Here is a 55,667-nt window from a genome sequence, read left to right as displayed (position 1 = left end):
CCCAGAAACCGCTGCTGCTGGGGGTGGGGGTGTCGTTCAACGTGTATTTCGTGATGAATTTTCGCGCGGGCATGCGGCGGTTTCTGGGCTCGGCGACGGCGCATGCGGTGCTGTTCTCGGCGCTGACAACGGGCACCGCGTTCGGCACGCTGGCGGCAAGTGCTGACCGGGGCACGGCCAGCATGGGCGAGCTGCTGTTCCTGAGCTTAGGCGCGGTGCTGATCGCCACCTTCGTCTTTTTGCCGGCGCTGCTGTATGTGATTGATGCGCGGCATGCTGGAAAAGCGTAGTTTCAGCCTCTCCGGCCACCGCACCTCGGTGGCGCTGGAGCCCGATTTCTGGGAGGTGTTGTGCTCCATCGCGCAGGAGGAGGGGCTGGTTCTGTCCGCTCTGGTGACCCGCATCGATGCCTCCCGCATCCAGGCGCAGCCGCTGGCCTCGGCGTTGCGGGTGTTTGCGCTGAAGGCGAAATAGCGCCCCCCTTGCGCTGGGCCGTCATTCGCGGTCAAAGCCCCGCTCCCTGAGCGAAGGTGCTGGATGACACAATTGGTCGGCATTGATTTCGGCACCACCAATACGGTGGTTGCCGTGCTGCAGCCCGATGGCAGCGTGCGGACGCAGCGCTTTGGGCTGGGGGATGAGGTGTTCGACGTGTTTCGCACGGTGCTGTGCTTCTGGCGCGAGCATGGCGGGGGGCGCGCGTTGCAGCATGCCGGGGGGCCGGAGGGGATTGCCGCTTATCTGGACGATCCGATCGACAGCCGGTTGATCATGTCGATGAAGACCTATCTGGCGCAGCGCAGTTTCGCCCACACCCGTATTTTCGGCCGCACCTTCTCGCTTGAGGAGATGATCGCCGTCTTCCTCCGCACCTTGCTCGAGGCCGCCGGGCTGCAGGGCGAGGACATCCATATCGTGGCCGGGCGGCCGGTGCGTTTCGCCGGCGACTTCGCCGATGACGAATTCGGCGAGACCAGGCTGCGCGCCGCCTTTGCCGCCGCCGGCTGTCCCTCGGTCGATGTCGCCTTCGAGCCGCAGGCCGCGGGCTACCGCTTCATCCGCACCCTCACCGCGCCCACCACCGTGCTGGTCGGCGATTTCGGCGGCGGCACCAGCGATTTTTCGATCATCCGCTTCACCCCCGGCGCCGCGCAGCCGCTCAGCCCACTTGCCCATGGCGGTGTCGGGATCGCCGGCGACAGTTTCGACTACCGGATCATCGATCACGCCGTCTCGCCGCGTCTCGGCAAAGGCAGCTTCTACAAGATCATGGGCAAGGAACTGCCGGTGCCGGTAGAATATTTCAACGGCTTCGCGCGCTGGCACCGGCTCTCGCTCATGCGCACGCCAAAAATTCTCCGCGATATCGAAGAAGTCGCACGCGCCAGCGACGATCCCTCGCTGCTGCTCAACCTCGTCACCCTGATCCAGGACGAACTCGGCTACCAGCTCTACCAGACGGTCAGCGCGGTGAAGGCCGAATTATCGCACGCGCCGGAAGCCCGGTTGCACTTCGAGCACGACGATTTCACCATCGACCGTACCATCACGCGGGACGAGTTCGAGAGCTGGATCGCGCCGGACCTGGAACGCCTGGGTGAGAGCGTAGACGCCACCCTGGCCCAGGCCGGCCTCAAAGCGCAGGATATCGACCGCGTGTTCCTCACCGGCGGCACCTCCTTCGTCCCCGCCGTCCGCGCGCTGTTCACCCGCCGCTTCGGCGCGGAAAAACTCTCCGCCGGTGGCGAGTTCGTCTCCGTCGCCGAGGGCCTGGCCCTGATCGGCGGCGACCGCGCTGGCTAGAGAGAAGAAAGCAGCCGCTTTTTAAAAAAAGCGGCGCAAAAATTTTTGGCTATGCTGGGTCATGGGCTGTGTCGGCGACAACGCCCATGCCCCAAATTAGCAAAGTTTTTTTGCTACTTTTTGTTCACAAAAAGTAGCCTTTCTTTTCTCTTTATCCTTGCGGGGCGTAGCGGCGCAGGCTGTTGACGACGAAGCGGGCGATCGGCGGGCCGGCGAACACCACGACCAGGAAGCGCGCCGTCTGCATCGCCATCACGAACGGCATGTTCACCGAAGGTGACGAGGCGGCGATGATCGCCACGGAATCCAGGCCGCCCGGGCTCATCGCCAGATAAGCGGTGAGCGGATTGACGTGCATGATTTTCACCATCAGCACCGCCAGCACGCCGCACAGCGCGATCAGGAACAGGATCGAGGCGGCGACGCGGGAAAACGCCTTGGCCGCATGCGCCAGGATCTGCCGGGTGAAGCGCAGCCCGATGCTCCAGCCGACCAGCGCGTAACTGGCCGCCAGCAGCCAGGGGGGAAGCTCGATCGTCATCGCCCCGGCGCCGTTCAGGAACGCGCCGAGAAACAGCGGCACCAGCAGCGCCCCGGCGGGCAGGCGCCATTTACGGTACAGCACCACGCCGAACGCGGCGAGCGCCAGCGTCTCCGCGAGCGGTCCGGGCACAATGTGCGGAAACCAATTTTGCGCCGCCATCCCGCCAGTGCTGCCGGTAAAGATGCGCGCGACGAGAGTCGCGACCACGGCCACGAACACCACGCGCAGATACTGCATGAAGGCGACCAGCCTGATATCCGCGCCGAACGCCTCCGACATCAGCACCATCGCGGTAGCGCCGCCCGGGGAAGAGCCCCAGATCGCGGTACTGCCGGGGAGCACGCGCAGCCGCGCCAGCATCCAGCCGAGCGCGTTGCTGACGACGAAAACCGCCACCACCGCGCCGAGAAAAACCGCCCAGTCGGCCAGCATGTCCCGCAAGATCGAGACGGTGATCGTGCGCGCGATCATGCAGCCGACGATCGCCTGGCCGCAGGTGAAGAGCAGGAAGGGAATGCGGATGCCGGTCTGCAGCGCCGCGAAAATGATCGCAGCGCTCATCGGCCCCAGCAATAAAGCCGCCGGCAAATGCAGTTGCGTCAATAGCAGTTCGAGAACGACCGAGAGGAGGAGGAGGCCGCAGGCTTGGGCGGCAACAGGGAATTTAGTGAGGCTCACGAGTCTACAATGAAAGCCTCTCGCCGCGCCGGCAAGATGCAGTGCAGCAAATTGGATTGCCTGATTAAAGAAAGTAGCCGCTTTTTGAAAAAGCGGCGCAAAAACTTTTGCTATGCTGGGCCATGGGCTGTGTCAGCGCCAACGCCCAAAGCCCAGATTAACAAAGTTTTTTTGCTACTTTTTGTTCACAAAAAGTAGTGCTTTCTTGCGCTTAACCTCGCCTGTTCTGATACACGCCAAGCTGCGCATAAGCCGCGGCGAGCAGCGGCGTGTCGATCCCGGCACGCTCCCCCCGCGACAGCAGATCGCCGAGGATCTGGTCGGCCTCCACGCCCCCCCCCTGCATCAGGTCGCGATACATCGAAGCCGTGGTCGGAGCGCCTTTTTGGGTCACCGCGGCCCGCACGGCCTCCAGCACCGCGGCGCGCGGCGGCTGCCCCACGGCCTTCACCACGCTGGTCACCTCGTCCATGAAACGCACCGCGAAAGCCGCACCGCCATGCGCCGCTTCGATCTCGCCGATGGTGCCGCGCATCAGGCAGGTGATCCCCGCGAGGCTCGCCAACATCGTCCATTTGTCCCACATGTCCCGCTCGACATGCTCGCTCAACTGCGCCGCGAACCCGGCGCCCTGCAGTTCTGCGTCCACCGCGCTGATCCGGGGCGTGACCGTGCCATCCAGCTCGCCGTAGACCAGATCGTGCATCTTGGTCAGCTGCACGATCTGCCCCTGCGCATCGAGCGTCGTCATCACGCGGCACAAACCGCCCAGCACCGCTTTGCCCCCGAACCGCTCGCGCAGATCGTCGATATGCCGCATGCCGTTCAGCACCGGCAGGATCATCGTCTCGGTTCCCACCGCCGCTGCGATGTCCTCCATCGCCGATTCCAGCGCATAGGCTTTCACCGTCAGCAGCACCAGGTCATAGGCGCCCTGCAGCGCGTCGGCGGTCACCAGCTTCGGCGTCACGGCGAAATCGCCATGCGGGCTTACGATCCTCAAGCCCTCATCGCGCAGTCTCACAGCCCGGGCTGGGCGCACCAGAAACGTCACGTCGCGCCCGGCCTGCGCCAGCCGCCCGCCGAAATAGCCACCCGTCGATCCCGCGCCGACCACCAGTATGCGCATCCCACCGCTCCCCTTCCGTTGCCCGTTACCTAACACGCCGTTTGCATGCTTGGCACCATCTCTCATCCTGGCATAGCATACGACATCGCGTCGCCAGGGCATGATTGCTTTAGATCGATCATGCTCTAACCTTGATGGCACGGGCGATTCCATCGCTCAACCGAATCGCCAGCGATTCGGTTTCAAGCGATCTCGCCCCAGGAGCCCCATTTTTGGCCTTCCCCGTCTCCCGCAGCGCCGCCATTGCCTTGCTCGTGGCCGGTGCGTTCTTCATGGAAAATCTCGACGGCACGGTCGTCGTCACCGCCTTGCCGCAGATGGCCGCGAGCTTCCGGGTGCATCCGGTGGACCTCAATATCGGCGTCTCGGCCTATCTGCTGACCCTCGCGGTGCTGATCCCGGCCAGCGGCTGGGTGGCGGACCGCTACGGCGCCCGGCGGGTCTTCGCCGGCGCGATCGTCGGGTTCACCCTGGCCTCGCTGCTCTGCGCGCTCTGCACCACCCTGCCTGAATTCGTACTGGCGCGCGTCCTTCAGGGGCTCGGCGGGGCGATAATGGTGCCGGTCGGCCGACTCACGGTGCTGCGCTCGACCGAGAAGCACAATCTCATCAAGGCCATCGCCACCATCACCTGGCCCGGCCTCGCCGCCCCAGTGCTGGGGCCGCCTCTGGGCGGCTTCATCACGACCTATGCTTCCTGGCACTGGATTTTTCTGCTCAACCTGCCGCTCGGCCTGATCGCGCTGCCGCTGGCGCTCACACTGATCCCCGCCGGCAAAACGGTCACCGGCAAACCCTTCGACCGGTTCGGCTTCCTGCTCACCGGCCTCGCCTGTCTTATGTTCATGTACGGCTTGGAATTGTTCAGCCATCAGGGCGCGCCCTGGGCCGCCGCCGGCCTCTGCGTGCTGCTCGGGCTGGGCACGGCCCTGCTCGCCGTCCGGCACGCACGGCGGCAAGAGCACCCGCTGATCGATTTCGGCGCGCTCGCTTATCGTAGCTACGCCACCACCATCTGGGGCGGCTCGCTATTCCGCAGCGCCATCGCAGCACTTCCGTTTCTGCTCCCGCTCATGTTCCAGCTCGGCTTCGGCCTCAGCTCCTTCGCCTCCGGCACGCTGCTGCTGGCGGTGTTCGCGGGCAACCTGGCGATGAAGCCCTTCACCACGCCGATCCTGCGGCGCTTCCGGTTCCGCTCGCTGCTGCTGGTCAACGGCACGCTCAACGCCGCGGCGATCTTCGCCTGCGCCCTGCTCACACCAGGCACCCCTGCCCCCCTGACCCTGGCGCTGCTCTTCGTCAGCGGCCTCACCCGCTCGATGCAGTTCACCGCCATCAACACCCTGGCCTTCGCCGACGTGCCGGCGGCGAAAATGAGCGGCGCCAACACGTTGTTCAACATGGCCCAGCAAATGGCGATGGGGGTGGGCATCGCGCTCGGCGCGGTGGCGCTGCGCCTGGCGATGCTGGTGCATCCCGACCGCCATGGCGTGCCCCTGATGGCCTTCCACATCGCCTTCGCCATCACCGGGATGATTTCCCTGGCCGGCCTGTTCGATGTGCTGGCCTTAAGCCCGCGCGCCGGCGACGCGATCCGCGCGAAGAAGGCAAGTTAAGAAGGGAAGGCTACTTTTTGTGAACAAAAAGTAGCAAAAAAACTTTATTAGTTTGGGTCATGGGCTTTGTCGCCGACACCGCCCCTGGCCCTGCCGTCAGGCGACGAAGGTCTTGCTCAGCCACGCGATAAAGGCCTCGGCCGGCATCGGGCGGTTGATCAGGAACCCCTGCGCCGCGTCGCAACCCCAGTCCTGCAGCATCTTTTGCGTCACCGGCGATTCCAGCCCCTCGGCCACCACCTGCATGCCCATCTCATGCGCCATGCGGATCAGCGACTTCACCAGCGCCTGCTGCTTGGCATTGTCGACGATCGAGTTGATCAGCCGCCGGTCGATTTTCACCACGCTCGCCGGAATGGTCTCCAGCGAGGTGAAGCCGTTCGCGCCTGTGCCGAAATCGTCCAGCGACAGGCTGACACCGAGATCCCGCAGCTCGCGCAGGCGCTGCTCGGCATCGGCCATGTTCTCGAAGCGATGTTTTTCGGAGAATTCGAGTTCCAGGAATTCCGGGGGCAGCGCGAATTTTTCCAGCAGCAAAGCGAGCCGGCCGACGAAATCCGCCTCCGCCAGGTTTTTCGCGGAAATGTTCACACAAGTCTTCAGCTTAAAGCCATCGGCGTGCCATTTCGCCGTCTGCGAGATAGCGCGCGTCAGCACCCAGACGGTCAGCTCGCGCACCAGCCCGGTCATCTCGATCAACGGAATAAACTCGTCCGGCATCACCAGCCCGAGCGTCGGATGATGCCAGCGCAGCAGCGCCTCGGCGCCGACGCAGCGCCAGGCGCGCAGATCCACCCGCGCCTGATAGCTCAGCTCGAACTCCAAATCCGTCGCCAGCGACGCCTCGGCCTCGGCGATCAACGCGAAGGCGCGGCGGTGATCGTCCGACAAATCATAATTGCATTCCGACCAGCCGGCGACGAGCTCCGACCCGGTCTGCCCGGCCAGGAAGGTGGCCTGCAGCAGGTCCTCCGCCGCCCCCAGCCCGCGCGCCAGATCGCACACGCCGACACCGCCTTTGATGGTAACCGGAATGCCGCGGCAGATCACGGGTTTCGCCAGCATGCTGAGCAACCGCGTCAGCATGACTTCGAAATCGCGCTCTTCATCGGCCTGGAACACCAACCCCACGCTCCAGAACCCGACGCGGAAGGCCGGCTGCCGGCGGGTGATGAACTCCAGATCCGCGAGCCGGATGCTTAGCAGGTCATCGGCGAATTTGTACCCGAAAACGCGGATGATCTCGTCGTATTTTTTGGTGTCGGCGATGTTGATGACAACCAGGAACACCCGCCGTTCAGGCATCTGGTCCTGCCGCATTTGGTTGATCTCGCGCAGCAGATCCGCCCGGTCCCGCAACGTCTCCTGACCCAAGCTCATAGTGGGCTTTTCGGACCGTGGCTGAAACAGCGCGGCATCACCGCCGGAGTAAAAAAAACCTGCCACAACGATCCTTGCGCGGGAGACAACACCAGAAAATGGCCCCGTCGTAACTAGAAAAAATCAAACCGGAAAAACAACCTTAAATTGGATGATTCGCCCCTAGAATGTCAAGGCATTTTCCGAAATTGTTTTGATATCGATTTAATTTGGCGCCGCAGACGCGCCCCGCGGTCGGCCTACCCGGAAATCTGGTCAGCATGGCGTTCCTGTACCCATTCCGGTGCCACGAAGCGAAGGGGAAGGCTTCTTTTGGCTCCTTTGGGCGTGCTGGTTTCAACGCCACCGACCTGAAGGAACAAAAGTTTCCACGCCGCTTTTGATCGAAAAAGCGGCCCCTTTCCTCCTCCTGTCCTTAAGTTAATTTCACTTACGTCACGTCAGCGCGGCAAAGTGAACCGCATGGTGACGCTTTCAGCATGCTCGTCGGGGGTCTGCCACAAAAAACTGGCATCGATGCTGCCACCAAAACGCATCAGCTGTTTGCGCAGGCCGCCATCCTCATGCCCGCCGCGGCACGCATGATCGGTGACAATCAGCGTGACCTCATCCGCAACCTTGGTCACGCTCAGCCCGACCGGTCCCGCCCCTCGCGTCTCATGCCGGCGGCGCAGAATGGCGAGGAACAGGCGCAGCGCCGTGACGCTTACGACATGCGCCTGGACCGGTGGCATGCGGATATGATCCACGCTCACCTGCACCTCGATCCGCGTCTCCGCCGGGCCCAGCAGGTCCGCGAGCGCGTAAGCAAGATCTTCCAAGGGCCAGCCGACCACCGGCGCAGTGCGCGAGGAATATTTCGAGATCTCGTTGATCTGGCCGATCAGCGCGGCGACCTTGTCGGCGTCGAAATGCGGATCGTTGCGGTCACCATGCAGCCCCAGCTCGCGCAGATTGCACAATTCGAGCAGATCGAGCGCCATGCCGAAACTGGTCGTGCGACAGAGCGACGTCCAGGCCGGCAGGCCGGACAAGCGCACTTCCTGATCAATCCCGAGCGCGGTGACGAACAGCTGGGCCATCAGCAAATTGGTCCGGTGCAGAGCGGCCTCGTCAAGCGTTGGCGCCGGCGGCACCGCCAAAGCCTGGAACAAATCCTTCGCCACCGGCGCTGCCGCCGCAGCATCAGCACTGCGGATAAAAATGTCGGGCTCCTGAGGAAGGTTGGCGGGCAGGTCAGTGTTCATATAATTCACGGTCAGTGCCTTTCTGCAAATGGAGCCACAAATCCCAACAGCGCCGTAACATCGGCCGCTTTGGCCGGCTTCCTCGAGCGGGGGTACGCAGCTCCGCCCGCCGGACCAGCCTGATGATGCTGTGAAGATTATGCAGGGCTCACGTGAAAATCTTGCAGATTTGCACGCGGGTTTGCAGAAAAGCCCTGGATTTCTTGCAACGAGGCCGCGAAGCGAAGGCAACGACTTCTTTTTGTGAACAAAAAGAAGCAAAAAAACTTTATGAATCTGGGTCATGGGCATTGTCGCCGACATCGCCCATGACCCAGCATCACAAAAGTTTTTGCGCCGCTTTTTTTAAAAAGCGGCCACTTTCCTCTACGCTGCGTCGGCGCCGGTGATCTTGTGATAGGCCCGGCCGTGATAAATCAGCCCGGTGCTGGCGCTACCCAGGCGGATCGCCACCACGGCGCAAAACAGCACGCTGTGCGTTCCCACTTCCGTGATCTGATCGATTTTGCAGTCGAAGCTCGCCGCCGCCGCTTCCAGAACCGGCGCGCCGGTCGCCAGCCGGCTCCAGCCGGTCTGCGCGAAACGCGAAGCCATCGGCATGTCGCCCCCGGCGAAAAGAGCCGAGAGCGCCTCCTGCTCATGCGACAGCACATTGACGCAGAGTATTCCCGCCGCCTTGAACGAGGCGTTCAGCTTGCTGGTGCGGTTCATGCACACCAGCAGCGTCGGCGGGTCATCCGTCACGCTGCACACGGCCGAAGCCGTGAAGCCGACCGCACCCTCCGCCGCTTCGGTGGTGATGATGTTCACCGCGGCACCAAGGCGGGACATAGCCTCACGAAAAAGTTTCCGGTCGATCGTCACATTCGCGCTCATGACGGAATATTAGAGCATGGTTGCGGCCGGCGAAAGGAAAGCGGCCGCTTTTTGAAAAAAGCGGCGCAAAAACTTTTATTATGCTGGGTCATGGGCGCTGTCTGCGACAAAGCCCATGGCCCAGATTAACAAAGTTTTTTTGCTACTTTTTGTTCACAAAAAGTAGTCCTTTACTTCCTTTCGGAGGCCGGCGGCGTTTTCGGCAAGCCGCGGCCGCGTTGCACCACGGTTGCGCCAAACCGGGCCCGCAGCCGGTCGATCGCCGCCTGCCGCGCTTGGCGCCGCACCGCGCTGGTATCGGCGAGGTCGCCGCGATCCGCCTGCTCGGCCGGGGCCAACGGGGCGGCGCCGATGCCGATCAGCCGGAAGGCGGTGCCGTCCGCCTCGCGGCGCAACATCTCCCGCGCCGCCTCGAACAGGGTTTCCGGCAGTTGCGTCGGGTTGGCCAGGCGCTGGTTGCGGGTGCGGCTGACGAATTTGTCGGTTTTCAGCTTCAGCACGATCCCCGCCGCCGCCTGGTCTGCATCGCGCAGCCGCCGCCCGAGTTTCTCGCAGAGCAGCCAAAGCGGCGGCTCCAGATCGGCCAGGCGGGATAGGTCTTCGGCAAACGTCGTCTCGGCGCTGATGGATTTATGCTCCTGCTCGCGCCGCACGGGCCGGTTGTCCTCGCCGCGCGCCCGCGCTGCCAGGCTTGGCCCCTCCTCACCCAGAAGCCGCCTGGCGTCGCGTTCATCCAGCACCGCGAGCTGTCCGACCCGGGATAGCCCAAGCGCAAAAAGCCGCTTCACCTGGGCCGGGCCCACCCCCGGCAGCAACCCCACCGGCTCCGGCGCGAGCACCGCAGCCGCCTCGCTTCCCAGCACCGAGAAGCCGCGCGGCTTGCCACGCTCCGCCGCCAGTTTCGCCAGCAGCCGGTTGCGCGCCAGACCGATCGACACGGTAATGCCGATCTCCTTCTCCACCCGCCGGGCGAAACGGTTGAGCGTGACCGCCGGCACAGCACCATGCAAAGCCGCAGTGCCGGAAAGGTCCAGCACCGCCTCGTCGATCGAGAGCGGCTGCACCAGCGGGGTCAGCGCCTCCATCAGCGCCCGCACCTGGGCCGACGCCGCGGCGTATTTCGCCATGTCCGGCTTGATGATCACCGCCTGCGGGCACAGGCTGCGCGCTTTGAACATCGGCATGGCGCTGCGCACGCCGTAAAGCCGCGCCACATAGCAGCAGGTCGACACCACGCCACGCACGCCGCCGCCAATGATCACCGGCAGGTCGCGCAACTCCGGCCGATCCCGCTTCTCGACGCTGGCATAGAAGGCGTCGCAATCGACATGCCCGATCGCCAGCTCCAGCAGCTCGGCATGCCGCACTACCCGCGCACTGCCACAGGAGGCGCAGGTTTCCCCCGCCACCGCCGCATCGCAATCGCGGCAGAGGCCGATCATCTGGTCCATGGGCGTCGTCGCCACCAACGCCCATGGCCCAGCATAAACAAAAGTTTTTGCGCCGCTTTTTTCAAAAAGCGGCTTCTTTCCCCGGCCAGAGCCACGCGGCGCCGCGCACCCCCGAGGAATCGCCGTGCTTATTGCGCACCACGTTCGGGGCGAAATGATCGGCGAAGATATACGGCTTCATCAACCCGGGCAGGCTCTCCGCCAGCCCCGGCAGGTTGGAGAGGCCGCCGCCCAGCACGATTGCATCCGGGTCGAGGATGTTGGTGATCGCCGCCAACGCCCGCGCCAAACGGTCAGAATGAATGGCCAGCGCACGGCGCGCCCGCTCGTCGCCTGCGGCGGCGCGTTCCGCCACCCGCGTCGCATCCCGCGCGCCCTCGCCGTCGCATTCGAAGGCCAAAGCCGGACCTGCCAGATAGGTCTCCAAACACCCCGCCTGGCCGCACCAACAGGGCCGCAACGGCATCTCGTCGGGCCGCGGCCAGGGCAGCGGGGTATGGCCGAATTCGCCCGCGACGCGGTGCCGACCCTCCAGGATCCGCCTATGCACGACGATCCCAGACCCGCAGCCGGTACCAATAATCACCCCGAACACGATGGCAGCACCCGCCGCCGCACCGTCCACCGCCTCGGACAAAGCGAAACAATTGGCATCGTTCGCCACCCGCACCTCGCGGGCCAAAAGTTCACCCAGATCCAGGTCGAAAGCGTGCCCGTTCAGCGCGTTGGAATTGGCGTTCTGCACCTTCCCCGTCGCCGGGCTGATCGTGCCGGGGATACCGACGCCCACCATTGCCTGGGTCCCGATCTCGGCCTCCACCGCCCGCACTAACCCTGCGATCGTCGTCAGGCTTTCCGCATAGAAAGCAGGCGTGGCCACGCGCCGCCGCAGCACCTCCGTGCCGTCCGGCGCCAGGAGCAGAATTTCCGTTTTGGTGCCGCCGAGATCGATGCCGATACGATATGTCATGGATAGGGATTCTCCGCCGAATCCAACTCTTGCTCAAGATCTGCGGCACGCGCATTCTCCCGCCATGGGAGAACGCCTGATCGACGCACAATTCCAAAAATCGCCCTTGCCCGTGCTGCGCGCGGCGCGGGCGTTGCGCGCCATGGCGGCCGGCGAGAAGCTGCGCATCCTCGCCACCGACCCGGCCGCGGTCCTTGATTTCGGGGACTTCTGCAAAACCACCGGCCACGCGCTGATCGCCACGAGCGAGATCCGCGGCGTGTTCAGCTTCTCCATCAAACGCCGGGATGACGCGCCATGAGTGTCGCGCTGTTCACCCACCCGGCGGTTCTCGGCCACGATACCGGGCCGGAACATCCCGAATGCGCCGACCGCATCCGCTACATCCTGCGCGCGCTGGAAACCCCGGAATTCGTGCCGCTGCTGCGCGAGATCGCGCCCGAAGCGCCGCTCGAGGCGCTGCGCCCCGCCCACGACCAGGCCCATATCGACGCCATTCTGGCCCTGCCCCGCGACCGCATGACCTATATCGACGGCGACACCGTGTTCGGGCCGGGCTCCCTGGAAGCGGCGCTACGCGCTGCCGGCGGCGCCATCGCCGGCGTCGACGCGGTGATGGAGGGCTGGGCCAAAGCCGCCTTCGTCGCCACCCGCCCGCCCGGCCACCATGCCGAATCCGGCCGCGCCATGGGCTTCTGCCTGTTCAACAACGTCGCCATCGCCGCCTTCCACGCCCGTGCCCGCTGGGGCCTGAAGCGCATCGCCGTGGTCGATTTCGACGTGCATCACGGCAACGGCACGCAGGATATTTTCGCCCCCGACCCGGACCTGTTCTACGCCTCCACGCATCAGCATCCGTGCTATCCCGGCACCGGCATGGTGCATGAGCGGGGCGTCGCCGCCAACGTGCTCAACGTGCCGCTCCCCCCCGGCTCAGGCAGCGACGATTTCCGCGAATCCTGGGAGCATAAAATCATCCCGGCCCTGAACGCGTTCCGCCCGGAACTGCTGCTCATCTCCGCCGGCTTCGACGCCCACGCCGCCGACCCTCTGGCCCAGTTCCGCCTGCGTGAGATCGACTTCACTTGGGTCACCAACGCGCTACTTGCGGTCGCCGACGCGCATTGCCCAGGCCGGGTCGTCTCGCTGCTGGAGGGCGGCTATGATCTCGACGCCACTGCGGCCTCCGCCGCCGCACATGTCCGCGCGCTTATGCGGTTGTGAAATTTCAGGCAGGATTGTAGTCACACGCCATGAGCGAAAAGACCGACATTTCGGCGCTGTCCTTCGAGGATGCGCTGGCGGCCCTGGAGGCCATCGTGCGCAACCTGGAATCCGGGCAGCAGAAGCTCGAGGACGCGATCACCGCCTATGAGCGCGGCGCCGCCCTGAAAAAACATTGCGAAACCAAGCTGGCCGAGGCCGAGGCGCGCGTACAGGCGATCGTCGCCCGCGCCGACGGCTCGCTCGCCCTGAAATCCGAGGACTGACCCGATGGCGCTAGACCTGGTGTACAAACCCGACGCCCTGGCGGCAGCGTTGGCCGAAACCTCCCGCCTGGTGGAGGCGCAGCTCGACGCCCTGCTGCCGGTCCCCGAAACCGCCGAGGCACGGCTGATCGAGGCCATGCGCTACGGCGTGCTGAACGGCGGCAAGCGCATGCGCGCCTTCCTGGTCATGCAGACCGCGCAGCTCTTCTCCGTCAATCAAACCTGCGCCGCCCGCGTCGCCGCCTCGGTGGAAATGCTGCACGCCTATTCGCTGATCCATGACGATCTGCCGGCCATGGACGACGACGACCTGCGCCGCGGCCAGCCCAGCTGCCACAAGAAATTCGATGAGGCCACGGCGATTCTCGCCGGCGACGCCCTGCAGACCCGCGCCTTCGAAGTGCTGGCCGAGGCCGACACCCATGCCGACGCCGAAGCCCGCTGCGAGCTGATCACCGCTTTGGCCACCGCGTCGGGCATGCGCGGCATGGTCGGTGGCCAGATGATCGACATGCAGGCCGAGGGCAAAACCCTCTCCGGGCCGGAAATCACCCGCCTGCAGGCGCTGAAAACCGGCCGCCTGATCCAGTTCAGCGCCGAAGCCGGCGCCATCCTCGGCCGCGCGCCGCAGGCACAACGCCACTTCATCGCCGCCTATGGCCGCGAACTCGGCGGCGCCTTCCAGATCTATGACGACGTGCTGGACGAAACCGCCTCCGCCGAGGAACTCGGCAAAACCGCCGGCAAGGACCTCGCCCAGGGCAAGGCCACCATGGTCTCCATCCTCGGCCTCGACCGCGCCCGCGCCCAGGCCGAACGCCTCGCCGAGCAAGCCGCCGGACATCTGGATAGCTTCGGCGAAAAGGCCGATCTGCTGCGCTCGCTGGCACTGTTTACGGTTACACGGAAGAGTTAAGGCGAGGGCTCTGCCCTCGACCCGCTGGGGCCGGGAGCCCTCCAGGGCCTTTCCATCGATGTAGTATATCGATGGAACCTTGGGCCCTTCCGCCCCAGACCCCGAAAGTTAAGAAAATGCCTAAACTACGCGCTGACCTCATGCTGGTGAATTCCGGGTTGGTGGAATCCCGGGCCAAGGCACAGGCGCTCATCATGGCGGGGCTGGTCTATTCCGGCACCGCGCGCGTCAAAAAAGCCGGCGATCTGCTGCCCGAGGATGCCGCCCTTTCGGTCAAAGGCCAGGACCATCCCTGGGTCTCGCGCGGCGGGGTCAAGCTCGCCCATGGCCTGACCCATTTCGGCTTCGACGCCACTGACCGCATCGGCCTCGATGTCGGCGCCTCGACCGGCGGCTTCACCGACGTGCTGCTGACCCATGGTGCGAAACATGTCTACGCCGTCGATGTCGGCCATGGGCAACTGGCCTGGAAGCTGCGTTCCGACCCGCGCGTGACGGTGCTGGAAAAAACCAACGCCCGCCACCTCACCGCCGAGCAGATCCCGGAGTCGATCGGCGCCCTGGTCTGCGATGCCAGCTTCATCGGCCTGCAAACCGTATTGCCCGCCGCCATGGCGCTATGCGCACCCGGCGCCTTCGCCGTGGCGCTGATCAAGCCGCAATTCGAGGCCGGCCCCGAACATGTCGGCAAAGGCGGCGTGGTGCGCGACCCGGAAGTGCATGAAGCGGTCTGCGCCCGCATCGAAGCCTGGTGGTCGTCCCTGCCCGGCTGGCGAGTGCGCGGCATCGCCACCAGCCCCATCACCGGCCCCGAAGGCAATGTCGAGTTCCTGATTGGCGCCGAAAGAATCTAAGCAAAGAGCAAGACTACTTTTTGTGAACAAAAAGTAGCAAAAAAACTTTGCGATGCTGGGCCATGGGCGTTGTCGGCGACAAAGCCCATGGCCCAGCATAAAAGAAGTGTTTGCGCCGCTTTTTTCAAAAAGCGGCTGCTTCCTTTTCTCAGCTTCACGTGGAGCGCGCCCAAACAAAAAGCGCGGCTGCCAGAGGCAACCGCGCTTGATATTTTACCCCGTGCCCGCCTTCACATCAGAGCCGGGCCAAACCGCCCTAGCGTGAAAACGAACCGCCGGAGCGGACCTTAAAAAGTTTAGAAGCCTTCGCGCTCGATGCGCTTGCGCTCCATCTTGCGGGCGCGGCGCACGGCCTCGGCGGCCTCGCGCGCGCGGCGCTCGGAGGGCTTCTCATAATGGCGGCGGAGCTTCATCTCGCGGAACACGCCCTCGCGCTGCAGCTTCTTCTTAAGCGCCTTCAGCGCCTGGTCGACGTTATTGTCACGAACGAGAACTTGCACCTGGCCCGAAACTCCTGAAAAAGACCGTAGAAAACCGATCGTCAAAACCAAAAAACGAACACGGCCATCACGGCCGTGTCCCGAAAGATTTTCCGGCTATAGCATAGTTTGCTCTCTCGCCAAATCTTTTCTGCCGGGCCATCTATGCATGCATGGCAATCTTGAAAATCGCCCGCGCGGGTCACCCGGTGCTACGCGAAACCGCGCAGCCCGTGGCCGACACCCAGGCGCCGGAAATTCAGCAGTTGCTGGCGGACATGGTAGAGACTCTGCAGGATGCCGGCGGAGTCGGCCTCGCCGCCCCCCAGGTCTACCGGCCGCTTCGCCTGTTCATCTGGCATCTGCCGGCCACGCGCGCCGAAGATGGCGTGGCCGTGCCGCTGACCGCCGTGTTCAATCCGGAAATCACCCCGCGCTCCGAAGTGCGGGAGCTGGGCTGGGAAGGCTGCCTCTCCATCCCTGGCCTGCGCGCCGCGGTGCCCCGCCACAGAGACATCCGCCTGACCGGGCTGGACGTCGACGGCGCGCCCTTTTCCGCCGATCTTTCCGGTTTCGCCGCGCGTATCGTCCAGCACGAGACCGACCATCTGGATGGCATCCTCTACCCGATGCGCATGTCGGATTTCCGCTATTTCGGCTTCTCTGAAGAGACCGAACGCTACAACCAGGCTCTGCCGGAGATTGTGTGATGCAGATCGATGACGACACCGCTGCCCTGCTCGACGCGCTGCTGCCGCAAGTGCCCTTCGACGGCTGGACGCAGACCTCCATCCGCAACGCCCTGGCCAGCATCGGCCAGCCGCCGGAAGATGCGGTGCTGATGTTTCCGAACGGCGCCGGCGAGATGATTGAAAGCGCCTTCGCGCTGATGGACCAGCGCATGGCGACCGAAGCCGCCGCCGCGGACCTCGCCGCCTACCGAGTCCCTGCGCGCGTCCGCGCGGTCATCAACATTCGCCTGGAACAGACAAGCGGGAACAAGGAGGCGATCCGCCGCGCCCTTTCCTGGCTCAGCCTGCCGACGCATGCCCCGGTCGCCGCGCGGATCACCGCCGCCACCGTCGATGCCATCTGGCACGCCGCCGGCGACACGTCCGCGGATTTCTCCTGGTACACCAAGCGCGGCATCCTCGCCGCGGTCTACACCGCGACCCTGCTGTATTGGCTGCGCGACCATTCCGAAGGCGACGAGGATACGCTTCGCTTCCTCGACCGCCGGCTGGCCGACGTCGCGCGGATCGGCAAACTCCGCAAGCGCTTCGAGTCGCGCTGCGGCAGGCTGCTCCCCCGCCGCCCCGCCCCGATCGCGCCGCAGGCGTAAGCAAAGCAAGACCTACTTTTTGTGAACAAAAAGTAGCAAAAAACTTTATTATGCTGGGCCATGGGCATTGTCGGTGACAACGCCCCACCGCTTTTTTTAAAAAGCGGCTACTTCCTTCGACCCCACGGGGACGAGTGAACCAGCCGTCTGCAAGGAGAATTGCTCGACCAGCCGGGTCAGTTCTTGCGCCTGTCCCGCCAGGCTGTGGCTCGCCGCCGTCGCCTCTTCCACCATGGCGGCGTTTTGCTGCGTCACCTGGTCCATCTGCCGGACAGCGCCGTTCACCTCGCCCAGCTGCGCCGCCTGGGACTGCGCCATCGCCGCGATCTCGCCCACCAGACCGTTGAGCTGCCCGACCTGGGCGGCGATCCGCGCCAGCGAGGTGCTAGTCTCGCCGACCAGCCTCACCCCGGAAGCGACCTGCGTGCCCGAGGCCGAGATCAGCGCCTTGATCTCCTTCGCCGCCTCCGCCGAACGCTGCGCCAGCGCCCGCACTTCGACCGCGACCACGGCAAAGCCGCGCCCGGCCTCACCGGCCCGCGCCGCCTCGACCCCGGCATTCAACGCCAGGAGATTGGTCTGGAAGGCGATCTCGTCGATCACGCCGAGGATCTGGCCGATCGCGGTGACGGTCTCGCGCAGCACGTCGCCGGAACGCGCGGCATCGCCCTGCGCGTCGGTCACCAGGCGCCGCGCCGCGCCGGCCCCCTCCGCGGTGCGGCGCACTGTGCCGGTGATCTCGTCCAGCGAGGTCGCGGCCTGCGCCAACGTCTCCGCCTGGCGGCTGGTGCGCTTCGCCAGATCGTCAGAGGCCGCGGCGATCTCCCCCGCACCGCTGCGTACGCCGCCGGTGTTGCGCGCGATCTCGCGCATCGTCTGCTGCAGCCGCTCCATGGCGGCGTTGAAATCAGTCCGCAGCTTTTCATAGTCGCCGGGCAGCGTCTGGTTCAGGCGAAACGTCAGGTCGCCCTCAGCCAGCCGCACCAGCCCCTGCCCGACCGAACTCACCACGATCTCCGCCTGCTCGGCGATAATCCGGGCCTGCAAACGCTGCCGTTCCTCCTCCGTCACTGCCGCCTGCACGGAAGCCGCCTGATCGGCCTCGATCTTGTCCAGTGCCGTCTTGCGGAAGGTAAACATCGCTTTCGTCATCCGGCCGACGCAGTCCCGATAATTCGTGAAATTGATCGGCGCCTCGAGATCCCCCGTCGCCAACCCTTCCATCCGCACCACCGTGCCGACATAGGGCCCGGCAATCGCCTCCCGCAGCACCACGCCGAGAATCGCCGCACTCAGCAATGCCGCGCCACAGATCGTCACCATCGCCGCGAAACCAATGTCGCCCGCCGCAAACAAAAGCCCCGCGGCGCCACACAAAGCCACGAGCCCCACCTGCAAGCCAAACGCCACCGCCAACTTCAGACGAATCGGCGCAATCTCTCGAAACCAACCCAGCATTGCTTCAGCCCTTATTTTGCAACCGAGGATTGCAGAGCCGTACCTAAAAAGCCATTACAAAATTAACAAATTTTTTTGTTTTTGTTAGAGCTGCCTCAAGGCAAGCGAAGGAGAAGGCTACTTTTTGTGAACAAAAAGTAGCAAAAAAACTTTGTTAATGCTGGGCCATGGGCGTTAGCGGCGACAACGCCCATGGCCCAGCATAGCCAAAAAATTTTGCGCCGCTTTTTTTAAAAAGCGGCTACTTTCTTCGTTAGGCAGCCGTGCCGCCGATCGTCAGGCCGGACATTTTCATTGTCGGCTGGCCCACGCCCACAGGCACGCCCTGGCCGTTCTTGCCGCAGGTGCCGATACCCGGGTCCAGCTCCGGGTCGTTGCCGATCATCTCCACCTTGGTCAGCGCATCCGGCCCGTTGCCGATGAGCGTTGCCCCCTTCACCGGCGCGCCGATTTTTCCGTCCTCGATCAGATAGGCTTCGGACGCCGAGAACACGAACTTGCCGGAGGTGATGTCGACCTGCCCGCCGCCAAAGTTCACGGCATAGAGGCCGCGCTTCACGGATTTGATCATCTCCTCCCTCGTCGCGTCGCCGGCCAGCATGACCGTGTTGGTCATGCGCGGCATCGGGGAATGCGCGTAGGATTGGCGCCGGCCGTTGCCGGTGGCCCGCATGTTCATCAGCCGCGCGTTCTGGCGGTCCTGGATGAAGCCGACGAGAATCCCGTCATCGATCAGCGTGGTGCGCGAGGTTGGCGTACCTTCGTCATCGATGGTGAGCGAGCCGCGCCGGTCGGGCAACGTGCCGTCATCGACCACCGTCACGCCCTTGGAGGCGATGCGGCTACCCATCAGCCCGGAGAAGGCAGAGGTCTGCTTGCGGTTGAAATCCCCTTCCAGCCCGTGGCCGATCGCCTCATGCAGCAGAATCCCCGGCCAGCCAGCGCCCAGCACCACCGGCATCTCCCCGGCCGGCGCCGGAACGCTCTCCAGGTTCACCGCCGCCTGGCGGATCGCCTCGCGCACAGCACCTTGCCAGAAATTAGGGTTCATCAGCGGCGCGTAGGAGGTGCGGCCGCCGGCGCCATGGCTGCCGGATTCGCGGCGGCCATTCTGCTCCAGCACGACGGAAACGTTGATCCGCACCAGCGGCCGCACATCGGCGACGCGCTGGCCGTCGGCGCGCAGAATTTCCACCACCTGCCACTCGCCGGCGATGCTGGCCATCACCTGCACCACGCGGGAGTCCGCACCGCGCGCAAACGCGTCGATTTCGCCCAGCAGCGTCGCGCGGCTGGCGAACGGCAGTTCCGCGAGCGGGTTCAAGCCGGCATAAAGTGGGGCCGCGGCGGCAGCGGGGCCGGCGGCGGTCACCGCCTGCTCCATGGCTTTGGCGGCCTTGATGGTCGCCGCCGCCCGCGCAAGTGCTGCGTCGGAAAGTTCCCCGGCATGGGCGTAATAGCTGGCTTCCCCCAGCACCGCGCGCAGGCCGAACCCGCGGCGCGTGTCGAAGCTGGCGGCGCGAATGCGGCCGTCATCCAGGCTGATCGATTCCGACTCCCGGTATTCCAGGAACAGCTCACCGTCGTCGGCGCCATCCGTCGCGGTGGCGATGTGTTTTCCGGCGCTTAACCGGTCGAGGCCGTTCTCGCTATGAAACAACTTCTCGGCGATGGTCAGGGCTTCGGTCATGCTTTTACTCCGCGGCGGCAAGTTCCGGCGCCAACATGCGCCGGGGCGTCGCGCCACGCAAACCATGCAAGGCGCAAACCGCGGCGGCGAGCAGCAGCACTGCGTTCAGCTCATGCACATAGCCCAGCCCGGCGGCGCCCAACACGGCCGTGGCCATGCCCAGAACATACTGCAACGCCACGAGCCCGGCGAGGAGCAAAAAATTGTCCCGCAGCCCGGGATATTTTTCTCCGCCCCGCAGGCCGAGTACGGCAGTCGTGAGCACGGTCAGGAAGGTGATCGTGGCGAGCCCCCGGTGAAAAAACTGCACGGTCGCTTTGTTGGCGATAAAATTCGTCCAGGCCGGGTGCAGCGCGAACAGGCCGGGCGGCACCAGGTGCCCGTCCATCAGCGGAAAACTGTGGAACATCGTGATGGCGTTGGTAGTGGCGACCAGCGCCCCGAAGCCCATGGTAACGAACACCAGAAGCACACTGGCCAAGGCCCAGGGCCGCAGCCAGGACAAGCCCTCAACCACCGGCGGCGCCGGCCGCTTCACCGACAAGCCGGTCCACAGGAGCCAAATGAAAATCAGCATGGCGGACAAAAAATGCGGCGCCGCCCAGAGCGGCGACGGCATCACCATCCCGGGCGCCAGCCCGGTGCGCACCATGTACCAGCCGAACACCGCCTGCGCCCCGCCGGCCGCGAAAATCGCCAGGACCAGCACCATCAGCCGGCGCGGCAGGCGGCGCTGCCAGACAAACACGACGAAGGGGACCAGAAAAACCAGCGCCATCAGCCGGCCCCAGTTGCGGTCCCAGAACATCGGCCAGAACAGCGCCTTGAATTTTTCGAGCGTCACCGGCTGCGCCTGGAACTGCGCCGTCTGCTGGTAGAGCGCGAACATGTGGTTCCAGGCGGCGGCGTTCAGCGGGGGGATGAAGCCGGTGAGCGGCTGCCAGGTCTGGATCGCGAAACCGGCCCCGATGGTGCGCACATGCCCGCCGCCCACGACCATGCCGAACACCATGAAGGCCAGCAGCAGCAGCCAGTTGCCGACCGCCTTGTCCCCCGCCGGCTTCACCGCGCGCCGCGCAGCCGGTGCAGCAGCAGCAGGCAGGCGGTGAGCAGCAACACCGCATCCATCTGATGCACGACACCGATATCGAACATTTTCGAGACCAGTGCCGCCACACCCAGGATGAATTGGAGGATCACGAAACCGCCGACCAGCAGCCCCGCATCGCGCACCGGCTTCGGCGCGTTGCTGCGCAGAACCGCCGTCGCGGTGGTCAGCAGCACGAGCACAGTCAGCGACGCCAGCGCCTGGTGGTTGAACAGCACCGCCGGCTTGTCGGCGAACATGTTCATCGTGAGGTACCCCGGCGGCGGCGCGCCCATGCCGGTATTCTTCGCCAGATTAAAAGCGTCGATCGCATGCGTGCCGGACACGAAGGTCCCGGCGAACATTGTCGCACCCAGGCAGATGATCGAGGCGATGGCCAGAAACTTGATTTTTCGCGTGCCCGGCAGCGCCACCGGCTCCGGCTGCAGCACCGTCAGTGCGGTCCAGAACACCGAAATATAGAGGAACATCGCGAAGCTGAAATGCAGGCTGAGCCGCCAGGGCTGCACCGCCACGCTGTTCGGGTCGAAGCCCGAGGCGACCATGAACCAGCCGATCGCCCCCTGCAGCCCGCCCATGATGAAGAGCAGAATCAGCCAGGGGATCAGCCGCGCCTCGATGCGCCGCGTGGCGATGAAGGCGACCAGCGGCACGAAAAACACCACGCCGATCAGCCGGCCCCACAGCCTGTGGAGATATTCCGGCCAGAACAGCGCCTTGAAGCCGGCAAGGTCCATGCCCTGATGCAGGATCTTGTATTGCGGGATGGTTTGGTACAGCGCGAACATCTTGTTCCACGCGGCGGTGGAGAGCGGCGGCAGGGTGCCGATGATCGGATCCCAATCCATGATCGACAGGCCCGAGCCGGAATCACGCGTATAGCCGCCGATGCCGACCATCACCCAGATCATGAAACACGATGTCAGCAGCCAGGCTGCCACCAATTTCCGGTTCTGCCGGCTGGCCGCCATATTTCCGGTGCGCTGCCCCAAAATCACTTCGGACATTTTTTACTCCCACGTCAAAGACAGCAGCCGCTTTTTGAAAAAAGCGGCGCAAAAACTTTCTCGCCATGCTGGGTCATGGGCAGCGTCGCCGCCAGCGCCCATGGCCCAGACTCACAAAGTTTTTTGCTACTTTTTGTTCACAAAAAGTAGGCCTTACTCGCTTATTCCCCCACCAGCGCCCGCGCAAACTCCGCCGGATCAAAATCCTGCAGATCCGCCATCTGCTCGCCGGTGCCCACGGCGTGGATCGGCAGGCCGAACTGCTCGGCCAACGCCACGACGATGCCGCCCCGCGCCGAGCCGTCCAGCTTGGTCACGATCAGCCCGGACAGATCGACCATGTCCTTGAAGATCCCGACCTGGGTGATGGCGTTCTGACCGGTGGTGGCATCGAGCGTCAGCAGCACGGCATGCGGCGCGGTCGGGTCCAGCTTGCGGATCACGCGGATGATTTTCTGCAGCTCTTCCATCAGCGCGGTCTTGTTGTGCAGCCGCCCGGCGGTGTCGATCAGCAGCACGTCGGCGCCGATTTTCTGCGCCCGCGCCAGTGCGTCATGGGCCAGCGAGGCGGCATCCGAGTTGGGCGGCGCGGTCACCACCTCGGCGCCGGCGCGCGTGCCCCACACCTGCAGCTGCTCCACCGCCGCGGCGCGGAACGTGTCGCCCGCCGCCAGCACCGGCACCAGCCCGGCCGCGCGATACTGCGCCGCCAGTTTGCCGATGGTTGTGGTCTTGCCCGCCCCGTTCACCCCGGTCATCAGGATTACATAGGGTTTTTTCGCCCGATCGAGGATCAACGGCTTCGCCACCGGCGCCAGGACCTTGGCGATTTCCGCCGCCAGGGTCTCCTTTACCTCCTGGTCGGTGACCTCCTTGCCGAAGCGCGTGCTGCGGAAATCGCGGATCACCCGGTTCGCCACATCGACGCCAAGGTCGGCCGCGATCAGCTGTTCCTCCAGCTCCGCCAGCGCCTCGTCATCGAGCTTGCGCTTGGTGAAGGTGGCGGTGATGCCGTCGGTGAGCCGTGCCGCGCTGCGCGACAGGCCGGATTTCAGGCGGCCGAAAAAGCCCGATATCGCCATCAGACCCACTCCTCCAGCGCACCCACGAATGACGTCTCGGCCGGGCCGCGCATGGTCACGCGGCCTTCCTCATTCCAGCTGATCACCAGCTCCCCGCCATCCATCACCACGGTGGCGCTGCGCCCGGTCAGCTCGCGCCGGTAGGCGTTCACCAGCGTGGCGCAGGCCCCCGAACCACAGGCCAAGGTCAGGCCGGCACCACGCTCCCACACCCGAAGCAGAATACGCGTCGGGCTCTCGACCTGGGCGAAACCGATATTGGCCCGCTCGGGAAACAATTTGTGCTTCTCCAGCACCGGGCCGATGCTCTCGATCGGCAGATGCTCAAGATCATCGACGAAGAAGGTGGCATGCGGATTGCCCATCGAGCACGCCGCCGGGTCCGCCACCGGGCCCATCGACAGGTTCAGATGCAGCGTGTCCATCGCGCCGGAAAGCGGGATTCCCTCCCAGTCCAGCCGCGGCGGGCCCATATCCACCTCGACCAGGCCCGGCCCGATGATTTCCGCCGGCAGCAGACCGGAGACGGTGCGCACCGTGACCTTCCGCTCACCGCTCTCCTCGGCCATCAGCGCTGCAACACAGCGCGTGGCGTTGCCGCAGGCCCCGGCTTCGGTGCCGTCAGCGTTGAGAATGCGCATGAACACATCGGCCTGCGCCTCCGGGTCGCGCTCCAGCACGATCAGCTGGTCGCAGCCGACGCCAAGGCGGCGGTCTGCGATGCGGCGCACCACGTGCGCGGGAAAGGAAAGACGTTGTTCACGCGCGTCCAGCACCACGAAATCGTTGCCGGCGCCATGCATTTTCACAAAGGGGATGGACATGCCGGTTCAGTAGCGCGCGGCGGCGGGGGAAGGAAGCGGCCGCTTTTTGAAAAAAGCGGCGCAAAAACTTCTTTTATGCTGGGCCATGGGCTGTGTCGCCGACAACGCCCCAGGCCCAGCATTAATAAAGTTTTTTTGCTTCTTTTTGTTCACAAAAAGAAGTCTTCCTTTTTCGTCCTAATGCCCGGCATTCGCGCCGGAGAAATCCGGGGCAAGGCCGGAGGCGGCCAGCTGCCCGGCCAACTCCGATTTCAGCTTCGACAACCCGGCCTCGGACGAGCTCTCGGCGCGGGCGACCAGCACCGCCTGGGTGTTGGAGGCCCGCAGCAGCCACCAGCCTTCCTCGGTGGTGACGCGCACGCCATCGGTGTCGGAGACCTTGTCGCCGCTCGCCTTCAGCCGTTCGGCCACTTCCTGCACCACCTGGAATTTCCGGCTTTCGGCGCAGTCGAAGCGCAGTTCCGGGGTGTTGACCACGCTGGGCAGGCCGGCGCGGAACTCGCCGACGGTCTTGGTGCTGCGCGCGATCACGCCCAGCACGCGCACGGCGGCGTAGAGCGCGTCGTCAAAACCGTACCATTTGTCGTTATAGAAGATGTGACCGGACATCTCGCCCGCCAACGGCGCGCCGAGCTCGGCCATCTTGCTCTTGATCAGGCTGTGCCCGGTCTTCCACATGAGCGGCTGGCCGCCGGCTTTCGCGACCTCATCGAACAGCACCTGGCTCGCCTTGACGTCGGCGATGATGGTGGCGCCGGGATGCGCGCGCAGCACGTCGCGCGCCATCAGGACCAGGAACTGGTCGCCGTAGAGGATATGTCCTTCGTTATCGACCAGGCCGATGCGGTCGGCATCACCGTCGAACGCGATGCCGACATCGGCGTTCTCTTTCTTCACCGCGGCGATCAGCTGCTCGAGGTTCTTCGGCACGGTGGGGTCCGGGTGATGCGCCGGGAAAGTGCCGTCGATCCTGCCGTTGAGAACCTTATGCTCGCCGGGCAGCTCGGCCAGGAGCCTGGCCAACACGTCGCCGGCCGCGCCGTTGCCATTGTCCCACACCACTTTCAGCTTCTTCGCGCCGTCCCAGTCCTGCAGCAGGCGGGCGACGTAGGCGGCGCTGACATCGAGCTGTTCGAGGCTGCCTCGGCTTTCCGGCACGACCTGGCCCGCAGCGGCACGGGCGCCGAGATCGAGAATATCCTTCCCGAAGAACGGTTTCTTGCCGACCATCATCTTGAAGCCGTTGTAATTGGCCGGATTGTGGCTGCCGGTCACCATCACCGCGCCATCGGTCGGGCCGGTGAAGGCGGCGAAATACAGCATCGGGGTCGGGCCGCAGCCGATCGAGACCACCTCGGCGCCGCTGGCGACGAGGCCCTTGATCAGCGCCGCTTCCAGCGTCGGCGAGGAAAGCCGCCCGTCACGGCCGACGGCGATGCGCTTGCCGCCTTGCTCGGCGATGATCGAGCCGAACACGCGGCCGATGGCGAAGGCATCCGCCTCGCCCAGCGTATCGCCGACAATGCCGCGAATGTCGTATTCGCGGAGCGTGCTTTCATGGAACTGGTGGGAAAATGTCATGTCCGTCTCACCCGCTAAATTTTTTTGATCCCCGGGCTGCCGGCAGCCCGCGCCGACGCCGCCGGAAGGCGGCATCGCCTCACGAATTCACGTATTTCTTCAGGAATTCCCGCACCGAGGCCCCAAGATCCGGCCGCGCCAGGGCGAAGGCAATCTGCGCTTCCAGGTAGCCGGCCTTGTCCCCGCAATCGAAGCGCGTGCCTTCGAATTTCAGGCCATGGAACGGCGCGCCGCCGATCAGCTTGGCCATCGCGTCGGTCAGCTGCACCTCGTTGCCGGCGCCGCGCTCCATCTGCGAGAGATAAGCGACCACTTCCGGCAGCAGGATGTAGCGGCCGATGATCGAGAGGTTGGACGGCGCATCCTGCGGCGCTGGCTTCTCGACCAGCCCCTTGACCTCGACGCGGTTGCCCTCGGTCTCGCCCGTCTTCAGAATGCCGTACCGGTTGGTGTGTTCGGGCGGCACCTCGGAGATCGCGACGACATTGCCGCCGGTCTCACGATGCACCTGCGCCAGCTGCTCCATGCAGGGCGTGTCGCTCAGCACCAGGTCATCGGGCAGCAGGATGGCGAAAGCGTCATCGCCGATGAACGTGCGGGCGCACCAAATCGCATGGCCAAGACCGAGCGGCACCTGTTGGCGCACGGTGGAGATCGAGCCCGGCGGCATCGCCTCGGAACGCAGCAGATTCAGGGCCTCACGCTTATCGCGCTCGGCCAGCGTGGCTTCCAGCTCGAAGGCAATGTCGAAATGGTCGATAAGTGCGGTCTTGCCGCGACCGGTGACCATGCAGAATTGCTCGATACCCGCGGCGCGCGCCTCGTCCACCGCATACTGGATCAGCGGCTTGTCCACGACGGGGAGCATTTCCTTGGGCATCGCCTTGGTCGCCGGCAAAAACCGCGTACCAAGTCCGGCGACTGGAAGTACGGCCTTACGCAAAGGTTTCACCAAAGAACTCTCCCTCTAAATCGTCCGGTCCACATTTTCTATCATAGCCACCCACACATAGGAGCGACAAGCGCGCCCCATGAGAGGCCCGGGGTTTATTCTCAAAAACGTAACTCTGTGTCTTTTTCATGTTCCCCCGGCCCCCTAACTAACCATTTTTGTTACGGCCTGATTACTTTGGGTTAAGCCTGCTTTACGCGGCTTTCCGGAGCGAGAAGCAGCCGCTTTTCGAGCCAAAGCGGCGCAAAAACTTTTGTTATGCTGGGTCATGGGCTGTGTCGGCGACAACGCCCCTGGCCCAAGTTCACAAAGTTTTTTTGCTACTTTTTGTTCACAAAAAGTAGTCTTACCTTCTCTTCACTTACCGCCGCGGATTTTTCCCAGGACCCAGAGCGTGACACCGGCATTCGCCACGGCGGCCAGAAGCAGGATCCTCGGCGCGCCGAGCCCGCCGGCATAGAGCCCGGCGGTGAGCCCCGCCCCCGCTACGCTGGCCAGCGCATTCATGATGTTGTTGGCGCCCACCATACGCGCCCGCTGCGAGGGCGCGGCGCACTCCTGCAGCAGCACATAGAGCGGCACCGAGAACCCGCCGCCGCAGATCGCCAGGGCCAGCAGATCCGCAAGCAGCCCCCAGCCAAGGCCGCTCGACAATACCGCCGGAACGTTCGCCAGCACCGGGGCATAAGCCGCCAGCAGGGCAAAACCCGCGGTGAAGAGCGAAACGCCAAAGCCGCAGGCCACCACGTAATGCAGCAGCGCCGCGGCCCGCACCAGCCGCGCCACGCCGAGCGAGCCGATGCCCACCCCCACTGCGAACACGCCCAGCATCAAGGTCACCACCGTGCCGCTGCCATGCAGCACGTCACGCGCCAGGGTCGGAAATTCCGCGAGCACGATCGTGCCCATCGCCCAGAACCAGCTGATGCCCAGCACCGCGAACCAGATTTTCGGTCCGCTCGCCGCCAGGCGGAGAAGCGAGACACTGCTGGAGAGGATGTTCCACCCGGGCCGCAGACCCGGCTGTGCCACTTGGGTTTGCGGAATCGCCCAGGCCGCCAGAATCCCCGCCACGGCCACCGCGAGGCAGGCAACCGAGGCGGCGATCGCGCCATGGGGCAGCACCACCAGCAGCCCGCCCGCCACAGTGCCAAGCAGGATGCCGACGAAGGTGCCCGCCTCGATCAGCCCATTCCCCGCCACCAGCGCGTCACCGGCGAAAAAATCCGGCAGAATCCCGTATTTGAGCGGCGAGAAAAACGTCGCCTGCACGCCCAGGCCAAACAGCACCGCCATCAGCACCGCGAAATTTCCCGTGAGAAAGCCGAGGCTGGCGAGCAGCATCAGCCCGAGTTCCCAAAACTTCACCAGCAGGATCAGCCGGGATTTTTCCCTGGCATCGGCGAGCTGCCCCGCCGTGGCCGAAAAAACCGCGTAAGGGAGGAGAAAGATCCCGCCGGCCAGCGCCACCAGCACCGGCCCCAGATGCGCCAGCCGGTACAGCGCCAACACCACCAGCGCGTTCTTGAACAGATTATCGTTGATGGCGCCGAGCGCCTGGGTGACGAACAACGGCAGAAATTTTTTGTGCCGCAGCAGCGAGACGGCGGAAATCGGCTCAGACAAAAGAAAGCGGCCGCTTTTTAAAAAAAGCGGCGCAAAAATTTTTGTTATGCTGGGTCATGGGCATTGTCACCGACAAAGCCCGTGGCCCAGATTCATAAAGTTTTTTTGCTTCTTTTTGTTCACAAAAAGAAGTGCTTCCCTTTGCTCTAGGCATCCCGGACCGGGATCAGCACCAGGCTGCCCCAGGCGCAGGCCATGCCGGTCAGCAGCCCGCCCAGCACGTCGGCCACGAAATGATAGTCCGCGCCGACCAGCCCCACCATCACCAGCCCGATCAGCCCGCCCCATAGCCAGCGGTAGCGCGGCATTTTCGTCCACAGCACGCAGAGCGGTGCCGCGATATAGGCGGTATGGCCGGAGGGAAACCCGCCATAGAGGGTGCTCATGGCGAGCGGGTGGAAATTGTAGATGCCGTCGTACAGCCAGGTATCCGGCCAGGGCCGGCCGATCAGCCATTTCAGCTCATCCTTGGCCGCCGTGCCCGCCAGCGTGGCGACGCTGGCGGCGAGGTACAAGCGGTTTACGGCGCCGGCACCGCGGAGTTTCCGCACCAGCGTATACAGCAGAAAAAGCGCCGCCAAGGGTAAGGAAAACAGCGACGGCACGGCGCAGGCCTGGAACACAGGCCGCAGCACCCGGTGTTCGGCGAAAAACTCCGCCACCGGCCGGTCCACGAACAGCATGCACAGCACCACGGTCACCGCCAGCGTGGCGGCGAACACGAATATCGGCCGCGCCGGAGCGCCGGCGCCGATCCGCGCGGCGTAACTCAGGGCAGTAGAACGGTGCTGCCGGTGGTCTTCCGGCTTTCCAGCGCGATATGCGCCGCGGCGGCCTCGGCCAGCGGAAAGCTCTGGTTGACCTGGATTTTCACACCACCTGAACTGACCACGTCGAACAGGTCCTGGCTCACCGCCTCCAGATCCGCATGCGAGGCGATATAGGTGGCAAGCGTCGGCCGGGTCAGGAACAGGCTGCCTTTGGCGCTCAGGACCGAGATATCGATCGGCGGCACCGGACCGGAAGCGTTGCCGTAGCTCACCATCATCCCGAGCGGGGCCAGGCAATCCAGGCTGGCATTGAAGGTATCCTTGCCGATGCTGTCATACACCACCGGCACCATCGCCCCGCCGGTGACCCGCCGCACCTCGGCCGCCAGATGCGCATGGCCGACGATGGTATGGGTGGCGCCGTTCGCCATCGCCAGCGCCGCCTTCTCCTCGCTGGAGACCACGCCAATGACATTGACGCCGAGATGGCGCGCCCATTGGCAAATGATCAGCCCGACGCCGCCGGCCGCGGCGTGCACCAGGATGGTCTGGCCCTTCTGCACCGGAAAGGTCCGGCGCAGCAGGTATTGCGCGGTCATGCCCTGCAGCATCATCGCCGCACCGGTCTTGAAATCGATGCTTTCCGGCAGCTTCACCAGCCGGTCGGCCGGGATCACACGCTCGGTCGCGTAGGCACCGATCGGCCCGCCGGCATAGGCCACGCGGTCGCCCGCCCGCAGCCCCTGCACCGCCTCACCCACTTCCAGGACCACCCCGGCCCCCTCCATGCCGATGGTCGCCGGCAGCGGCGCCTTGTACAGGCCGGTGCGGAAATACACGTCGATAAAGTTCAACCCCACCGCCTCATGGCGGACCAGCGCCTCATTGGGGCCAGGCTGCGGGGTGGGGACCTGTTCCCATTTCATCACCTCTGGCCCGCCATTGGCGTGAATACGAATTGCTTTGGTCATCGACCTTAAACTCCGGCGTTCATTTTTTCTAGATTCAGGAGGGCACGCTTTGTGGCCAGGCCATCGCCACCGGAATACCCGCCAAGCCCCGTGCTGCCCAGCACGCGGTGACAGGGAATCAGGATCGGGATCGGGTTGGCGGCATTGGCGCCGCCGACCGAACGGGGTGAGCCGCCGGCCACCATCGCGATCTCGCGATAGCTGCGCGTCTGCCCATGGGGAATGTCGCGCAGCGCCGCCCAAATTTTCTGGCGATAGGCGCTGCCTTGCGGCCGCAACGGCAGGTCATCCAGCGGGCCGCCGTCAAAATACCGCTCCAGCGCCGCCTTGGCACGCAGCAGCACGGGCGAGGGATCCTGCACACTGCCCCAGCCCCATTCCAGGGCGACGATCTCCTCGTCCTCGGCGAAAATTGTCAAATCGCCGACCGGTGAGTGCATGGATAATGCGGGCATGATGCCCCAGGCTAATCTCTGGGCAGGAGCGGATCAAGGAGGCGTTGCCGGCGCCCACGCCCATGCCCCAGCATAACAAAGTTTTTTGGCTACTTTTTGTTCACAAAAGGTAGTCTTCCCCTTGCTTTTGTTAGTTTAACGCCAAGGCTCCTCCGGCCAGTCGTGCTTGGGATAACGGCCGCGCATGTCGCGCCTGGCATCGGCCCAGCCGCCGCGCCAGAAGCCGGCGAGGTCCGCGGTGATCGCCACCGGCCGCCCGGCCGGCGAGAGCAAGGCCAGCTGCAGCGGAATTTTGCCCCCCGCCAGCGCCGGGGTGGCGTCGACGCCATAAAACACCTGGGCGCGGGCCGAAGCCACCGGCACCGGCCCGGTATAGTCGATGCGCACCGTCCCCTTCGGCAGGCGCAGCTCCACCGGCAGCTCCTTATCGAGCCGCAGCGCCTGCTCATGCGTCATCAGGGCGCGCAGGATCTGATGCAGATCGACGGTTCTGGCCTCGCGCAGATTGGTCATCCCGGCCAGATACGGCGCCAGCCACTCTTCCGGTCCCGCCGCCAGGACTTCTTTCGACAGGTCAGGATAAGTGTCGTCGACGCGGCGCATCACCGCCACCCGCGCCTGCAGATTTTGCACCGCCTCGGTCCAGTCGAGCTGGTCGAGACGGGTGGAAAGAGCCTTCGCCAAAGCCGCCGGGGCGTCCAGCGCATCGGCGGGAAAGGTGCGGTCAGCCAGCACCAGCGCGCCAAGCCGCACCCGCTCGCGCACCAGCACGCCCCCGGTGCCGGGATCGAACCCTGAATCCCGCGTTGTGGTGCAGCGCGCCGCCAGCACCGGCGGCAAAGCGTCAGGGTCCAGCGGGGCGGCGAGGCGGATGCGGTTGCCCTTGGCCTCCAGCGCCGCCACCGCCAATAAACGGCTCTTGCGCAGCGGATCGGTGGGGCCGAGCGCGCCGCTGCCGCCGCCCGAAAGACGGTAGGAGCCCGGCTCGCCGCGCGCCTGGCCGATGCGGTCCGGGAACGCCGCCGCCAACAGCGCGCCGGGATCGCCGAAAGCCGGGACCGTCCCGGCGCCCAACCGGTTGCGGTAGATTTTTGCCGCGTGCCTGATGCGGGAAAGCCCGGCGCGGTCGCCTTCGATCTTGCCCGCCAGCGCGTCGAGCCGGAGCAAAAGATCCGCCGAGGCATCGCGGCCGAGCGGGTCGCGCTCCTCCAGGATCGCGGCAATGTCCGCCGCCAAAGCGCGCTCCGGCTTTTTCTCGGACACCAGCATCATCGCCGCCAGGCGCGGCGTGGCGCGCAGCCGCGCCATCTCACGGCCGAGCCTGGTCAGCCGCCCGGCCGCGTCCAGCGCCCCGAGATCGGTGAGCAAGGCTTTTGCGCCCTTCACCGCGCCGACCGGCGGCGCATCGATGAAGGGCAGGCTTTCCACCGCCTCGCCCCAGGCGGCGCAGGCCAACACCAGACCAGACAATTCGGCCTCGAGAATCTCCGGCGTCTCGAACAGAGCGAGGCCGCGATGCAGCGCCTCGGACCACAGCCGGATCGCCACCCCCTTCCCCTGCCGCCCGGCGCGGCCGGAACGCTGCGTCGCCGCCGCCCGGCTGATGCGCAGCGTGGCGAGACGGGTGAGCCCGCTGGTGCCGTCCAGCTTCGGCGCGCGGCGGAACCCGCCATCGATGACGATGCGCACGCCCGGCACGGTGAGCGAGGTTTCCGCGATCGAGGTCGCCAGCACCACGCGGCGCTGCTCATGCTGGCGCAACGCCAGATCCTGCGCCGCCACCGGCAGGTCGCCATGCAGAGGCAGCACCAGCGCCGGGCAATTTTCCAGCCCTGCCTGGGTGCGGCGGATTTCCGCCATACCCGGCAAAAATACCAATATGTCGCCCGGATGCGCCACCAAAGCCTCGCGCACCGCCTTGGCCGCCGCATCGGGCAGATCGCGTGGACCAGCAATATCCCGCTTGGTGTGGTGCACGTCCACCGGAAACATCTTGCCGTCGCTCTCGATCAGTGGGGCGTCCAGGAGCGAGATAAGTTTCTGCGCTTCCGCCGTCGCGGACATCGCCAGGATGCGCAGTTCCGGGCGCAGGCCGCGCTGCAGGTCCAAGGTCAGCGCCAGCGCCAGATCCGCCTCCTGCGCGCGCTCATGCACCTCGTCGAAAATCACGCAGCCGATGCCGGTCAGGCCCGGATCGGCCAGCAACCGGCTGGTCAGCAGCCCTTCGGTGATCACCTCGATGACCGTGTGCTCCGAGACCGCACTCTCCAGCCGCGTGCGAAAGCCGACCCGCCCGCCCACCGGCTCGCCCAGCAGGCTCGCCATGCGCATCGCCGCCGCCCGCGCCGCCAGCCGGCGCGGCTCCAGGAGCAGGATCTTGCCGATGCCCGCCTGCATCAGCGCCAGCGGCACCGCCGTGGTCTTGCCGGCACCCGGCGGGGCGACCAGCACGGCGTTGCGGCCCTCTGGGCGCAGCTGGTCCAGCAGCGCCGGCAACACGTCGGAGACCGGCAGATCGGGGAAAGCAAGCAATTCAGTCATCGCGCCCGGATACCATTACGGCGCGGTCCGTGCGATATTCCCCCATGCGTTTTCTGTTGCTGGCCCTGCTCTGCCTCTTGCCGGGCGTCGCACACGCCGCCGCGAGCGAAGTGTTTTCGACCCCGCGCGACAGCGTGCAGCTCATTTCCCAAGCCAATACGGCCACGGACGGAACCCTCACGCTCGGGCTGAAATTGTCCCTAAAGCCGGGCTGGCATATCTACTGGTCCAATCCCGGCGATGCCGGGTTCGCGCCCACGCTTGTGCCACAGGCTCCGACGATTTTCGGGCCGCTCCGCTTCCCGCCGCCCGCTTTGTTCCTGCAAGGCCCGGTCGCCGCCTATGTGCTGTCCGATAACGTTCTGCTCCCCTTCACGGCGCACCATGTGGGAAGCAGCGTGCAAGCGAACGCGAACTGGCTGGTGTGCTCGAACATCTGCGTTCCGGAGCAAACAAGTTTTTCGCTGAAGCTGACCGGCGGCCCCTCTGCCGAAGCGGCGTTGTTCACCCCGCCGCAGATCGCCCCCTCGCCATTTGCCGCGAAAATCTCGCCGGACGGCACCCTGAGCGTTACCGGCCCGACCGCAACGCAGGTCGTCTCCGCCCGCTTCTTCCCCACCACGCCGAACCTTCTGGTCAACGCCGCGCCCCAAAAACTCTCGTTCACCAGCGACGGACTGCGGCTGAAACTCAAGCTTTTGCAGCCGGAGCGTACGAACATATCCGGGGTGCTGGAGCTGACCGACCGCGCCGGGAACATGCAGGCGCTTGACCTCACCGCCGCCCCCGGCCCCAACCCGGCGCACCCGCCTTACCTGCTGCTGGCACTGCTCGGCGGGCTGATCCTCAACCTGATGCCCTGCGTGTTCCCGATCCTGGCGATGAAGGCGCTGGCCATCGCCCGGCTCGGTGGTGCTGCGGCACAAAAAATCCGCCACGAGGCGCTGGGCTACACCGCCGGCGTGCTGGTGGCGATGATGCTGCTGGGCGGCGCGCTGCTGGCCTTACGCGCGCTCGGAAACGAAGTGGGCTGGGGGTTCCAGTTCCAGTCGCCGATTTTCGTCGCGCTGATCGCCTGGCTGATTTTCGCCGCCACGCTGAACCTGGCCGGGCTGTTCGAGCTGACAGCACCCGCAGCGCTGGGGCGGCTTCCCGCGCAGCACAGTTTTTTCACCGGCGTGCTGGCGGTGATTATCGCCACCCCCTGCACCGCGCCGTTCATGGGCGGCGCGGTGGCGGCCGCGCTGACCGCGCCGGCGCCCTACGCGCTGGGCATTTTCATCGCCCTCGGCGTCGGCCTGGCGCTGCCCTTCCTGCTGCTGGCCTTGGCGCCGCGTCTCGCCGGCTTCGTCCCTAAGCCCGGCGTCTGGATGCTCTGGCTGCAACGCGCCCTCGCCATCCCGATGGCGGGCACCTTTCTATGGCTTGCCTGGGTGCTGTCTCGCGAGGCCGGGCCGCGCGGCCTGACCGTGCTGGCCGGCGGCACGGCCATTCTGCTCCTCTCCCTGACGATGCGGCGCTTGCGGCCGCTGGCGCTCGTCTGCCTGCTGCTGCTGCCACTGCTCCACCATGAAGCCGACGCGCGCTCCCTCTCCTGGCCCGACGCCGAGCCCTATTCCACCGCACGGCTCGCCGAACTGCGCGCCGCGCACCAGCCGGTCTTCGTCGATCTCACCGCCGCCTGGTGCGTCACCTGCCTCGTCAACGAGGCGACCACCCTCTCCACCCCGGCGATGCAAACGGATTTTGCCGCCCATCGCGTACAGCTGCTGGTCGGCGACTGGACCAATGGCAACCCGGAAATCAGCGCGCTGCTCGCCGCCAATAACCGCGACGGCGTGCCGCTCTATCTGTTCTACCCTGCCGATGGCGGCGCCCCGAGAATCCTGCCGCAGGTGCTCGACGCTACGATCGTGCGCGCGGCGATTGAGGGGTAAGGCAAGGCAAAGACTACTTTTTGTGAACAAAAAGTAGCAAAAAAACTTTGCTATGCTGGGTCATGGGCGTTGTCGCCGACAACGCCCATGACCCAGCATGATAAAAGTTTTTGCGCCGCTTTTTTCAAAAAGCGGCTACTTTCTTAAACTTTTAGCCTTGCCTGAAGCTGAGCGAACGCGCGTGCGCGGTGGCTGATCCGGTCCTTCACCTCAGCCCCCAGTTCCGCATAGGTCCGATCGTGGCCGAACGGGATAAAGATCGGGTCATAGCCGAACCCGGCTCCGCCCGACGGCACCGGTGCGATCACCCCGTCCGACTGGCCGATATAGGTCGCGGTGCCGCCGTCCGGTGTCGCGAGGCAGATGGCGCAGACGAAGCGCGCGCGCCATTCGTTGGCGGCGGTGGCGGCGGCGATGATGCGCTGGAACGCGGCCGGATAATCCCCCGCCCCGTAGCGCGAGGACAGAATCCCCGGCGCGCCGTTAAGTGCCGCGACGCAGAGGCCGGAATCGTCGGCCAGTGCGGCCTGCCCGGAGGCGCGCATCGCGTGCAGCGCTTTCAACCGCGCATTGGCGGCAAAACTGGTGCCGGTCTCTTCCGGCTCCGCCAGACCAAGCTGCCCGGCGGAGACCGCCTCGATTCCCAGCGGCTCCAGCAGGGTCGCAAATTCCTTGAGCTTGCCCGGGTTGTGGGTGGCGACGAGAATGCGCTTCATGCGCGCCCCGCGGTGCCGGAGAGCATGCCCGGGTCGATCTTGAGCTTGGCCAGCGCCCGCGCCCATTTCGACGGGCAGTCCTCGTCATACACGATCGCCTCATCCGCCGGCACGCTGAGCCAGGCATTCTGCCGGATCTCTTCGTCAAGCTGCCCGGCATCCCAGCCGGCATAGCCCAGCACCAGCAGCCCCTGCGACGGGCCAGCGCCCGCGGCGATGGCCTGCAACACTTCCAGATTCGCCGTCAGCGCGTAATGCTCATCCACCAGCATGCTGCCTTCCACCGTCCAATCGGCCGAATGCAGCACGAAGCCGCGATTGTCGTCGACCGGACCACCGGTACCCAGCCGCACCTGGCGCTGCGGCGGGCTGGGTTCGATCCCCAGCTGGGCCAGAAGCTCCACAAATTTCGGGCGCCTCAGCGGCCGGTTCAGCACCACGCCCATCGCCCCCTCCTGCGTATGCGCGCAGAGAAAGATCACCGTCTGCACAAAGCGCGGGTCCTGCATCGCCGGCATCGCGACGAGTATCTGCCCGGTCAGCCAGTTCGGCTCGCGGGAAACGATCGTATCCGTTTTAGTCATTGCGCACATATATTTCTCACGCCGCCATCCCACCAGCCCCTTAAGACGGGTGCGGCCCTTCACGCCATCCGGCGCATCGGTTAGTTAAGGACACTCCCGAGGGAATAAAGGCAGATTCCATGATCAAGATAGGCGATAAAGTTCCGGCCATGAAACTCATGGTCGCCACGTCGGACGGCCCGCGCGAGGCCGACACGGCGGAGCTGTTCGGCCCCGGCAAGGTGGTCCTGTTCGCAACACCCGGCGCCTTCACCCCGACCTGCAGCGCCAAGCACCTGCCGGGCTTCGTGCAGCACCAGGCCGAACTCAAGGCCAAGGGCGTCGACCGCATCGTCTGCATGGCGGTAAACGACGCCTTCGTGCTGGGCGCCTGGGCCAAGGAGCAGAAGGCCGGGGACGGCATCATCATGCTGGCCGACGGGTCCGGCATGTTCACCAAGGCGCTCGGCCTGGAACTCGACCTCACCGCCCGGGGCCTGGGCATCCGTAGCCAGCGTTTCGCCCTGGTCGCCGTGGACGGTGTCGTCACCCATCTCGCCGTCGAAGAGCCCGGCGGTTTCGATGTCAGCCGCGCCGAGGCGGTGCTCGAAGCCCTTTGATCGCCGCCAGCCCACTGCGCCCATAAGCCTCACCGGCATGAGCCTCTCCATCATCGTGCCGTGTTACAACGAGCGCGCCAACATCGCGCCCATGGTCGCGGCCCTCGACGCCGCGCTCACCGGCATCGACTGGGAAGTCGTCTTCGTCGACGATGACAGCCCGGACGGCACCGCACAGCAGGCGCGGGCCCTTGCGGCCCAGGACCGCCGGGTGCGCTGCATCCGCCGCGTCGGCCGGCGCGGCCTGTCCTCGGCGGTGATCGAGGGCGCGCTCTCCTCCTCCGCCGACTATGTCGCGGTGATCGACGGCGACATGCAGCACGACGAGACCCGGCTGCCGGCAATGCTGAAGGCCGTCACGGACGGCGCCGATCTCGCCATCGGCTCGCGCCATGTCGCGGGCGGCGACAATACCGGCCTCGCCTCGCCGCTCAGGGTCAAACTCTCCAATGCCGGCATCCGCCTCGCGCAAATGCTCGCCAAGGCGCCGGTCCACGACCCGATGAGCGGGTTTTTTCTCCTCCGCCGCGCGCTGTTCGAGCAACTCGCCGGCCGGCTCACCGGCCAGGGGTTCAAAATTCTGCTCGACCTGATGCTGGCCAGCCCGCGCCGCCTCGCCATCGTCGAGGTGCCCTATAAATTCCGCCCGCGTACCGCCGGCGAAAGCAAGCTGGACGCGCTGGTGCTGGCGCAGTTCGCCGGGCTGCTGATCGACAAGACGCTGCGCGGCACCATTCCTCTGCGCTTCATCACCTTCTCGCTGGTCGGCGGCGTCGGCGTGCTGATCAATGTTCTGGTCCTGGAGCTGGCGCGCCGCTTCGGCATGGATTTCGGCCAGGCGCAGACGCTGGGAACAATCGTGGCCATGATCGCCAATTTCCAGCTCAACAACCAACTCACCTACCGCGCGCAACGGCTCAAAGGGGCGCGCGCCTGGCGCGGGCTGCTCGTCTTCCTGCTGGTCTGCGGGCTGGGGGCGATCGCCAATATCGGCATCGCCCGGGCGCTCTATGCTGAAAATCACGGCGGACTGCTCTCCGGCGCCGCGGGGGCCGCCATCAGCGTGGTGTGGAACTACGCGGTCTCCGCCACGCTGGTCTGGCGCGTCCGGTAGTGCATGATGGCAGAAGAAAGTAGCCGCTTTTTGGAAAAAAGCGGCGCAAAAACTTTTGCTCCGCTGGAGCCATGGGCGTTGTCGGCGACAAAGCCCATGACCCAGAGTAATAAAGTTTTTTTGCTTCTTTTTGTTCACAAAAAGAAGTCCTTCCTTTCGTCTGCCCGCTGATGCGGCTCGTCCTTGGAGCCCTGGCGGCACTCACCGTTCTCCGCCTCATCCTCGCCGCGACGGTGCCGCTGACGCCGGACGAGACCTACTACTTCCTCTGGTCGCGGCATCTGCAGGCCGGCTATTACGACGCCCCCTCGATGGTGGCGGTCTGGATGCGCATCGGCACGTCTCTGCTGGGCGATAATCCGCTCGGCATCCGCCTATTGGGGCCGATTTCCGCAGGTTTCGGCACGCTGCTGCTGATGGATGCCGGCGAGCGCATGTTTCCGCATCGCCAGGCCGGGCTGATGGCCGCCGCCATGCTGAACGCGACGCTGATGGTCGGCGCCGGCTCCATCATCATGACGCCGGACACGCCGCTGATTTTTTTCTGGACCGCCGGGATCGCCGCCTTCGCCCGGCTGCTCGAGCATGAGAACCCGCGCTGGTGGCTGGCGGTGGGCGTGGCGGCGGGGCTGGCGCTGTATTCCAAATACACCGCTGCTTTGTTCGTCGCCGCTGCCTTCATCTGGATGATCACCGACGCCAAAGGCCGCGCCCGGCTGCGCACCCCCTGGCCGTGGGCCGCCATCCTGATCGCGCTCGCGATCTTCGCGCCGAATCTATGGTGGAACGGCACCCATGGCTGGGTGAGCTATCTGAAACAGGGCAGCCGCGTCGCCCATTTCGATGCCGCGCGTTCGTTGCAATTCCTCGGTGAGTTCCTGGGCGGCCAGCTCGCCTTGCTCACCCCGATCATTTTCGGCCTCGCCATTTGGGGCACCTGGCGGCTCGGCCGGGCGCCTTCCGCCGCCGCGCATCTGCTGGTCTGGATGACCGTGGTGCCGGGCGTGGTGTTCCTGGAACACGTGATCTCCGGCCGGGTGCAGCCCAACTGGGTGGCCATCATATACCCCTCCGCCTGCCTGGCGGCCGCCTCGCTCCCGATGGCCGATTTGCGCCGCTGGTTGAAACCGGCGCTGGGGCTGGGCTTCGCCCTCACCGCCATCGCCTATGCCCAGGCTTTGGCCGCCCCCTTTCCGCTGCGCGCCGGCGCCGATCCGACCGCCCTGCAGATGCGTGGCTTCGCCGGGCTCGTGGCGCAGGCGGCGGCGCGCCATCCGGCCTTCCTCACCTCGGACGATTACGCCACCGCCGCCATCCTCGCTTATTATGCGCCCCACGACATTCCCGTAGCCGGGTTCGATCCGCGCTGGCGCTATTTCGACTTCCCCGCGGCGCACCTGGCGAACCAGACCGGCATCCTGGTCACCCGCCGCAGCGGCACGCCGTGCGAGGCAGAAATCGGCACCGTGACCCGTCGCCGAGACGGACAGCCGATCCAGACCTACCGCTTGTGCCGCTTCACCGCTCCCGCCACAGGAGTTCTCCTCCCCCGTCCTTGAAAGGTCCTGCAAATGACGACAGCCTTCACGCCCCCCGCGCCTACGGATGTCCTTGATGCCGCCTCTCGCATTGCGGGACATGTCGTGCGCACACCGATGCTGCGCAATACCATGCTGGACCGCGTGAGCGGCGGCACCATCCTGGTCAAACCCGAGGTCCTGCAACGCACCGGCAGCTTCAAGCTGCGCGGCGCCACCAACGCGCTGTTGCGCCTGACGCCGGAACAGCGCGAAGCCGGCATCGTAACTTTCTCCTCCGGCAATCACGGCCAGGCCATCGCCTGCGCCGCCGCATCCCTCAACGCCGCCGCCACCATCGTCATGCCGGCCGACGCCCCGGCCATCAAACGCGACGCCACCGCCGCCTGGGGCGCGAAAATCGTAACCTATGACCGGATGACGGAAGACCGCGAGGCCATCGGCCACAAAATCCAGGCCGAGACCGGCGCCACCCTGATCCCGCCCTATGACCATAGGGATGTGATCGCCGGCCAGGGAACGCTGGCCCTGGAACTCGCCGCCGATGCCGAGGAGGCGGGCCTGAGCCTCGATTTCTTGCTGGCACCCGCCGGCGGCGGCGGGCTGATCGGCGGCTGCGCGCTGGCGCTGGCCGCCGTCTCTCCGGCGACGAAAATCTATGCCGTGGAGCCGCAAGGCTGGGACGATACCGGCCGCTCCCTCATCTCCGGCCGGCGCGAGAGCAACGACATGCAAGGCTCGAAACTCTGCGACGCGCTGCTGGCCGCCACCCCCGGCCAGCTCACCTTCCCCATCAACCAGAAATACCTCGCCGGCGGGTTCAGCGTCACGGATGATGAAGTCCGCGCCGCCCAGGCTTTCGCGGCCCGGCATCTGAAGCTGGTGGTGGAACCCGGCGGCGCCGTGGCGCTGGCGGCGCTGCTCGCAGGAAAGATCGACGCCAAGGGCAAAACGGTGGGGATTGTGCTCTCCGGCGGGAACGCAGATCTATAAAGCGAAGAAAGGACTACTTTTTGTGAACAAAAAGTAGCAAAAAAACTTTGTTATGCTGGGCCTGGGGCGTTGTCGGCGACGCAGCCCATGGCCCAGCCCCTTGGCGTTATGAACGTGCTTCATTAAACACGCAGCAATGTCCGACACCGCAGATACCGCCCGCTACGATTTCGCCACCGCCGAGCCGCACTGGCAGGCCGCCTGGGACCAGGCCGCCTGTTTCAAGGCCGAGGATGTCCCCACCTCCGGCCGGCCGAAATATTATGTTCTTGAAATGTTCCCGTACCCCTCCGGAAAAATCCATATGGGGCATGTGCGGAACTACACGCTGGGCGACGTGGTGGCGCGCTACAAGCGGGCGACAGGCTTCGACGTACTGCACCCGATGGGCTGGGACGCGTTCGGCCTGCCGGCGGAAAACGCCGCGCGCCAACGCAAGACCGACCCCGCCTCCTGGACCTATGCCAATATCGAGGCGATGCGCGGCGAGTTGAAACGCATGGGCCTGTCGCTCGACTGGTCGCGCGAATTCGCCACCTGCGATCCCGAATATTACGGCCAGCAGCAGAAACTTTTCCTGGATTTCTGGAAGGCCGGGCTGGTGGAGCGCCGGTCCTCCGCGGTGAACTGGGACCCGGTGGACAACACCGTGCTCGCCAACGAGCAGGTGATCGACGGCCGCGGCTGGCTCTCCGGCGCCCTGGTCGAAAAGAAATTCCTGGCCCAGTGGTTCTTGAAGATCACCGATTTTGCGCCGGAATTGCTGGCGGGGTTGAACGAGCTGCCGCGCTGGCCCGAGCGCGTCAAACTGATGCAGGAGAACTGGATCGGCCGGTCCGAGGGCGCGGAAGTCACCTTCGAGCTGACCCAGCCTGTCAACGGGCTGGACGGCATCACCGTGTATACCACGCGGCCGGACACGCTGTTCGGCATGTCCTTCCTCGCCATCGCCCCGGAACATCCCCTTGCCCAGGCGGTCGCGGCACAGAACCCAGAGGCCGCTGCCTTCATCCGCGCCTGCGCGGCACGCGGCACCTCCGAGGCAGCGATCGAATCCGCCGAGAAGGAAGGCTTCTTCACCGGGCTTTCCGTGGTCAACCCGTTCAACGGCCAAGCCTTCCCGGTCTGGATCGCGAATTTCGTGCTGATGGAATACGGCACCGGCGCGATCTTCGGCTGCCCCTGCGGCGACCAACGCGACTTCGAGTTCGCCCAAAAATACGACCTGCCGATCCCCATCGTCGTCGCCCCCAAGGATGCCGGGCCGGATTTCGCCCTGGAAGACAAGGCGTTCGATGGCGACGGCGTGATCGTCAACTCGGAATTCCTCAACGGGCTTGCCACCGGCGCCGCAAAATCCGCCGCCATCGCCCGGCTGGTGGAAATGGGCGTCGGCAAGTCAGTGGTGAACTGGCGCCTGCGCGACTGGGGCATCTCCCGCCAGCGCTATTGGGGCTGCCCGATTCCGGTGATCCATTGCGAGGCCTGCGGCGCGGTGCCCGTGCCGGCCGACCAGCTGCCGGTGACCCTGCCCAAGGACGTGACCTTCGACCGCCCCAGCAACCCGCTCGACCATCACCCGAGCTGGAAGCACGTGGCCTGCCCCGCCTGCAGCAGCCCCGCCACGCGCGAGACCGACACGTTCGACACGTTTATCGACAGCTCCTGGTATTTTGCCCGTTTCACCGCGCCACAGTCGGAAACCCCGACCAACCTTGCCGCAGCGAACCACTGGCTGCCGGTGGACCAGTATGTCGGCGGCATCGAGCATGCGATTTTGCATTTGCTCTACGCCCGCTTCTTCACCAAGGCGATGGAAAAGACCGGCCATGTCAGCGTGAAGGAACCCTTCGCCGGGCTGTTCACCCAGGGCATGGTGACGCACGAATCCTACAAGGATCCCGACGGCAACTGGCTCTACCCGGAAGAGGTGGTGAAAGCCGCCGACGGCAACGCCACGCATATCGAGACCGGCCTGCCCGTCACCGTCGGCCGCATCGAGAAAATGTCGAAGTCCAAGCGGAACACGGTGGACCCGGGCGTGATCATCGACCGCTTCGGCGCCGACACCGCGCGCTGGTTCGTACTCTCCGACAACCCGCCGGAGCGCGACGTGGAATGGACCGAGACCGGCGCGCAGGGCGCGTCCCGCTTCGTGCAGCGCGTGCACCGGCTGGCTGGCGTGATCGCCGCCGAACCGCGCGTGGCCGCGCCTGAGAGCTTCACCGGCGAGGCCAAGAAACTGCGCCAGCTCACCCACCGCGGCATCACCGCGGTGACCGAGGCGCTCAACACCTTCGCCTTCAACGTCGCCGTGGCCCGAATCTATGAGCTGGCCGGCGCCCTGGCCGCCGCCACGCCAACGGATGCGGCGCTGCTCTGGGCACGGTTCGAGGCGATGGACACCCTCGCCCATTTGGTCGCGCCGATGATGCCGCATCTGGGCGAGGAAATCTTCGCCAGACTGCATCCCGGCGCCGGGCTGGTCGCACAAAAATCCTGGCCGGTGGCGGACCCGGCGCTGCTGGAGGTGGACGAGGTCACCCTCGCCGTGCAGGTGAACGGCAAGCTCCGCAGCACCATCACCGTGCCTGCGGGCAACGACGCCGAAGCCAATATCGCCCTCGCCGCAGATGCAGTCTCGACAGCCTTGCAAGGTGCGACCATTGTAAAACGCATTCATGTGCCGGATAGGATCGTGAACTTTGTCGTCAAGGCTTAAACCGCTTCTGCTCTTGGCGCTGCTGCCCCTCGGGGCTTGCGGCTTCACGCCCCTCTACGGCCAGAGCGGCGACAGCACGGTGGCGGCGAAGCTCGACACCATCGATGTCCAGAACATCCCCGAACGCACCGGGCAGATGCTGCGCTTGGCCCTGCAGACCCAGCTCCATGCCGACGGCGCGCCGACCGAACAGCTCTACAGCCTGTCGGTGATTTACGGCCTCGGCGCCGCCAATGTCGGCGAGCAGGAGGACAGCTCCTTTACCCGCCAGCGCTTCAACGGGACCGCCAACTGGACACTGAGCCCGATCGGCACGCCCACCAAACCGCTGGCGCACGGTGTCGTCACCACCGAAGACGCGCTGAACATCATCGACCAGCAATATTTCGCGCTGCAGCTCGAGACCAGCACTGTGGACCAGCAGGTCGCCGACCAGCTGGCGGCGCAAATCACCAGCCAGGTCGCGACCTATTTCAAGACCCATCCGCAGTCTTGAAGAGAAGGAAGCGGCCGCTTTTTGAAAAAAGCGGCGCAAAAACTTCTTTTATGCTGGGTCATGGGCGTTGTCCCCGACACCGCCCATGACCCAGCATAGCAAAGTTTTTTTGCTACTTTTTGTTCACAAAAAGTAGCCTTCCTTCGCTTTCAAGTCATTCGCTCTAGAGGGACACGATGAAAATTGACGCCGGGAGGATCGACGGATTTATAAAAAATCCTTCGTCCCCGATCGTCCTGCTGTTCGGCCCGGATGCCGGGCTGGTGGCGGAACGCGGGCTCGCTCTGGTGCGGTCGGTCGACGGCGCGATGCACGACCCGTTCCGCTTCGCCGAATTGCAGAGTCCGGACGCGGAAACATTGCTCTCGGAAGCCACCGCCGCCTCGCTGACCGGCGGCCGTCGCGTCGTGCGCGTGCGCGATGCGCATGAAACGCTGCTGAAAGCGGTCGAAAGGCTCGCCAAAGCGCCGCTGGACGCGCTGGTAATCCTGGAGGCCGGCGAGCTCACCGGCAAATCGAAACTGCGCGCCGCCTGCGAGAAATCCACCGCCGCCGCTGCCATCGCCTGCTACGCCATCGACAGCGCGCGCCTGCCCCAGGCCGTGACCGCGCGGCTGCGGGCGAACAACATCGCCATCGACGCCGATGCCGCCGCCTGGGTCGCGGGCAACATTGCCGGCGAGGAAGGCCCGCTGCGCCAGGCGGTGGAGCTGCTCACCCTCTATGCCGGAAACGAGCCGCGCCTGACCCTGGCCGACGTCTCCGCCGCCCTCGCCGATGGCGGCGATGGCTCGATGCAGGACGCCGTGGACGCCACGCTCGGCGGCGACACGGCCGCGGTGGATCGCGCGCTGAGCCTGGCCTATGACGAAGGCGTCTCGCCGGTCGGCATTCTGCGGGTGCTGTTGAGCGAACTCGCGCGGCTGCGCGTCGCCGCCGGCAGCATCACCGAGGGCGCCTCAGTGGCCGAAGCCATGGCCGGCATGCGCCCGCCAGTGTTCTTCAAGCGCCAGAAACTGGTGACACAGGCCCTCTCGGTCTGGTCCCTGCCAGCGCTGACCGAGGCCATCCGCGCCGCCCTCACCGCGGAGACGGCCTGCAAGCAGACGCATACGCCCGACCAGGCCTATTGCCGCCAAACCATGCTGGGGCTCGCCAGCCGCGCCCGCAACGCTGCCCGCAGGGGGTGAAGGAAGCGGCCGCTTTTTGAAAAAAGCGGCGCAAAAACTTCTTTTATGCTGGGCCAGGGGCGCTGGCGCCGACGACGCCCATAGCCCAGATTAAAAAAGTTTTTTGCTTCTTTTTGGCGTATAATCCGCTGTTGGAGGGCGCCATGTTCGGCCAGATGTTCGTCGTCACCAGCCTCTGGTTTGTCGCTTTGGCGGTGGTGCAGTTTGCCGCCGCGGGCACGCTGGACTGGCCGCGCGGCTGGGCCTTTTTGCTGGAAATGGCTATTTTTTCCTACGGCATCGGCGCCTGGCTGGCGGTTTACGACCCGGAACTGCTCGAAAGCCGGCTGTTCTTCCGGGTGCGCAACAGCCCTGCGCCGGACCGCAAGCTACTGCCGGCCGCTTTGCCTGCCTTTCTCGCCTGGCTGGTGCTGATGGGCTTTGATGCGCGCCGCTTCGCCTGGTCGCATGTGCCTGCCGCGTTGGGCTGGCTGGGCGCGGCCTGCATCGCCCTGTGCATGGGCATCGCCGTCGCGACCTTCGCCTTCAACAGTTTCGCCGCTCCGCAACTGCGTATCCAGACGCAGCGAGCGCAACATGTCATCACCAGCGGGCCCTACGCGGTGGTGCGCCACCCGCTTTATGCCGGCGCGATCTTTTACTTCCTCGGCACGCCGCTGCTGCTCGGCTCCTGGTGGGGGCTGATCATGCTGCCGCTCGGGATGACCGCCCTCGCCTGGCGGATCGGCCGCGAGGAAGACATGCTGCGCACGGCCTTTCCGGATTACGATCGTTACGCCGCCCGCGTAAAATTCCGCCTGATCCCGGGTGTCTGGTAACGCTCCACGTGGAGCGCTACCGTTGCAGTCCCGGACCATACGCTCCACGTGGAGCATTTGTGCCGTGCCGCTTCCAACGCCCCTGACCCAGCACAAAAAAAGTTTTTGCGCCGCTTTTTTCAAAAAGCGGCCACTTCCTTACCTATTCAACAGCGCCAGCAGCGAATCCATCTGATCCAAATCGGCATAGTGCAAAACCACCGTGCCGCTCTTGCCGTTGAACTTGATCTGCACCCGCATGCCAAGCTTCTCGCCCAAGCTCTTCGCCAGCGCGTCGATCTCACTTTCCGTTCCGGCGTCACGGTGCTGCGCCTTCGCACCCCGCCCCAGCCGCGCCACCAGCTCCTCGGTTTGCCGCACCGAAAGATGCTTCTTCGCAATTTCCTGGGCGGCTTGCAGCGGATCGTCCAAGGTCAGCAACGCCCTGGCATGGCCAAAGCTCAGCTGCCCGTCTTTCACCATGTCCAGCACCTGCCTCGGCAGTTTCAGCATGCGCATGGCGTTGCCGATATGCGCGCGGGACTTGCCGAGCGCCTCGCCCAACCCTTCCTGCGTCATGTTGAACTCTTCGACCAGCCGCTTGTAGCCCTCGGCCTCCTCGACGGCGTTGAGGTCCTCGCGCTGCAGATTCTCCACCAGCCCGGCCGCCATGGCATCGGCGTTGCTCATCTCGCGCAGCAGCACCGGCACCTCGTGCAGCTGTGCGCGTTGCGCCGCGCGCCAGCGCCGCTCCCCGGCGATGATCTGATAATGCCCCGCTTTGTCCGGATTGGGGCGCACCAGCAGCGGCTGCAGAATGCCGCGTTGGGCGATCGAATCCGCCAATTCCGCCAGCGCTGTCTCGTCCATGTCCATACGCGGCTGGAACGGACTTGGCTCCAGCACGTCCACCGGCAGCACCTGCACGCCGGGCACGTTCACGCTTTGCGGCGCCGCCGCATCGCCCAGCAACGCTGCCAGGCCGCGGCCGAGCCGCTTGGTTTCCGTCCGTCCGCTCATGCCGCCACCTTCCGTGCCCGCGCCCGCTTCAAAAACTCTGCCGCCAAAGCCAGATAGGCCTGCGCCCCGGCCGAGCGGAAATCATAGAGCAACACCGGCACGCCATGGCTCGGCGCCTCGGTGATGCGAATGTTGCGGGGGATCGCCGTCTCAAACACGGCGGCCCCGAAATGACCGCGCACATCGGCGCTCACCTGTTCCGACAAATTGTTGCGCCGGTCGGTCATGGTCAGCACGATGCCCTCGATCTCCAGCGCCGGGTTCAGCCCGCGCTTCACCGCGTCGATCGTGCGCATCAGTTGGGAAATGCCTTCCAGTGCAAAAAACTCCGCCTGCAGCGGCACCAGCACCGCATCCGCCGCCACCAGCCCGTTCAGTGTCAGCAGCCCCAGCCCCGGCGGGCAGTCGATGAACACCGTATCCGCCTGGCAATGCGGCAGCAGCGCGTCGCGGAGCAGAAACTCCCGCCGCTCTTCCTGGCCGAATTCGAGGTCCGCACCGATCAGATCGGCCACCGCCGGCACCAGCGACAAATTCTCGACGCTGGTGTCCATTACCAGCTCCGGCAGCGTCGCCTCGCCGGAAAACAGCCCGTAAGTGCCGATCTTGCGCGCCCCCGGCGCGACGCCGAGCCCGGTGCTGGCATTGCCCTGCGGGTCGATATCCACCAGCAGCACCTTCTGGCCGCTCACCGCCAGCGCGCAGGCCAGGTTGATCGCCGTCGTGGTCTTGCCGACGCCGCCTTTCTGGTTGGCCACGGCAATGATCCGGGGACGTTTTTTAGCTTCCGACATGACGGATCTGGCTCACTTTCAGGATGCACGCATCGTCGGCCTGGGGCGACAAACGTTCAACCTCCATGTGCCAGAGCGCGCGCGCCGCCGTCAATTCAACTTCCGCCGTGCGGCCTTTCGGAAACAGGCAAACGCCCTCCGGGGCCAAATGCGGCACGGCGAGCCCCAGCAGCTTGTCCAGGGGTGCGAGCGCGCGCGCCGTGACCAGCGGCGCCGGCACGGTCTGCGCGCCCTCGATCCTGGTGTTCAACACCTTCACCTTGGCGCCGGTCTCGCGCGCCGCCTCCATCAGAAACGCCGCCTTGCGCGTATCGGATTCGATCAGCGTGAATTCGATGCCAGTTTCGATCGCCAGAACCATCCCCGGAAACCCCGCCCCTGAGCCGAGATCGATCGCCCGCGTAATCCCCGCCGGGAGATGCGGCAGCAGCAACAGCGAATCCTCGACATGCCGCGCCCATAGATGCGGCAGATCGTTCCGGCTGACGAGATTGATCTTCCCCGACCATTTCTCAACCAAAGCGATGAAGGTTTGCAGGCGTGCCTTTTCCATGCGGGCTGGTTAGCTCAGGCGCACTGCAGAAGGAAGCGGCCGCTTTTTAAAAAAAGCGGAGCAAAGTTTTTTTGCTACTTTTTGTTCACAAAAAGTAGTCTTCCTTGCCTACGCTGCCTTCCTCCGCTTCAGCGCGCCGAAAATCGCCCCCAGCGCGGCCGGGGTCATGCCCTCGATCCGCCCTGCCGCGCCCAGCGTTTCCGGCCGCACGCGTTCCAGTTTTTCGCGCAACTCCGCGGAAAGCCCGCCGACCGTGACATAATCGAAATTTTCCGCGATCAGCACGGCCTCATCGCGCTCGCGGGCGCGGATTTCCGCGTCCTGGCGATTGAGGTAGCCGGCATAATGCAGATCCGCGCGCAGAATTTCCGCGGCCCGGCTCTCCCCCTGCGGCTTGCCGCCCATCGCAGAAATTTCCTGCTCCAGCGCCGTAAACGCTGCCTGGCGCTCCGCCCTGACGATGGCCCAGCCCAGCCCCAGCGGGGTCAGGCGCAATTCGGCATTATCGGCACGCAGCTTCAGCCGGTATTCGGCGCGCGACGTGAACATCCGGTAAGGCTCGGTCACCCCTTGCGTCACCAGATCGTCGATCAGCACGCCGATATAGGCGTCGGCACGGCCGAGTTTCGCCGCCGTGCCGCCGCCCGCCGCCCGCGCCGCGTTCAGCCCCGCCATCAGCCCCTGCGCCGCCGCCTCCTCATAGCCCGTCGTGCCGTTGATCTGCCCAGCCAGATACAGGCCGGGCAGTTTCTTCACCTGCAAATCGTGCCCCAGCGCGCGCGGGTCGACGTAATCATATTCCACCGCATAGCCCGGCCGCAGGATCACCGCCCGTTCCAACCCCGGAATGGAGTGGACCAGCAATTCCTGAACATCCGCCGGCAGCGAGGTGGAAATGCCGTTTGGGTACACCGTGTCGTCATCCAACCCTTCCGGCTCCAGAAAGATCTGGTGCCCCGGCTTCTCGGCGAAACGCACCACCTTGTCCTCGATGGACGGGCAATACCGCGGCCCGCGCCCGGCGATGTTGCCGCCATAGACCGCGGATTTATGGATGTTCGCGCGGATGATCTCGTGGGTACGTTCGGTCGTGCCGGTGATGCCACAGGAAATCTGCGGATTGGCGGCCGCGCGGGTCAGGCTTGAGAAAAACCCCGGCGGGTCCTCACCCTTGTCTTCCGCGAGACCGGCCCAGTCGATCGTTTTGCCGTCCAGACGCGGCGGCGTGCCGGTCTTCAGCCGCCCCAGCGGCAATTCCAGACGGCGCAGATCATCGGCCAAACTCACCGCAGCCGCATCGCCGATCCGCCCGCCTTCGCGCATCTCTGGTCCAAAATGCAGCACACCGCGCAAAAAGGTTCCGGTCGTGAGCACCACAGCCGCGCAAGCAATCTCGCTTCCATCGGCCAGACTCACACCATTCAGCCGCCCCGACGCATCACGACGCAGCCCCGCCGCCTCGCCTTCCAGCACCGTAAGGTTCTGCTGCGCCGCCAGCAGCGCCTGCATGGCGTTGCGGTACAGTTTCCGGTCCGCCTGCGCGCGCGGCCCGCGCACCGCCGGCCCCTTGCCGCGATTCAGCAGCTTGAAATGAATGCACGCGGCATCCGCGGCCTTGCCCATCAGCCCGTCCAGCGCGTCAATCTCGCGCACCAGATGCCCCTTGCCGATGCCGCCAATCGCCGGATTGCAGGACATCTCCCCCAGCCGGTCCGCCCGATGGGTGACAAGCAGCGTGCGCGCGCCGAACCGGGCGGAAGCCGCCGCCGCCTCGCAGCCGGCATGGCCGCCGCCGATGATGATCACGTCGTAATTCATGGGCGCGTCTTAGCGAATCTGGCGGGAAAAAGCGAAGGATTTAAGGCCAGGGCTCTGCCCTGGACCCGCTGGGGCCGAAAGGCCCCAGACCCCGAATTATTTTTTATCAAATTGCTCCAAGGACGCTGCGTGGGGTAGTCTGTTGCTTCGCCAAATCAAAACCATGGAGGAGACGACAAATGTCCGAGGGCCACGGCAAATTCGTTTGGTATGAACTACTCACCACCGACACGGCACAAGCGGGAAAGTTCTACGGCACGGTCATTGGCTGGGAAGCGAAGGACGCCAGCATCCCCGGCATCCCCTACACCCTGCTCTCCATCGGCGATGATTCCGCCGCCGGCTTAATGGAAATGCCCGACGCCCTGCGCAGCACAGGCGCAAAACCGGTCTGGCTCGGCTATGTCGGGGTGGACGATGTGGACAAAACCGCCTCCCTGGCCGCCGAGAAAGGTGCGACCGTACACAAAGCCCCCGAAGACATTCCCAATGTCGGCCGCTTCGCCGTCCTCGCCGATCCGCAAGGCGCGCTCTTCGCCTTGTTCAAATCCCGCCCCGGCGAACCCTCCGGCCCGCCGCAGCTGCGCAGCCCAGGCCATGGCGGCTGGCACGAGCTGATGGCGGCGGACGCGCAAGCCGCCTTCACCTTCTACTCAACCCTGTTCGGCTGGACCAAGGCCGAGGCCATCGATATGGGCCCAATGGGCACCTACCAGATCTTCGCCCATAACGGCACGGCAATCGGCGGCATGATGGCCTGCCCGCCATCCCAGGCCCCGACCGGCTGGACCTATTATTTCAACGTCCGAGACATTCAGGACACACTCAACCGCATCAAATCCGCCAGCGGCACAGTGCAGATGGGCCCGCAGGAAGTGCCCGGCGGCAGCTGGATCATCCAGGGAATCGACCCCCAAGGCGGCCGCTTCGCCGTAGTCGCGCCACCGGCGGGGTAAAGGAAAGTGGGCCTGAGGCGTTGTCCACAACAACGCCCACGGCCCAAATTAATAAAGTTTTTTTGCTTCTTTTTGTTCACAAAAAGAAGTCTTTTACTTCCCTATACAGAAGCCCGAAAACACCGCGTCGAGAATCTCTTCCACACCAATCTGGCCGGTGAGCCGCGCCAAAGCATGCGCGGCGCTCCGCAATTCCTCGCCGCGCAGTTCCGGCTCCTCGTTCGCCAGCGCCCGGTCCAGCGCCTGGGCCGTGTCGCGCACGCAGGCTATCTGCCGCGGCCGGCTCAGCGCTGCGGCGCCCTTCGTATCCGTGAGCCGTGCGGCGATGTCTGTCAGACGCGTACGCAACGCCGCCATCCCTGCGCCGTTCGCGGCCGACACCGCGAGATCCGCCACTGACTTAACGAGCAGATCCGCCTTGGTCACCACCCGCAAGACCTCAATTCCCTGCGGCACGTCCAAAAATTCCGGGTTTGGTGCAGCGGCGACGGCGATGATCAGGTCCGCCTTTGCCGCACGGTGTCGGGCCCGGCGCACGCCCTCGGCCTCGATCTCATCTTCCGTGTCGCGCAGCCCCGCCGTGTCGGTCAGATGCACCGGCACGCCGCCGAAATCGACCCTGGTCCCGACAATGTCGCGTGTGGTGCCGGGAATGGCGGAGACGATGGCGACATCCTCCCCGGCCAGCTCGTTCATCAGTGTCGACTTGCCGGCATTCGGCGGGCCCAGGATGACGAATTCCAGCCCCTCGCGCAGCCGTTCCGCCGCCGGGGCAGCCGCCAGGGCCCGGTACATTTCCTTGGCCAGTGCGGCGATGCGCCCCAATAAACGGGCCTCGACTTCCTGCGGCAGATCCTCGTCCGGAAAGTCGATCAGCGCCTCCTGCTGCGCCATCACCTGCCTCAGTTCCTCCCGCCAGCGCGCGCAGGATTGCTGCAACGCGCCCGCCCCTTCGACCGCCAAGCGACGCTGCGCCTCGGTCTCGGCGGCGATGAGATCCGCCATGGCCTCGGCTTCGAGCAGATCCAGCCTTCCGTTGAGATGCGCGCGGCGGGAAAATTCGCCCGGCTCGGCAGGGCGCGCGCCCGCGGCGATCAGCGCCTCGCTCACCGCCGCCAGCACCGCCCGGCCGCCATGCAGCGAAAGTTCCGCGCAATCCTCGCCGGTAAAACTGTTTGGTCCCGGAAACGTGACAACGAGCGCGGTATCCAGCAGCCGCCCCCGCCAGACCAGCTTGCGCAAACCGGCATGGCGCGGCGGGGCCAAGTTTTTCGCCAGCGCCGCAGTGATCGCCAACGCCGCCGGCCCCGAAAGCCGCAACACCGTCACCGCCCCACCGCGCCCCGTGATCGGCGCAAAAATCGTATCCATCATATACCTATAGAAGAGAGCGGCCGCTTTTTAAAAAAAGCGGCGCAAAAATTTTTATTACGCTGGGCCATGGGCGTTGTCGGCGACAAAGCCCGTGGCCCAGTATAGCAAAGTTTTTTTGCTACTTTTTGTTCACAAAAAGTAGTCTTCTCTTACCTTAAATAACGCGCCGTTAGATGCCTCTCGAACGCCGCGGGATTCAGTTTTTCTCCTGTTGCTTCCTGCAACAATTCGTTGAACCCCAACCGCGATCCATTGTTATGGATGCGCGCGGAGAGCCAGGTGACGAGGCTTGAGAGATCGCCGCGGCGCAGGCCCTCATCGAGCTCCGGCAAAGCCTGCCGCGCCGCTGCCATGAGCTGGGCCGCCGCCATCGCGCCAAGCGTGTAGGAGGGGAAATAACCCACCAGCCCGTCATACCAATGGATGTCCTGCAGGCAGCCCTGGCGGTCATCGGGCGGGGTGATACCCAGCAGGGACGTAAACCCGTCATTCCAGGCTCCGGGCAGGTCGGCGACGGCGAGGTCACCGGAGATCAGCGCCTGCTCCAGGCGGAAGCGCAGGATCACATGCGCCGGATAGGTCATCTCGTCGGCCTCGACGCGGATAAAGCTACGCTCCACGTGGCGCAAACGGCGCTTCAGCGCCGCTTCGCTGACGGGTTTGCCGAACGCCTCGTTCAGGAGCGGGGCGAGATAGGCGAGATAGGCGTCGGAGCGCACCGCCTGCATCTCGACGATCAGCGACTGGCTTTCATGCGTCGCCATGCCCGCCGCCTCGCCCACCGGCTGGCGCTGAAACGCGCGCGGCAGGTTCTGCTCGTAGAGCGCGTGGCCGGTCTCGTGCAGCACGCCGCAGATGGCGGAGAGCGGGTCCATCTCGTCATAGCGCGTGGTGATGCGCACATCGGTCGGCGTGCCGCCGCAGAACGGATGGGCCGAGCGGTCCAGCCGCGCATGGGCGAAGTTCAGCCCGGCGGCTTGCGCCAGGCGGCGGCAGAGCGCCTCCTGGATGTCGGCCGGGTAAGGGCCTTGCGGCAGGGGCTCGTGGCTCTGACGGCGCTGGCGTTCTTCCGCCGCGGGCAAAGCGGTTTGCAAAAACTGCTCGTAATTGGCGAAGACCGGCGCCACGTCGGCGGCACCGATGCCGCGCTGGTACTGGCTCATCAGCGCGTCATAGGGCGAGAGGCCCAGCGTCTCCCCCAATATTTCGGCACCTTCCCTTGTGAGGGCGAACACCTCCTCCAGAGCGGCGCGGACGGAGGGAAAGTCAGAGGTCGGACGGGCCTCACGCCACAGCATCTCGCAGCGGCTGGTGGCCAAAGCACGGGCTTCCACCAGGCGGCGCGGCAGAACGCTGGCGCGCTGGTGCGCCTCCCGCATCAAATGCAGGTTCTGCGCGTGCCATTCGTCGTTCGGCGCTTCGGCGGCGGCGAGGTCGTCGGCGATCGCCGGCGCGGTCAGCAGTTCGTGCGACAGCCCGGCCAGGGTCGAAATCTGCTCGCCCCGCGCCGCCCCGCCGCCCGCCGGCATCATCGCCGCGGCGTCCCAGCCGAGCATGGAGGCGGCCTCGTTCAAGGTCGCGATGCGGGCGAATTGTTCGGTCAGACGTTGGTAAGCGGTCATAAATCCAGCAGCCTTTTGCGCGCGAAGAAGATGAATTCGAAGATCAGGACCAGCGCGAAGCCGAACCAGGTCAAGGCATATTCGTAGTGGTTATTGGGCGGTGTCGGCAATGACTGGGCGGGCTGCGGTGCCATGCTCCCGGGCGGCGGCTTCGGCCCCATACTGATGAGAATATAGGGCGCGACGGTGAGCCCCATGCCGGCACCGATCTTCTGCGGGTCGAACGTGTAATACAGCCCCTGCCCCGGATCATCCGTGCCCGCGAACCAGCCCGGCGCGATCGGCGCGTGCAGATAGCCGACCGCCTCGGTCAGCCCCGGCGGCTCGGCGCGCGGCACGGGGAGAACCTGCGGCACCCAGCCGAGATCGACCAGCACCACCTGCCCGTTCGGCCGCCGCAACGGCATGATGAGCTCGCCGCCCGGCACCGGGCCGTTCGGGCTATCGTGCACCTCATCGCCATACAGAGCCGCCTTCCCCGGAATCCAACTGCCGGCAATGGAAACCTTCTCGAACGGGGTGGGATGTTCCGGCAGCGGTATCGGCGCGGAAATCTCCGCCTGATGGATGGCGGCGAGAATGCCCTCCTTCCATTTCAGCCGCTGCAACTGCCAGACGCCAAGCGCGATCAGCAGCCAGAAGGTAACGAAGGCGGTGATGCCTGGTGCGACCAGCCGGCGCCAGTTCAAAGGCAAGCGGCCGCTTTTTAAAAAAAGCGGCGCAAAAATTTTTGTTCCGCTGGGCCATGGGCGTTGGCGGCGCCAAAGCCCATGGCCCAAAGGAGCAAAAAACTTCTTTTTGTTCACAAAAAGAAGCCTTCCCTTCGCTTACCCGGCGACAATGGCGCTGCGGCCCAGATAGTAGATGCAGACGAACAGGAACAGCCACACCACGTCCACGAAATGCCAGTACCAGGCGGCCGCCTCGAAGCCGAAATGCCGCTGCGGCGTGAACTGCCCCTTCATCGCCCGGAACAGACACACGGTGAGGAAGCAGGTGCCGACGATCACGTGAAAGCCATGAAAGCCGGTGGCGATGAAAAAGGCCGAGGGAAAAACGCCACCGTGATAAAACGGGAACGGCGAGTGCGTGTATTCCCAGGCCTGGCCGCACAGGAACATCAGGCCGAGCATGACGGTCAGCGCCAGGCCGCGCACCGTGTTACGGTTGTCGCCCTCGATCAGCGCATGATGCGCCCAGGTGATGGTGGTGCCGGAGAGCAGCAGCGTCATCGTGTTGAACAGCGGGATCGCGTACGGGTCGATGGTCGTGACCCCCTGCGGCGGCCAGACTGCGGCGAAGGCCGTGCCCATTTTGTCGGGGAAGAAGAAGTAATTAAAATAGTTCCAGAAGAACGAGACGAAGAACATCACCTCCGAGGTGATGAACAGCGCCATGCCGTAGCGCATGCCGATCTGCGTGATCAGCTTGTGCAAGCCGGGCGTGCGAGATTCCATGATCACGTCCCGCCACCAGACATACATGGTGGCGACCGCCCCGACGAAGCCGATGCCGAGCACGACATAGTTGCCGAAATGCGCGGCGAAAATGATGCCGGCGGCGATCAGCATCGCCGAAGCCGCGCCGCACAGCGGCCAGATGCTGGGCGTGACCAGATGATACGGATGCGGCACCGTGGCCTTGATCTGCTCCGTCGCCGTCTGGGTTGAGCTGCTCATCGTATCCCCCTTGTTCCCGCATCCTGTCTCGAACGCTTTTTTGGACCCGCCCTACATCGTCACCACATCGTCCCGTATTCGTGCAGTTTCACCAGCGCGACGGCGTAAATCACCAGGCAGAAGCCCCCCAAGGCGGCGAGGAGCAAAAAATTGCGGCCGCGGCGGCGGCGGATGAATTCCGCGCGCTCCGCCGCCGTCCAGTTCGTTGCCACCAGCTCCGTGCGGGGCATACGGTCAGCCATCAAAGGAGCCGATCCGCGGCGCAGGCGCTGAACAGGATGAACAGATACAGGATCGAGTATTTGAACGCGGCGCGGGCCGGCGC

General features: G+C 65.1%; 54 protein-coding genes and 1 pseudogene. 22 read left to right on the top strand and 33 right to left on the bottom strand.

The annotated features are described in order from the left end of the window. From VGG47_RS03120 to VGG47_RS03110, 3 genes and pseudogenes are all read left to right on the top strand, one after another. Nucleotides 1–290: pseudogene (locus VGG47_RS03120) on the top strand (RND transporter); the annotation flags it as partial. Then, nucleotides 274–474: a ribbon-helix-helix domain-containing protein gene (locus tag VGG47_RS03115; protein ID WP_331535404.1), complete on the top strand. Its 201-nt coding sequence runs from the start codon at nt 274–276 to the stop codon at nt 472–474. The pseudogene VGG47_RS03120 and the gene VGG47_RS03115, both read left to right, overlap by 17 nt. 63 nt (nt 475–537) lie before the next feature. Further along, nucleotides 538–1,803 (top strand): Hsp70 family protein, encoded by a 1,266-nt coding sequence (locus VGG47_RS03110; RefSeq protein WP_331535403.1) that lies wholly within the window; start codon nt 538–540, stop codon nt 1,801–1,803. 151 nt (nt 1,804–1,954) lie between these two features. On the opposite strand, the gene VGG47_RS03105 is transcribed toward VGG47_RS03110, so the two are convergent. Continuing rightward, nucleotides 1,955–3,025: an AbrB family transcriptional regulator gene (locus tag VGG47_RS03105; RefSeq protein ID WP_331535402.1), complete on the bottom strand. Its 1,071-nt coding sequence runs from the start codon at nt 3,023–3,025 to the stop codon at nt 1,955–1,957. 211 nt (nt 3,026–3,236) lie between these two features. Then, entirely contained in the window at nt 3,237–4,154 is a 918-nt protein-coding gene (gene panE / locus VGG47_RS03100; protein WP_331535401.1) for a 2-dehydropantoate 2-reductase, read from the bottom strand. A 212-nt stretch (nt 4,155–4,366) separates the two neighbouring features. Between panE and VGG47_RS03095 the strand changes: the two genes are divergently transcribed. Continuing rightward, complete coding sequence (locus tag VGG47_RS03095; protein ID WP_331535400.1) at nt 4,367–5,770, top strand: MFS transporter; 1,404 nt, start codon at nt 4,367–4,369, stop codon at nt 5,768–5,770. 96 nt (nt 5,771–5,866) lie between these two features. On the opposite strand, the gene VGG47_RS03090 is transcribed toward VGG47_RS03095, so the two are convergent. The 5 genes from VGG47_RS03090 to VGG47_RS03070 form a co-directional block, all read right to left on the bottom strand. Next, nucleotides 5,867–7,150: a GGDEF domain-containing phosphodiesterase gene (locus tag VGG47_RS03090; protein ID WP_331535399.1), complete on the bottom strand. Its 1,284-nt coding sequence runs from the start codon at nt 7,148–7,150 to the stop codon at nt 5,867–5,869. Between the two features lie 440 nt (nt 7,151–7,590). Next, on the bottom strand, nt 7,591–8,406 hold the full coding sequence (locus tag VGG47_RS03085) for a hypothetical protein (RefSeq protein WP_331535398.1): 816 nt from the start codon (nt 8,404–8,406) through the stop codon (nt 7,591–7,593). Between the two features lie 357 nt (nt 8,407–8,763). Next, the gene (locus tag VGG47_RS03080; RefSeq protein WP_331535397.1) at nt 8,764–9,273 is read right to left on the bottom strand and encodes a flavin reductase; all 510 of its coding nucleotides are present in this window, start codon (nt 9,271–9,273) and stop codon (nt 8,764–8,766) included. Between the two features lie 170 nt (nt 9,274–9,443). Then, on the bottom strand, nt 9,444–10,715 hold the full coding sequence (locus VGG47_RS03075) for a DNA polymerase IV (RefSeq protein ID WP_331535406.1): 1,272 nt from the start codon (nt 10,713–10,715) through the stop codon (nt 9,444–9,446). A 70-nt stretch (nt 10,716–10,785) separates the two neighbouring features. Further along, entirely contained in the window at nt 10,786–11,694 is a 909-nt protein-coding gene (locus VGG47_RS03070; protein WP_331535396.1) for an ROK family protein, read from the bottom strand. Nucleotides 11,695–11,758: 64 nt separating this feature from the next. On the opposite strand from VGG47_RS03070, the gene VGG47_RS03065 reads away from it, so the two are divergent. The 5 genes from VGG47_RS03065 (at nt 11,759) to VGG47_RS03045 (ending at nt 14,954) form a co-directional block, all read left to right on the top strand. Then, nucleotides 11,759–11,995, top strand: a complete 237-nt coding sequence (locus VGG47_RS03065) for a sulfurtransferase TusA family protein (RefSeq protein WP_331535395.1) — start codon at nt 11,759–11,761, stop codon at nt 11,993–11,995. Continuing rightward, nucleotides 11,992–12,918 (top strand): histone deacetylase family protein, encoded by a 927-nt coding sequence (locus VGG47_RS03060; protein ID WP_331535394.1) that lies wholly within the window; start codon nt 11,992–11,994, stop codon nt 12,916–12,918. The genes VGG47_RS03065 and VGG47_RS03060 overlap by 4 nt, the downstream gene beginning before the upstream one ends. 29 nt (nt 12,919–12,947) lie before the next feature. After that, nucleotides 12,948–13,184 (top strand): exodeoxyribonuclease VII small subunit, encoded by a 237-nt coding sequence (locus VGG47_RS03055; protein WP_331535393.1) that lies wholly within the window; start codon nt 12,948–12,950, stop codon nt 13,182–13,184. A 4-nt stretch (nt 13,185–13,188) separates the two neighbouring features. Beyond that, complete coding sequence (locus tag VGG47_RS03050; RefSeq protein ID WP_331535392.1) at nt 13,189–14,100, top strand: polyprenyl synthetase family protein; 912 nt, start codon at nt 13,189–13,191, stop codon at nt 14,098–14,100. Between the two features lie 116 nt (nt 14,101–14,216). Next, on the top strand, nt 14,217–14,954 hold the full coding sequence (locus tag VGG47_RS03045; RefSeq protein ID WP_331535391.1) for a TlyA family RNA methyltransferase: 738 nt from the start codon (nt 14,217–14,219) through the stop codon (nt 14,952–14,954). Here the strand turns inward: VGG47_RS03045 and VGG47_RS03040 are convergent. Further along, nucleotides 14,951–15,112: a hypothetical protein gene (locus tag VGG47_RS03040; RefSeq protein ID WP_331535390.1), complete on the bottom strand. Its 162-nt coding sequence runs from the start codon at nt 15,110–15,112 to the stop codon at nt 14,951–14,953. The genes VGG47_RS03045 and VGG47_RS03040 overlap by 4 nt on opposite strands. A gap of 138 nt (nt 15,113–15,250) precedes the next feature. Next, the gene (gene rpsU, locus VGG47_RS03035) at nt 15,251–15,454 is read right to left on the bottom strand and encodes a 30S ribosomal protein S21 (RefSeq protein ID WP_007421557.1); all 204 of its coding nucleotides are present in this window, start codon (nt 15,452–15,454) and stop codon (nt 15,251–15,253) included. Nucleotides 15,455–15,606: 152 nt separating this feature from the next. Here rpsU and def point away from each other — a divergent pair, with 152 nt between their 5' ends. Both def and VGG47_RS03025 read left to right on the top strand, forming a co-directional pair. Next, nucleotides 15,607–16,143 (top strand): peptide deformylase, encoded by a 537-nt coding sequence (gene def, locus VGG47_RS03030; protein ID WP_331535389.1) that lies wholly within the window; start codon nt 15,607–15,609, stop codon nt 16,141–16,143. Beyond that, nucleotides 16,143–16,775, top strand: a complete 633-nt coding sequence (locus VGG47_RS03025) for a COQ9 family protein (RefSeq protein WP_331535405.1) — start codon at nt 16,143–16,145, stop codon at nt 16,773–16,775. Before def ends, VGG47_RS03025 begins: the two co-directional genes overlap by 1 nt. Before the next feature lie 96 nt (nt 16,776–16,871). Here the strand turns inward: VGG47_RS03025 and VGG47_RS03020 are convergent, their stop codons facing one another. The 13 genes from VGG47_RS03020 to hrpB all read right to left on the bottom strand — a co-directional run bounded on the left by VGG47_RS03020 (nt 16,872) and on the right by hrpB (nt 32,840). Beyond that, complete coding sequence (locus tag VGG47_RS03020) at nt 16,872–18,233, bottom strand: methyl-accepting chemotaxis protein (protein ID WP_331535388.1); 1,362 nt, start codon at nt 18,231–18,233, stop codon at nt 16,872–16,874. Between the two features lie 253 nt (nt 18,234–18,486). Next, a complete protein-coding gene (gene tldD, locus VGG47_RS03015) occupies nt 18,487–19,923 on the bottom strand; it encodes a metalloprotease TldD (RefSeq protein ID WP_331535387.1) in 1,437 nt (478 codons plus the stop codon). A gap of 4 nt (nt 19,924–19,927) precedes the next feature. Then, nucleotides 19,928–20,989 (bottom strand): COX15/CtaA family protein, encoded by a 1,062-nt coding sequence (locus tag VGG47_RS03010; protein ID WP_331535386.1) that lies wholly within the window; start codon nt 20,987–20,989, stop codon nt 19,928–19,930. Then, nucleotides 20,986–22,038 (bottom strand): COX15/CtaA family protein, encoded by a 1,053-nt coding sequence (locus VGG47_RS03005; RefSeq protein WP_331535385.1) that lies wholly within the window; start codon nt 22,036–22,038, stop codon nt 20,986–20,988. Before VGG47_RS03005 ends, VGG47_RS03010 begins: the two co-directional genes overlap by 4 nt. Before the next feature lie 161 nt (nt 22,039–22,199). Next, the gene (gene ftsY, locus VGG47_RS03000) at nt 22,200–23,120 is read right to left on the bottom strand and encodes a signal recognition particle-docking protein FtsY (RefSeq protein ID WP_331535384.1); all 921 of its coding nucleotides are present in this window, start codon (nt 23,118–23,120) and stop codon (nt 22,200–22,202) included. After that, entirely contained in the window at nt 23,120–23,944 is an 825-nt protein-coding gene (dapF, locus tag VGG47_RS02995; RefSeq protein WP_331535383.1) for a diaminopimelate epimerase, read from the bottom strand. Before dapF ends, ftsY begins: the two co-directional genes overlap by 1 nt. Nucleotides 23,945–24,121: 177 nt before the next feature. Next, the gene (gene pgmG, locus VGG47_RS02990; protein ID WP_331535382.1) at nt 24,122–25,525 is read right to left on the bottom strand and encodes a phosphoglucomutase/phosphomannomutase PgmG; all 1,404 of its coding nucleotides are present in this window, start codon (nt 25,523–25,525) and stop codon (nt 24,122–24,124) included. Between the two features lie 79 nt (nt 25,526–25,604). Beyond that, complete coding sequence (galU, locus tag VGG47_RS02985; protein WP_331535381.1) at nt 25,605–26,480, bottom strand: UTP--glucose-1-phosphate uridylyltransferase GalU; 876 nt, start codon at nt 26,478–26,480, stop codon at nt 25,605–25,607. A gap of 354 nt (nt 26,481–26,834) precedes the next feature. Continuing rightward, a complete protein-coding gene (locus VGG47_RS02980; protein ID WP_331535380.1) occupies nt 26,835–28,103 on the bottom strand; it encodes an MFS transporter in 1,269 nt (422 codons plus the stop codon). A gap of 146 nt (nt 28,104–28,249) precedes the next feature. After that, nucleotides 28,250–28,825 carry a phosphatase PAP2 family protein gene (locus tag VGG47_RS02975; protein ID WP_331535379.1) on the bottom strand — a complete coding sequence of 192 codons (576 nt, stop codon included), beginning with the start codon at nt 28,823–28,825 and terminating at the stop codon, nt 28,250–28,252. Between the two features lie 47 nt (nt 28,826–28,872). Beyond that, nucleotides 28,873–29,844 (bottom strand): quinone oxidoreductase family protein, encoded by a 972-nt coding sequence (locus tag VGG47_RS02970; RefSeq protein ID WP_331535378.1) that lies wholly within the window; start codon nt 29,842–29,844, stop codon nt 28,873–28,875. A 5-nt stretch (nt 29,845–29,849) separates the two neighbouring features. Next, the gene (locus tag VGG47_RS02965) at nt 29,850–30,299 is read right to left on the bottom strand and encodes a methylated-DNA--[protein]-cysteine S-methyltransferase (RefSeq protein ID WP_331535377.1); all 450 of its coding nucleotides are present in this window, start codon (nt 30,297–30,299) and stop codon (nt 29,850–29,852) included. Nucleotides 30,300–30,434: 135 nt separating this feature from the next. Next, entirely contained in the window at nt 30,435–32,840 is a 2,406-nt protein-coding gene (gene hrpB / locus VGG47_RS02960; RefSeq protein ID WP_331535376.1) for an ATP-dependent helicase HrpB, read from the bottom strand. Between the two features lie 29 nt (nt 32,841–32,869). Between hrpB and VGG47_RS02955 the strand changes: the two genes are divergently transcribed. Then, nucleotides 32,870–34,777 carry a protein-disulfide reductase DsbD family protein gene (locus VGG47_RS02955; RefSeq protein WP_331535375.1) on the top strand — a complete coding sequence of 636 codons (1,908 nt, stop codon included), beginning with the start codon at nt 32,870–32,872 and terminating at the stop codon, nt 34,775–34,777. 143 nt (nt 34,778–34,920) lie between these two features. On the opposite strand, the gene rdgB is transcribed toward VGG47_RS02955, so the two are convergent. Both rdgB and VGG47_RS02945 read right to left on the bottom strand, forming a co-directional pair. Then, on the bottom strand, nt 34,921–35,493 hold the full coding sequence (gene rdgB, locus VGG47_RS02950; protein ID WP_331535374.1) for an RdgB/HAM1 family non-canonical purine NTP pyrophosphatase: 573 nt from the start codon (nt 35,491–35,493) through the stop codon (nt 34,921–34,923). Next, entirely contained in the window at nt 35,490–36,077 is a 588-nt protein-coding gene (locus VGG47_RS02945) for a YqgE/AlgH family protein (RefSeq protein WP_331535373.1), read from the bottom strand. Before VGG47_RS02945 ends, rdgB begins: the two co-directional genes overlap by 4 nt. Before the next feature lie 119 nt (nt 36,078–36,196). Here VGG47_RS02945 and VGG47_RS02940 point away from each other — a divergent pair, with 119 nt between their 5' ends. The 9 genes from VGG47_RS02940 to VGG47_RS02900 all read left to right on the top strand — a co-directional run bounded on the left by VGG47_RS02940 (nt 36,197) and on the right by VGG47_RS02900 (nt 45,547). After that, complete coding sequence (locus tag VGG47_RS02940) at nt 36,197–36,676, top strand: peroxiredoxin (protein ID WP_331535372.1); 480 nt, start codon at nt 36,197–36,199, stop codon at nt 36,674–36,676. Nucleotides 36,677–36,713: 37 nt separating this feature from the next. Next, nucleotides 36,714–37,790: a glycosyltransferase family 2 protein gene (locus VGG47_RS02935; RefSeq protein ID WP_331535371.1), complete on the top strand. Its 1,077-nt coding sequence runs from the start codon at nt 36,714–36,716 to the stop codon at nt 37,788–37,790. Between the two features lie 3 nt (nt 37,791–37,793). After that, a complete protein-coding gene (locus VGG47_RS02930; RefSeq protein ID WP_331535370.1) occupies nt 37,794–37,961 on the top strand; it encodes a hypothetical protein in 168 nt (55 codons plus the stop codon). After that, entirely contained in the window at nt 37,961–39,349 is a 1,389-nt protein-coding gene (locus VGG47_RS02925; protein ID WP_331535369.1) for a glycosyltransferase family 39 protein, read from the top strand. The genes VGG47_RS02930 and VGG47_RS02925 overlap by 1 nt, the downstream gene beginning before the upstream one ends. 12 nt (nt 39,350–39,361) lie before the next feature. Next, entirely contained in the window at nt 39,362–40,321 is a 960-nt protein-coding gene (locus VGG47_RS02920) for a threonine/serine dehydratase (protein WP_331535368.1), read from the top strand. Nucleotides 40,322–40,457: 136 nt separating this feature from the next. Then, nucleotides 40,458–43,043 carry a leucine--tRNA ligase gene (leuS, locus tag VGG47_RS02915; protein ID WP_331535367.1) on the top strand — a complete coding sequence of 862 codons (2,586 nt, stop codon included), beginning with the start codon at nt 40,458–40,460 and terminating at the stop codon, nt 43,041–43,043. Further along, on the top strand, nt 43,027–43,539 hold the full coding sequence (locus VGG47_RS02910; RefSeq protein WP_331535366.1) for a hypothetical protein: 513 nt from the start codon (nt 43,027–43,029) through the stop codon (nt 43,537–43,539). Before leuS ends, VGG47_RS02910 begins: the two co-directional genes overlap by 17 nt. Nucleotides 43,540–43,715: 176 nt before the next feature. Then, a complete protein-coding gene (gene holA, locus VGG47_RS02905) occupies nt 43,716–44,729 on the top strand; it encodes a DNA polymerase III subunit delta (protein WP_331535365.1) in 1,014 nt (337 codons plus the stop codon). A gap of 143 nt (nt 44,730–44,872) precedes the next feature. Continuing rightward, nucleotides 44,873–45,547: a methyltransferase family protein gene (locus tag VGG47_RS02900; RefSeq protein WP_331535364.1), complete on the top strand. Its 675-nt coding sequence runs from the start codon at nt 44,873–44,875 to the stop codon at nt 45,545–45,547. 138 nt (nt 45,548–45,685) lie between these two features. On the opposite strand, the gene VGG47_RS02895 is transcribed toward VGG47_RS02900, so the two are convergent. The 4 genes from VGG47_RS02895 to mnmG all read right to left on the bottom strand — a co-directional run bounded on the left by VGG47_RS02895 (nt 45,686) and on the right by mnmG (nt 49,711). Further along, nucleotides 45,686–46,546, bottom strand: coding sequence for a ParB/RepB/Spo0J family partition protein (locus tag VGG47_RS02895; RefSeq protein WP_331535363.1), 861 nt, complete (start codon nt 46,544–46,546; stop codon nt 45,686–45,688). Next, complete coding sequence (locus tag VGG47_RS02890) at nt 46,543–47,340, bottom strand: ParA family protein (protein WP_331535362.1); 798 nt, start codon at nt 47,338–47,340, stop codon at nt 46,543–46,545. The genes VGG47_RS02895 and VGG47_RS02890 overlap by 4 nt, the downstream gene beginning before the upstream one ends. After that, nucleotides 47,327–47,893 carry a 16S rRNA (guanine(527)-N(7))-methyltransferase RsmG gene (gene rsmG / locus VGG47_RS02885; RefSeq protein WP_331535361.1) on the bottom strand — a complete coding sequence of 189 codons (567 nt, stop codon included), beginning with the start codon at nt 47,891–47,893 and terminating at the stop codon, nt 47,327–47,329. The genes VGG47_RS02890 and rsmG overlap by 14 nt, the downstream gene beginning before the upstream one ends. A 108-nt stretch (nt 47,894–48,001) precedes the next feature. Further along, nucleotides 48,002–49,711 (bottom strand): tRNA uridine-5-carboxymethylaminomethyl(34) synthesis enzyme MnmG, encoded by a 1,710-nt coding sequence (gene mnmG / locus VGG47_RS02880; RefSeq protein WP_331535360.1) that lies wholly within the window; start codon nt 49,709–49,711, stop codon nt 48,002–48,004. 179 nt (nt 49,712–49,890) lie between these two features. Between mnmG and VGG47_RS02875 the strand changes: the two genes are divergently transcribed. Continuing rightward, entirely contained in the window at nt 49,891–50,667 is a 777-nt protein-coding gene (locus VGG47_RS02875) for a VOC family protein (protein WP_331535359.1), read from the top strand. Nucleotides 50,668–50,760: 93 nt separating this feature from the next. On the opposite strand, the gene mnmE is transcribed toward VGG47_RS02875, so the two are convergent. The 5 genes from mnmE to VGG47_RS02850 all read right to left on the bottom strand — a co-directional run bounded on the left by mnmE (nt 50,761) and on the right by VGG47_RS02850 (nt 55,584). Further along, complete coding sequence (gene mnmE, locus VGG47_RS02870; protein WP_331535358.1) at nt 50,761–52,041, bottom strand: tRNA uridine-5-carboxymethylaminomethyl(34) synthesis GTPase MnmE; 1,281 nt, start codon at nt 52,039–52,041, stop codon at nt 50,761–50,763. 149 nt (nt 52,042–52,190) lie between these two features. Then, entirely contained in the window at nt 52,191–53,663 is a 1,473-nt protein-coding gene (locus VGG47_RS02865; protein ID WP_331535357.1) for a carboxypeptidase M32, read from the bottom strand. Continuing rightward, nucleotides 53,660–54,358 carry an SURF1 family protein gene (locus VGG47_RS02860; RefSeq protein WP_331535356.1) on the bottom strand — a complete coding sequence of 233 codons (699 nt, stop codon included), beginning with the start codon at nt 54,356–54,358 and terminating at the stop codon, nt 53,660–53,662. The genes VGG47_RS02865 and VGG47_RS02860 overlap by 4 nt, the downstream gene beginning before the upstream one ends. A 132-nt stretch (nt 54,359–54,490) precedes the next feature. After that, a complete protein-coding gene (locus VGG47_RS02855; RefSeq protein ID WP_331535355.1) occupies nt 54,491–55,342 on the bottom strand; it encodes a cytochrome c oxidase subunit 3 in 852 nt (283 codons plus the stop codon). A gap of 59 nt (nt 55,343–55,401) precedes the next feature. Further along, nucleotides 55,402–55,584, bottom strand: coding sequence for a hypothetical protein (locus VGG47_RS02850; protein ID WP_331535354.1), 183 nt, complete (start codon nt 55,582–55,584; stop codon nt 55,402–55,404). Nucleotides 55,585–55,667 lie beyond the last annotated feature (83 nt).

The organism is Acidocella sp. (assembly GCF_036489515.1).
Classification (GTDB): Bacteria; Pseudomonadota; Alphaproteobacteria; order Acetobacterales; family Acetobacteraceae; genus Acidocella.
Note: the sequence above shows the minus strand (reverse complement) of the source record. Positions and strands in the feature narration are given on the sequence as shown.

Coding starts and splice junctions, on each gene's coding strand:
- VGG47_RS03115 (WP_331535404.1), top strand. CDS start 274: ATGCTGGAAAAGCGTAGTTTCAGCCTCTCCGGCCACCGCACCTCGGTG.
- VGG47_RS03110 (WP_331535403.1), top strand. CDS start 538: ATGACACAATTGGTCGGCATTGATTTCGGCACCACCAATACGGTGGTT.
- panE (WP_331535401.1), bottom strand. CDS start 4,154: ATGCGCATACTGGTGGTCGGCGCGGGATCGACGGGTGGCTATTTCGGC.
- VGG47_RS03090 (WP_331535399.1), bottom strand. CDS start 7,150: ATGAGCTTGGGTCAGGAGACGTTGCGGGACCGGGCGGATCTGCTGCGC.
- VGG47_RS03080 (WP_331535397.1), bottom strand. CDS start 9,273: ATGAGCGCGAATGTGACGATCGACCGGAAACTTTTTCGTGAGGCTATG.
- VGG47_RS03075 (WP_331535406.1), bottom strand. CDS start 10,715: ATGATCGGCCTCTGCCGCGATTGCGATGCGGCGGTGGCGGGGGAAACC.
- VGG47_RS03070 (WP_331535396.1), bottom strand. CDS start 11,694: ATGACATATCGTATCGGCATCGATCTCGGCGGCACCAAAACGGAAATT.
- VGG47_RS03065 (WP_331535395.1), top strand. CDS start 11,759: ATGGGAGAACGCCTGATCGACGCACAATTCCAAAAATCGCCCTTGCCC.
- VGG47_RS03060 (WP_331535394.1), top strand. CDS start 11,992: ATGAGTGTCGCGCTGTTCACCCACCCGGCGGTTCTCGGCCACGATACC.
- VGG47_RS03055 (WP_331535393.1), top strand. CDS start 12,948: ATGAGCGAAAAGACCGACATTTCGGCGCTGTCCTTCGAGGATGCGCTG.
- VGG47_RS03050 (WP_331535392.1), top strand. CDS start 13,189: ATGGCGCTAGACCTGGTGTACAAACCCGACGCCCTGGCGGCAGCGTTG.
- VGG47_RS03045 (WP_331535391.1), top strand. CDS start 14,217: ATGCCTAAACTACGCGCTGACCTCATGCTGGTGAATTCCGGGTTGGTG.
- def (WP_331535389.1), top strand. CDS start 15,607: ATGGCAATCTTGAAAATCGCCCGCGCGGGTCACCCGGTGCTACGCGAA.
- VGG47_RS03025 (WP_331535405.1), top strand. CDS start 16,143: ATGCAGATCGATGACGACACCGCTGCCCTGCTCGACGCGCTGCTGCCG.
- VGG47_RS03020 (WP_331535388.1), bottom strand. CDS start 18,233: ATGCTGGGTTGGTTTCGAGAGATTGCGCCGATTCGTCTGAAGTTGGCG.
- tldD (WP_331535387.1), bottom strand. CDS start 19,923: ATGACCGAAGCCCTGACCATCGCCGAGAAGTTGTTTCATAGCGAGAAC.
- VGG47_RS03005 (WP_331535385.1), bottom strand. CDS start 22,038: ATGTCCGAAGTGATTTTGGGGCAGCGCACCGGAAATATGGCGGCCAGC.
- ftsY (WP_331535384.1), bottom strand. CDS start 23,120: ATGGCGATATCGGGCTTTTTCGGCCGCCTGAAATCCGGCCTGTCGCGC.
- dapF (WP_331535383.1), bottom strand. CDS start 23,944: ATGTCCATCCCCTTTGTGAAAATGCATGGCGCCGGCAACGATTTCGTG.
- pgmG (WP_331535382.1), bottom strand. CDS start 25,525: ATGACATTTTCCCACCAGTTCCATGAAAGCACGCTCCGCGAATACGAC.
- VGG47_RS02970 (WP_331535378.1), bottom strand. CDS start 29,844: ATGACCAAAGCAATTCGTATTCACGCCAATGGCGGGCCAGAGGTGATG.
- VGG47_RS02965 (WP_331535377.1), bottom strand. CDS start 30,299: ATGCCCGCATTATCCATGCACTCACCGGTCGGCGATTTGACAATTTTC.
- hrpB (WP_331535376.1), bottom strand. CDS start 32,840: ATGACTGAATTGCTTGCTTTCCCCGATCTGCCGGTCTCCGACGTGTTG.
- rdgB (WP_331535374.1), bottom strand. CDS start 35,493: ATGAAGCGCATTCTCGTCGCCACCCACAACCCGGGCAAGCTCAAGGAA.
- VGG47_RS02945 (WP_331535373.1), bottom strand. CDS start 36,077: ATGACTAAAACGGATACGATCGTTTCCCGCGAGCCGAACTGGCTGACC.
- VGG47_RS02940 (WP_331535372.1), top strand. CDS start 36,197: ATGATCAAGATAGGCGATAAAGTTCCGGCCATGAAACTCATGGTCGCC.
- VGG47_RS02935 (WP_331535371.1), top strand. CDS start 36,714: ATGAGCCTCTCCATCATCGTGCCGTGTTACAACGAGCGCGCCAACATC.
- VGG47_RS02930 (WP_331535370.1), top strand. CDS start 37,794: ATGATGGCAGAAGAAAGTAGCCGCTTTTTGGAAAAAAGCGGCGCAAAA.
- VGG47_RS02925 (WP_331535369.1), top strand. CDS start 37,961: ATGCGGCTCGTCCTTGGAGCCCTGGCGGCACTCACCGTTCTCCGCCTC.
- VGG47_RS02920 (WP_331535368.1), top strand. CDS start 39,362: ATGACGACAGCCTTCACGCCCCCCGCGCCTACGGATGTCCTTGATGCC.
- leuS (WP_331535367.1), top strand. CDS start 40,458: ATGTCCGACACCGCAGATACCGCCCGCTACGATTTCGCCACCGCCGAG.
- holA (WP_331535365.1), top strand. CDS start 43,716: ATGAAAATTGACGCCGGGAGGATCGACGGATTTATAAAAAATCCTTCG.
- VGG47_RS02900 (WP_331535364.1), top strand. CDS start 44,873: ATGTTCGGCCAGATGTTCGTCGTCACCAGCCTCTGGTTTGTCGCTTTG.
- VGG47_RS02895 (WP_331535363.1), bottom strand. CDS start 46,546: ATGAGCGGACGGACGGAAACCAAGCGGCTCGGCCGCGGCCTGGCAGCG.
- VGG47_RS02890 (WP_331535362.1), bottom strand. CDS start 47,340: ATGTCGGAAGCTAAAAAACGTCCCCGGATCATTGCCGTGGCCAACCAG.
- rsmG (WP_331535361.1), bottom strand. CDS start 47,893: ATGGAAAAGGCACGCCTGCAAACCTTCATCGCTTTGGTTGAGAAATGG.
- mnmG (WP_331535360.1), bottom strand. CDS start 49,711: ATGAATTACGACGTGATCATCATCGGCGGCGGCCATGCCGGCTGCGAG.
- VGG47_RS02875 (WP_331535359.1), top strand. CDS start 49,891: ATGTCCGAGGGCCACGGCAAATTCGTTTGGTATGAACTACTCACCACC.
- mnmE (WP_331535358.1), bottom strand. CDS start 52,041: ATGATGGATACGATTTTTGCGCCGATCACGGGGCGCGGTGGGGCGGTG.
- VGG47_RS02865 (WP_331535357.1), bottom strand. CDS start 53,663: ATGACCGCTTACCAACGTCTGACCGAACAATTCGCCCGCATCGCGACC.
- VGG47_RS02855 (WP_331535355.1), bottom strand. CDS start 55,342: ATGAGCAGCTCAACCCAGACGGCGACGGAGCAGATCAAGGCCACGGTG.
- VGG47_RS02850 (WP_331535354.1), bottom strand. CDS start 55,584: ATGGCTGACCGTATGCCCCGCACGGAGCTGGTGGCAACGAACTGGACG.